A 57,671-nucleotide genomic window follows, 5' to 3' on the forward strand; every position below is an offset into this window, starting at 1 on the left:
TATGCAATAAATGTGGGTATAAAAACGAGGAAATAAAGAATTTAAATATAAGAGAATGGATTTGTCCTTGTTGTAATGTAACTCACGATAGAGACATAAATGCGAGTATAAATATATTAAAAGAAGGACTAAGACTAATAACAGTTTAAAATAAATAACTTATGTAAGAACCGTAGGAACTACGGGGATAGCCTGTGGAGAATTGGTAAGACATATTTTAGTATGCAAGATTCTATGAAACAGGAACCCTGTGACTTTAGTCATGGGAGGTTCAGAGAGATTTATGTGTTGGATGTGGTATTTGTGAAAAGACATGTCCAGCATCTGTGATTGAGATTATAACAATATTAAAAGAGGAAGAAGGTAAGTGTCATGAATAATAAAAAACATTGGTATGACTATTTATGGATTTTTTCCTCAATATATTTAATATTAGGATTTGTAAATATTATTTTTGCTTGGATTGGATTAATTTGCTTCTTTGTACCACTAATTATTTCTATTATCAAGGGGAATAAGGCCTATTGTAATAAGTATTGTGGAAGAGGGCAACTGTTTAATCTGCTTGGAAATAAATTAAATCTGTCAAGAAATAAAGATATTCCTAGATTTATTAGAAGTAAGTGGTTTAGATATGGGTTTTTGACGTTTTTTATGGTGATGTTTATTAATATGCTTTTCTCAACTTATTTAGTATTTGAAGGGAGTAGAAGTCTTAAAGAGGTAGTGACTTTGCTATGGACTATAAAAATGCCTTGGCAGTGGGCGTATCATGGAACTTTAGTTTCACCTTGGGTGGTACAGTTTGCTTTTGGTTTTTATAGTGTTATGCTTACATCGACTGTACTTGGATTGATTACAATGGTATTGTTTAAGCCTCGTTCATGGTGTGTTTATTGTCCTATGGGGACTATGACTCAGATGATATGTAAGGCAAAGAGTAAATCTGTATAGAAAGAGGTTTTGTGCAGATTTAAATATCAGCAAAAAAGACCTTGAAAATATTGAGGTAGATTTTGAATAATGTTATGAAGATAATAAGTTATATCATTTAGGGAAGATGGTTTAGTCTATGATATTGCAAGTGAAAGAATAAAAAAATGAATAAGAGACTTGGTTGCAAGTAAGTTTGTATGAACTTAGAATTACTTGCAACTAAGCATGTTTATATTTATGTTAAAATGTACAATAATTATTTAAATATATTATTTAGCAATTATTAGAAATTAGGATGGGAAAGTTTCTAATATATACAACTATTAAGTAGATATAACTAATACCATATAGAAATACTTTTTATATTGAAAGTATTTTAAAATCAATTATTAATTCTTTATGACATTCTAAAAAAGAATCTCTTGTACTTATAATGTCAAAGAACGAAGCTTATCCTTATCCAATACTTTTATCCCACCACGAGATAAAGACACAATACCTTCCCTAGCAAAATATTTTAACATTCTAGACACAACTTCTCTGGCACTACCCATGTACTTAGCAATTTGCTCATGAGTCATCTTTATAGTAGTACTGTTATCCTTAGCTATTTCATCAATCAAAAAAGATGCCAAACGCTTATCAAAACTCATAAAAAGAATTTGTTGCATTGCCCACATAACATCAGAAAAACGTTCAGTAGCTAATTTATATGAAAATAATTCTACATGGATATTTTCAGTAGACAACTTTGAAAAAACAGAGGAACTAATCTGTATAATATCACAATCCGTTTCAGCATTTACATATACATCAAAAGTTATTGTTTTCAGAATACATGAAGCTGATAAGATACATACATCACCATTATCAAGGCGGAAGAGTGTAACCTCACGACCTTCATCTGAAAGTATGTAAGTACGTATTGTTCCAGTTTTTATGATTAAAACACCAATACAGTCACTATCGCCACAGTGTATGGGATTTCCTTTTTTATAATGGGAGATATCTGCTGAGGTAATTAGTAGCTCTTTTTGTGGGTCAGTGAGTTTATCCCAAAAAGGCAAACTGTGTGTAAGTATATCAATATCATTTTGTGAAATCATGTAAGCGCTCCTTTCTTAAAATCTTATAATCCCATGATACAAGTGAATTAATAAAATAACAAGTAGTTTATTAGTAGGATTGTTTAAGTGGATATTAATAGTATGATTTGTGTAGAAAAAATATGACAATACCTATATTCTTGCCTATTAATGAGTAAATTATATAAAGGAGAGTATTAATATATTTATAGATTGCAGTTATTATATGAAGTGATAAATACATGAATTTAGGTATATCTAGTAAGCAAAAAGAACTATTTGATAGTGTACTTACTGTATAATTCTTTGAGCTTACGAAAGATATACAATAGTTTTATTTATTGAATAAAAATATATATGAAGAATCTACACGATAACTATTTGATAAAAGGACATATATGAAGAATCTATACAATAGATATTAAAAATAGATTTAACAGTTAATATATAGTTTAAAAGATAGAGTTTGTTTTTAAAAGTTTAAGCTCTTTATGTAGCTTGATTGCCATGAAACCTGCAATTATTGCAGCCACCAAATCAGCTATTGGTTGTGCATATAAAATACCATTTAATCCATAAAATACAGGAAGAATCAAAATTGTAGGAATAAAACACACACCCTGTCTACACATACCTAAAAATCCACCTTCCTTTGCTTTTCCTAGTGCAAGGAATAATGTAGAATACACTGTATAAAAACCAAATAACATAAATGAAAGTCCATTTGCTCTAAGTGACTTACTTCCACATTCAATCAATAGCATATCACCACTTGTAAATTGTGAGATTATAACCTTTGGGAAGATTATCATTACAAGACCAAGCACTACACAAAATACTGTAGTCCATAGTATGGATGTTTTTATTGCACTATGCAATCTATCGTAGTTCTTTGAACCAAAATTATAGCCAGCAATTGGTTGAAATCCTTTTATAAAGCCAAATACTATAAGACTACCTAAAGACATTATTCGTGTCACTGCACCCATACCAGCTATAGCAAAATCACCATATTTTGTGGCCTCCATATTAGTTAATGTGATAGCAAGACTAGTTAATAATTGAAATATCAAGGTAGGGATACCAATCTTCAAAATTTCTGACATGACATCTTTTGAAAAACAACATTCATTAATTCTAAAACTAAACATACTTTTCTTGCTGAAAATATATCGTATATAAACAAGTGTTGAAACTATCTGAGAGATAGCTGTTGCAATAGCGGCACCCCTTACCCCCATACCAAAAGTATAAATGAATATAGGGTCTAAAATCATATTAAGCAATGCACCTGATAACATTGCACACATACTTGTTTTAGCAGCTCCTTCACTTGTGACAATATTAGTCATAGTGACATTGAATACATTGAAAATAGAGGATATTATATAAATACTTGCATAAGATACTGCATAAGGCATGATACTTTTTGTAGCTCCTAATAATTTTAAAACAGGATTTAGAAAAATTATAATAATAATAATGACTAATGCACCTACTATAATGCTACTGTAAATAGATGTACTAGCTACTTTACCTGCCTTTTCATTATCACCATGACCTAAAAGTCTTGCAATGTATGAAGCAGCTCCATTTCCAAACAATAGACCTAATCCAACAACAAGCTGACCTAATGGAAATGCAACAGATATAGCACCCATCTGACTGGTTCCAAGTCCACCTACAAAGTACCCATCTACCAGATTGTACAATGCAGTTATCATCATACCTATCATAGTAGGTAACCCCATAGCTAATAATGCTTTTGGTATTGGAGCAGACCCCAATAATTCAATTTTCTTGTTACTTTCTTTCATGTTAAACACCCCTTTTCTATTGACATTAACTCTAAATTATAATACTATAAATTATAGTAAGTATGAAAAATAGTACTATAATTTATAGTATTTGTCAATAGAAAGAAAATGAGAGGAGAATTTTTATGGCTACAATAGATTTAATTGTATTAGGTATAGTAAAGCAAGAGCCTCAGAGTGCTTATGATATTCAAAAAGCAGTAGAATATAGAAAAATATCACGTTGGGTTAAAATAAGTACACCATCAATTTATAAAAAAGTAATTCAATTAGAAGAAAAGGGATATATTGAAAGTACATCTGTGAAGAAGGGTAAAATGGCAGAGAAATCAGTTTATTCATTAACTAAATTGGGAGAAGAACATTTTTTAGATTTAATGTTTGATACGGCTTCTAAGCCAATAAACATATTTTTAGATTTTAATGCTGTCATAGTAAATTTAAATAGCCTTACACCAGAAAAACAGAAACTATGCCTTAAAAACATTGAAGAAAATGTACAAGAGCTAAAGAAAACTATTGAAGAAAACATAAGTATAAAGACGGATGTACCTGATATAGCAAAAGCAGTGTTGGACCAACAGCTAGTACTAGCTCAGTCACTAGAAACGTGGATAAATTCTTTAAAAGAGAGTATGGACAATAATTAGAGAGTTGGATTTAATTTATTGAATAAAATCTAGCATAAAAGAAAGTATGTAAATTAATTAGAAAAACTGGTTTAATCATAGGACAAAAGCTATTCCAAAGAAATATGGATAATAATTAGAAAATCGGGCTTAATTTATTGAATAAAAATTAGCATAAAAGATAATGAAATATTATTTATATAAAAAGAGTGAGGATTATTTATATTTTATGATGAAGATTTAGTAATATGACACACTGGTGTCTTGTTCTGTGGTATATGATTAATAAATCAAACATAGAAGGAGGAATAGTTATATGCCAGACTTACTAAAAAATAAGTTTAATCACAAGTCACTTTATGAGGTTGCATTGGCTATCCAATCAGTCTATAGCCCATTTCAAGTGGATGAGTTTATAAAATCGACAATAGATGAGACGTGGGATAATTTAGAGTTAAAATCTAGATGTAGAAAAATAAGTATGAATTTAGGAAAGTATTTACCATCAAACTACAAGGATGCTATTTCCATTCTTGAACAATCTGTCAGAAGATTTCCTTTTGCATTTTTCCTTCCAGATTTTGTTGAGGTTTATGGACAGAACGATGCAGATTGGGATTTATCTATAAGTGTGTTAGAACGAAATACTGAGTACTGGTCTTCGGAGTTTGCTGTAAGGATATTTATCATCAAGGATGAAAAGTGTATGATGGAACAGATGTATAAATGGTCTAAACATGAAAATGAACATATTAGAAGACTCGCAAGTGAGGGTTGTCGTCCTCAATTGCCTTGGGCACAAGCAATAACGAGCTTTAAAAAAGACCCTACACCTATTCTACCTATCTTGGAACAGCTCAAGACTGATACATCACTATATGTACGAAAGAGTGTGGCTAATAATCTAAACGATATATCCAAAACACATCCAGATTTAGTTATCAATCTCGCACAGGATTGGTATGGAAAAAATGAATACACTAACTGGATTTTAAAACATGGTTGCAGAACTCTACTAAAAAAGGGGAATCGTGATGTATTAGCCCTTTTTGGGTACGATGATACCACTTCAATAGATGTTCAGGGCTTTGCATTAGACACAACACCTATTTCTATTGGAGAAAATTTAATTTTTTCATTTACTATTTTAGCGAAAAAAGCTACGAAAACAAGACTTGAATATGGGATTGATTATGTGAAATCCAATGGAAAAAGGAACAGGAAGATATTTAAAATATCAGAAGTTTCATTAAAAGAAAATGAGAAGAAGTTGTACAAGAAAAAGCATTCATTTGCAGATGTAAGTGTAAGGAAACATTACCCAGGGATACATTCGATTACACTTATTGTTAATGGTGTCGAACAAGGTAAACTGGATTTTGACCTAGGTGTATAATTTTATTTTAGTAAGACATAGCAGTCATTGCAAAAAATTAGCAGGAAATTATAAGTGTGTGTTTAATAACTTATAAAAAGATAATCTGAAAACTACTATGGTTTTTATATTAAAAAATTATATAAAGGAATCAGGTATAAGAGAATGATTGAGAGTATACCAGCAAAACAAATTTTACAGAAAGTTAAATTTGAAAATACAAGATGGTTTGGAATAGATTATAATATGAATCTCTATCGTGGTTGTCCTCATGGTTGTATATACTGTGATAGCCGTAGCACAATATACAACATAGAAAACTTTGACCAAGTTAGATATAAGGAAAATGTGATAGAAATTTTAAGTAAGGAATTGCGTTCAAAAAGAAAAAAAGGGGTGGTAGGTATTGGTGCCATGTCTGATACATATAATCCTTTTGAAAAGGAGCTTTGTATTACTAAGCGAGCATTGAATTTACTTGCAGAAAATCACTTTGGAGTGTCTATTGATACCAAAAGTAGTTTGGTAGTTAGAGATATACCGATTTTACAGAAAATCAAAACAAATAACTCTGCTATTGTAAAGCTAACTATAACCACTGCAAATGATGAATTATCAAAGAAAATAGAACCCAATGTAAATCCAAGTTCTGAGCGATTTGAAGCAGTAAAAGAACTTAATGATGCTGGAATTTTCTGTGGTATATTATTGACTCCTATGTTACCATTTTTGACTGATAATAAAGATGAAATACGAGCAATTGTAGAAAAAGCACATAAGGCTAATGCAAAATTTATTTATTGTATGTATGGAGTGACAATGCGTAGTGGTCAGAGAGAGTTTTTTTATAAGCATTTAAAAAATATATCTCCAGAACTAGTGCTTAAATATCAAAGGTTATATGGTTTAAACTATTTATGTAGTATTCCTAATAAAGATTATTGTGAGACGTTATTCAAAGAAGAATGTAGACGTTATGGTATTTTGACAGATATGAAAGATATTGTAAAAGCTTACAAGAGGTCGGAATCATATACTCAAATGAAATTTTTCTAAGATGAGTTCTAGGTATGATATTATAGAAGCATATTAAAATAAAATCTACATAAAACGAGGTGAAGAGCTTATGATAGAAATAAAAACCATAGAAGAAAACAAAAAAAGTCAAATTGACCTTTTGTTGTTAGCTGACCCATATGAGGAAATGATTGATAAATATCTTGAAAAAGGTACTATGTATGCTTTGCATGATAATGAAGAGATTACTTGTATAGCAGTTGTAAATGAGGTTTCTAAAGAAATCTGTGAGCTAAAAAATATTGCCACATATGAGTGTTTTCAGAATGAGGGCTATGCATCAAAGATGATAAATCATATTTTAGATGTGTATAGTAAAAAATATTCATCAATAATCGTTGGTACAGCTGAAAGTGGGATACCATTTTATGAGAGATTTGGCTTTGTTTATTCACATAAAATCAAAAACTTTTTTGTAGATAATTATCCAGAGCCAATCTTTGAAGGGGAATTACAGTGTGTTGATATGTTGTATTTATCATATAGCTTTTAGATAAACAGTATTTTTAGATAGTTATAATGGTTTTATGATGTAAGTGTATTGGTTTTAATTTAGTTTAATTTAAGTATGTAGAAGGTTAGAGGCTATTTTGTAGATTTGTATATTAGTCTTGATTAGATAGTAAAAGAAGGCATTGTGATAGATGTGAGTATTTATCATGATACTTTCTTTTTTTGTGGAGATTTAAAGTTGTAGAGTGAAGATTTAAAGTTGTAGATAAGGTAAATAAATTTTCTAAAAAAGTCAAATTGACATTAAAAATATAAATATGTCATTTTAATATAAAACTAAAACAAAGTTAAAATAAAGCTAGAATAAAACAAAGATAAAACTAGAACAAGACTAAAACAAAACAAAGATAAAACTAAAATAAAGCTAGCATTAAAACATATTGGAATTAAAATAATGAATGAATATCATTCATTGACATGCAAAATACCTTGTGCTATACTATGGGCAAGAAGAAGGGGGATTGAATATGAAAGATATAAAATCAAAATCAAAACAGGCATTTAATAATCAAGCAAATACTTATGACCAAGATATAAAAGGACAACATGCTAGAAATCTCTATCCAGTATTAATTGAAGAACTTTCAAAAATTTCATATGACACTATTTTAGATTTAGGGTGTGGAACAGGAGCTGTATTACAAGCTATTTTAAATGAGGACTGTAAAAAAAAGGCATATGGAATTGATATTTCTGAAAACATGTTGAAAGTGGCAAGAGGTAAGTTAAAGGAAAGTGCTACTTTAGTTTTAGGAGATTCTGAGTATCTTCCTTTTGAAAATGATTTTTTTGATGTTGTGTACTGTAATGATTCTTTTCATCATTATCCTAGACCAGATAGAGTATTATCAGAACTAAGTAGAGTACTGAAACCAAAAGGGAATTTAATAATTTGCGATTGTTGGCAACCATTTTTGTTTAGAGATATAATGAATGTCTTTATGAAATACAGTAAAAATGGAGATGTAAAAATGTACTCAGAGAAAGAAATCTGTGGATTGTTATCTGTAGATTTTAATGATATTGTGTGGAAGAATGTAAATAATACTTCATATATTGTAACAGCTAAAAATAAAAAGCATTAATGTAATTAATATAGAGAAGGATAGATATATAGATGAGTATACATATCAGAGAAATAGAAATAGGGATGAGGTAAATAGTAGAGAAATATATATAGATAGATGTAGAGAAGTGGGAGATAGTAGAGATATAATAAATTAAATGAGTAATATTTTTTTAAATAGCAAATGAATGATATTCATTCATAAAAAGAAACTATACATATCTCTTTATTAAAATATATATTCTGCTAAGTAATTTATACATAGATTAATTTAACAAAATTCATAAGGAACATAATTAATTTAAATAATTTACAAATAGTAGATTATAATTGTTTATAAAATGAGCGAAGTATCTCAATTAAAATTGAATAGAAACTTCGCTCTTATATATGATTAATATAATTTATCTTTCCATAAATAATTTGATGTCATCATCAACTTGACCAATACCTGATATACCAAAATTATCAACTAAAATATTTGCAACATTAGGTGATAAAAATCCTGGTAATGTTGGTCCAAGATGGATGTTTTTAACTCCTAAGTAAAGTAGTGCAAGCAATACAATTACTGCTTTTTGTTCATACCAAGCAATATTAAATGCAATTGGAAGTTCATTAACATCTTCAAGTCCAAATATTTCTTTAAGTTTTAAAGCTATTACAACAAGAGAATATGAGTCATTACATTGACCTGCATCAAGTACTCTTGGTATACCACCAATATCTCCAAGATTAAGTTTATTGTAACGATATTTTGCACAACCTGCAGTAAGAATAACTGTATCTTTTGGAAGTTTCTCAGCAAATTCAGTATAATATTCACGAGACTTCATTCTACCATCGCATCCAGCCATAACAAAGAATTTTTTTATTGCACCTGATTTTACTGCATCAACAACTTTATCTGCCAATTCAAATACTTGATTATGTGCGAATCCACCAATAATATTACCAGTTTCAATTTCTACTGGTGGTTTGCATTTTTTTGCCATCTCAATTATTGATGAAAAATCTTTTTTACCATTTTTATCAGCTTTAATATGTGTACAACCAGGATATCCTGTTGCGCCTGATGTAAATATTCTTTCTTTTACTTCTTCACTTCTTGGTGGTACAATACAATTTGTAGTGAACAATATTGGACCATTGAATGTTTCAAATTCTGTAACTTGTTTCCACCAAGCTCCACCATAATTTCCTACAAAATTATCATATTTCTTAAATTTAGGATAATAATGAGCTGGTAACATTTCACTATGAGTATATACATCAACACCTGTGCCTTTTGTTTGCTCTAATAATTGTTCTAGGTCTGTAAGGTCATGTCCTGATATTAATATTGCAGGATTGTTTCTTACTCCAATATCAACAGTTGTTATCTCTGGATTTCCATATCTTGAAGTATTAGCTTCATCTAAAAGAGCCATCGCTTTTACCCCAAATTCACCTGTCTTAAGTGTTAATGCAACAAGAGCATCTGTTGTTAAGGAATCATCAATAGTGCCAGCAAGAGCTTCATATATAAATTCATATATACTAAAATCTTCTCTACCAATATTTAGAGCATGATGAGCATATGCAGCCATTCCCTTAATTCCATAAGTTATCAGCTCTCTAAGAGAACGAATATCTTCATTTTCAGTTGAAAGAATACCCACTTTTGATGCCTGTTCTAACATTGAAACCCTATCATTTATTTCAAAGTTTATTTTATTATCTAATATAATATCAGATACTTGTTTATTTAATTCAGTTCTTAAATCAATCATTTTGTAAATCTGTTTTTCAATTGCATTATCATCAAAATTAGCATTTGTGATAGTAATAAAAAGACTTTTTATTACTTGGTGGTTTATTTCATTTATAGAGTTTACGTCTATTTTTCCTTTAACTACTATTTCAGAGATGTTTTTTGTAACATAAACGAGTAAATCTTGCAATTTTGCAACTTCCTCACTTTTACCACATACACCTCTTATTTCACAACCTGTACCTTTAGCTGTTTCTTGACATTGATAACAAAACATACTCATATATTTTCCTCCTAATTATTTTATAATTGTTTTAAATTTTTTAAAAATAATGCACTATCATTACTACGATACTGGAACCTTTATAACAATTAATTCTAATACATCATCGTGTAAATTTTTCACATCTATTTTTGTATTAATTGGAATTTTTAAAAGAATACCAGCATTATATTGATGAATCTCTTGTTTTCCTAAACCTATAGAAAGTGTTCCTCTTACAACTGTAATATAAGTATTTGCATTAGATAGATATTTTGCCAACTTATCACCTTTATTAAGAACTATTTGAAGGTAACTAAAATCTTCATGAGAAATAACCTTTTTTACAACTCTTTCATTGTTAGGAACAGATAACTTAAATATTTGTTCAACCATAATGAGTGCCTCCTAAAATAAGTTCATAATATCTTGCTAAAATAAGTTAAAAATATCTTATTAAATTTGAAGTTGTAACTATAGTGTTATTATAATATGGATAACTATATTTAGTATGTTGCAATTGCAACAATAGGGAAATTTTCTTAAAAATATCTTTTTAGATTTTGTATGACAATGATTTAGTATAATAAATTATGTTTTTTAATTTACTTATATTTTTTAAAAATATGTATAATCAAATAGTATAAATATATTGAAAAGGAGTTGTATTATATATGAAGTTTTATACTATACAGACTTTAAAATTTTGGAATAATAATAAGAATAATAAATATCTATTAAATAATTATTCTCTTATAGTAGAAGGTTTTGATATTCCATATAGATGGATGTATGCTCAAATGATAAATAGAATACCTAGATTTGATGATAGTATGATATGGGTTTGGTTGAATAGACCTGATTTAAGATGTAGTGGATACTTAGAAAAAGGTACAAAAGGTGTCTTACTTGAAATAGAAATAAGCAGAGATAATGTACTGTTATCGGATTTTGACCTATGGCATTTACCTTTGATGGATATTGCTGTAGAGATTTATGAAGATGAACAGATTGAAAAAGAGATAAGTTGGCAAAGAATATTTGACTTAGAATTATGTTCAAAATTCAATGAAGTGAATATAGAAGACTTGACTCTTCAAGGAGTAACATCCAAAGTTTCTCTATCCAAAGTCAAATTAATAAAAGAATTTGTTGCAAAATGATATTTATATTGATATTTCCATTGAAATTTATTCCAAAAAGTTATATATTTATAACAAGAGGTGTTATAAATACATAACTTTTTTTAAGGGGTGATTTTATATGTCTAAACAACAAATTGGTATTAAATCAACACTTATTTCAGAAACAATAGCAGTTGCCTATTGTCTTGGAGCAACGTTGGTAAACAAGTATTTTTTTAAAGGAAGTAATATTGAGTATATTCCTATAATTATTTGGGTAGTAGCTGTAGTATGTCAATGGATTTATGACCAAAAGAATGATGATTTGGTCGATGAAGCATCTAAATACATACTATCAAGAGTTAATGGGATTGCGATAAAAGTATTGTTTTATTCTATGGTTATAATCTCTGTATGCCTTGCAACACTGGATATAAATGTATCGAATTTAAATTTAGGGATGTTTTTATTAGTCATTCTGTTTATTCAATCTTTGTTGAAGTTATTTTTATTTATATATTTTGATAGAAGGGGGATATACAATTAGGTGTCAGTATCACTAAAGACAAAAATTAAATACTATAGAGAAAAGCACCTTATGACACAAGGAGAACTTGCAAAGTCAGTAGGGGTAAGACGTGAGACCATCGTACATTTAGAAAATGGTCGATATAATCCTTCTTTAAAATTAGCGATGGATATTGCTAAGATATTTAATACAACTGTAGAAGATTTATTTGAATTTGTTGAAGAAGATAGCATTTAAATTTCAGAGTGTACTTATATATTAGAAGAGGGACGGTTTTATAAAGTTGAAAATATGTATTAAGATTCGCATAAAAATAAGTGCATTTTTATCATAAAAAAATTAAGTTAAATAAATATAAAATTAATATCAGATATGCTTCCAAAATTATCTAATCATAGATATAATGTAATTATAAAAATAATGAATATTTTTATAGTAGTAGTTAATTTTCTAATAAGGAGGGTGCAAAATGCCTAGTATGATTATGGAAGTTGTAGGAGTATTATTTATAGCTATTGGATTAATTTTGACATTCATTGAGATAAAAGGAGGTTTTCCTTCTTTTTATGGAGTTGGTCAAAATGCTGTAAGAAAAAATGCTGTAGGTATTATAGCAGCAGGAGTGGCTTTAATTTTCTTCAGAAATGGCATAGAGAGTGTAGATTCTATAGCTACTTTCGGCATGTTTTTAGCTATAGAGCTTGTTGTAATAGTTGCATATTTCTTAATAAGAAGAAAATTTGTTAAAGAAGACAAACATTTAAGAGTTAATTAACTAAATTATCTACTATAAAAATTGGAAGATTAAAAACAAGTAAGGTTTTGTTTTTAGTTATTTAAAATCCAAATTCGATTATTTTTAGAGAAACTATGTTCTGTATAAAGCTGGAATGTAGTTTCTTTTTTATATGTAATATAATTTTTAGAAATAAAAGTCATAATATATTATGTAAGGTAAATACCATTATAAAGTGTATGTTTGAATACAAAATGAAGTACCATGAATTTGAAGAAAGATATAATGAAAATTCTGATATAAGAGCAAGTAGACTAGACAATATTGTTAAGTAACTGGTTGATGTTATGATTCCAATTGTAGAGCAAGGTGTAAGAGAAAATGTATTTCATTGTACAAATGTGACTCTTGATACTAAGTTTTTGGTGTTTGGTATTATTCATACTTTTCATGAAGAGATGCCAAACGAAAATATTAAATATTATATAGTATCTTTCATTGATTTTATGAAAGATGCGTTTATTTGTACATTAAAAATTGAAGATACAGATAAAATTGGTGATGTATGGCTTAATTTATAGGCCATTATATTTTAGTTGTAAGTTATTATTAAGTAGTGTAAATACTGATAAAGTATTTGCTTGGGGGTATATTTAAAAATAAAACAATGACTTTGATATATGGATATGCTACAATACAACCAAATCGGAATTTGGAAGTAGATATTATAATTGTAATGATGATTTGATGACAAAATTAAATATAGTCAAAGTATATTTTTACTAAATTTTACACTTAAATAATCTATTTTAAGCAAGTATGATGTACAAAACTAATAGAGAAAGTTTTTAAAGTCTATTTTATTAATAAAATAAATATTAGGATAAATAAACATATTTTTAGATTTTATAAAGTTAAAATTTTAGAAAATAATTGATATTTATTCTAATGGAGAGGTAAGTATAATATGAAATTACATAAAAAGATACAACTTTTGTTTCTAATGCTTTTATTTACTATAATGTTAACTTCTTGTTCTGGCTCTGCAATGTCATATACATTTGAGGTTGAAACTGGTGATAAGATAAAGGTAAAATTAGACACTTCAGATGGCTATTCATTGACACAGAAAGATGGAAAGTTTACTGTAAAAAAGGATGATGAGGAAGTATTACAAGGGATATTTACCACAAAAGAAGGTTATGAAAAATATCAAAGTATAAAGACCGCTAAAGGAGTAAAAGTTCTTGAAGATAAAGAGAAAGATGAAAATAAGTATTTCTTTTACGAATTTGAAGGTAAAGCTGGTACAGAAAATAACTTTGTTCTTTGGGTTAAGGACTCAAATACAGGTGTAGTGATAGGTAGCTTGTCTGGAGAAGAAGAGGCAAAGTCTGCATTTGAAAGATTGTCAATTACATTATAATGAGAGTTATAATTAAATATTAATCATCAAAATCTAAAATTCTGATTTTTAAAGCAGTTAATCTTATAAGATTAACTGCTTTTTTTAGTTTAATTCAATAGTTAAGAATTATAAGATTAACTGTTTCATTGTATCTAATTTAATCATATATATTTAAAAATAAGAACCATTTTTTATTTGGTTTTTATTTATCTCTTTTTTTATTAATTTAATATCATTTGACATATTAATTCTCCTTATCTTAGACTTTAAAACTATATATACATAGTAGCAGATTTCACCTAGAAATAAAAATATATAATGAACTTAAAAGAATTTGTTAGATATTCAGTATCTTAGAGTTGTAAAAATAGGTCACTTAATTTTGAAACTATTTATACCTCATAACAAAAAATTCTCCATCCCCTAAATACGTTTTTTGTATCTTAGTCTCAACTATTTTAAATCCTTGGGACTCATAACATTTTACAGCTCTCGTATTCCAGGTTTTTACTTCTAATACAACAGGTTTAGTACTATATTTATTTCTACATTCTTCTAAGCCTAAACTAATTATTTCTTTACCAATTCCCATTCCACAATAATCTGGCTTTATACCAATACCAAAGAATACAGAGCTTCCTTTATCTAATAAGTTTATAAAACCTATCAATTCTTTATTGTCATCTATAAAACTTATAAAATTTTTTCTCTTATCTTCTTTTGCTAGTGATAAATTATTCTTTTTAATCTCATTCCATGAAGGCAGATTGTATATTGAATATTCTCCCTCATATTCCCAATTAGTAATTTCTATAGCATGTTCTTCTGTAAATATAACTTTATTTAGTTTCATATATCCTCCTAATTTCAAAGCAAATTTTAATATTTATGCATCGATTTTTCTTCTGTATGCGTACTTAAAGTAGAGTATAATCATAATGTATAAGTTTTTATTATAAAAAATTTTCATTAGAAAATCAAATAAAAGTATTAAAATTAGCAAAGACTTATTTAATAAAATAAAAGTATCTTGGGCGAGTACCAAAATACATATCAATCAAATATAAAACTCATAAATATAAAACTTATGCAGTATAAAATTTAAAATATATTAATGATAATATAAACATATTAAAAATCTAAATTAAAAATAGAGAAATAAAAAATTTAAAATTTTTTATTTTTTATTTATTGCGGAAAGAATAAAAAGATGCTATACTTTTTGTAACATATTATTCCAATTATTAAGACATAATAAGCTTTTATAGTGTAATTTGTCTAATACTATTTTAGAAATTATGTTTTTATTATAATATGGCAAAAGAATAGAAATAAGGTGATAGTAGTGAAAGTAAAATCAAATTTAGATGAAATTTTATATCATAAGATTATTGAAAGTCTTATTCGTGGCGAATACTCTGTAGGTCAAAAAATCTTATTAAATGACCTTTGTGAAAAATTTGAAGTAAGTAGAACACCAGTAGTACAAGCAGTAAAAATGTTAAATAAAGATGGTGTGCTTACTATTATGACAAATGGAAAAGTGTATGTACCAGAGTATGAATACGATATGGTAAAGCAAGTTTGTGAAACAAGAACACTGATTGAAACATATGCCTTAGAAAAAATGATGCAAGAGGAAGAAGAAGTATTTCAACAAAAGCTAGAAGTGATAAAAAGATATTCGGCTAAATGTGAAGAGCTCTATAAACAAGAAAAATCTGTAGAACTTGCATTGACAGATTTAAAATTACACAAGGCTATTGTTGAAGGTGCTAATAATGAGATTTTAAATGATGTATATGTTGGTATACAAGGAAGATTTGTAGTAGTTAATTATCTGATACGACCATTAAAAAATCGTAATTATGAGGGAACAGTGCAAGACCATTTTGAAATATTGAAGTTTATTGAAAGCAGAGATACAAAAAAAGCAGTGGAGAAATTAAGAAGTCATATTCAAGGAACTATTAAACGCTTTTGTGAAGATGAATAATGTACTTAGAGATTTCTATATATTACAGGAAGCCATAAGGCTTCCTAAAAAAATAGCCTTTATAAAATTTTTTATTTTAAATTTAAAATTTTTTATTTTAAATTTAAAATAAAAAATGAAAGAGGTGGTAGAGAGTTTGAATAAAATTATTACAGAAAGGATAGAAAAGACTATGAAGAAGCTATTTACAAATGAAACATTTTTGGAATATCAATTTGTGAGTGATTGCCAGTTATCGCCAGATGGAGGATATACAGCATTCGTTGTAAAAAAAGCAGATATCAAAGAGAATAATTACACAAGCCAAATCTATGTATTAGACAATAAGAGTGGTGAACTAAAACAATTAACATCTATAAACTCTGTAGGAGCATATGCTTGGGAAGATGAAAATACTATTTTATTTCCTGCTTTGAGAAATGAAAAAGTAAAAGAAGCTATCAAAAATGGTAAACAATGTATGAGTTATTATGCTTTATCTTTACATGGTGGAGAAGCAAAGGAACTTTTTACCTTACCCATTAAAGGTGGTAAATTAAACCCCATAGGAAAAGGTTTGTACGCAGTTATTGACTCTTATGATAATGATAGACCTGTCGTAGAAGGATTGTCAGAAGAAGAGAAGCAGAAAAAAATAAATGCTTATAACAATAGACACTATGAGCACTTCAAAGAAATTCCTTATGCTGTTAATGGTGAAGGATATATTAGTAGAAAAAGAAAGCGTCTATACATATACAACAGTAACACTAAAGATTTGAAACCAATCACAGCACCTATGTTTAATGTTGTAGGTATAAAAATAAATGATGGCAAAATCTTATATGTGGGTCAAGAATTTGAAGATGTAAAAGGTTTAAAGAATGGTGTTTATGTATTTGATACAAATACTGATGAGAATGTTTGTATCTTAGAAAAAGATAAGTATATTGTAAAAGGTTTTGAATTATACAAAAATCAAGCAGTACTAAATTTGACTGATGCTTTATCTTATGGAAATGGAGAAAATGGAGATTTTTATACAGTAGATATTGATACAAAAGAAATGAAGTTACTTTCAAAACATCAGCATCATTGTATTGGAAACACAGTAACATCTGATGTTAAAATGGGTGCTGGTCAGACAAGCAAGGTAGATGGTGAATATATTTATTATACTTCTACAGTAAATATGGATTGCATTATTGAAAGAATACATATTCCAACAGGAAAACAGGAAAGAGTTACACAAACAGGTTCAGTTGAATTTATAGACGTAAAAGATGGAAACATTGTATGTATAGGTTGTTCAGAAAACAGTTTACCTGAAGTTTATACAGTAGAAAATGGAGCATTGTGTAAGAAAACACATTTAAATGACCATATTTTAGAGGAATATAAAATTTCTGTACCAGAATATATCGAATCAAAAGGAAGTTCTAACTGGGCGATACAAGGATATGTATATAAACCAGTAGATTATGAAGTAGGGAAAAAATATCCAGCTATATTGGCGATTCATGGTGGACCAAGATTAACATATGGACCATATTTTATGCATGAGATGCAAGTATTTGCAAGTCAAGGTTACTTTGTTTTCTTCTGTAACCCAAGGGGTTCTGAAGGTAGAGGCAATGATTTTGCAGATATTAGAAAACAGTTTGGGGATATTGATTATATAGATTTTATGGAATTTACAGATACAGTGCTTGAAAAATACACAGATATTGACGAAACAAAATTAGCTGTGGAAGGTGGAAGCTATGGTGGATTTATGACAAATTGGATAATTGGTCATACAAACCGCTTTGCTGCTGCTTGTGCTCAGCGTTCTATTGCAAACTGGAGTGGTATGGAAGGTACAACAGACATTGGTTACTATTTCTGCAAAGGACAAACAGGTGCTTCTCATATGGAAGACCACGAATTGCAATGGAAACAATCTCCTCTCGCTTATGCTGATAAGTGTGTTACACCAACTTTATTTTTACATGGTGAAAAAGATTATAGATGTTATATGCAAGAAGCATTCCAAATGTTTTCTGCACTAAAAATTCATGGATGTCCTACAAAACTTTGTCTCTTTGAAGGAGAAAATCACGAGTTATCTCGTTCAGGTAGACCAAAACAAAAGCTACAAAGACTAGTTGAAATGATGGATTGGTTTTCAATGTACATAAAAGAATAAAAGCAATATGCATTAATGAAAGATAAAAATGAGTATTAAGGAAAAACAATAATACAAATTAAAAAGTACTTTTAGATAAAGAGAATAGCAAAGAAAAAAAGAAAATGATACAGAAAGAAAGACAATAACGAAAGGAGAATAGAAAAATGGAAAAACTAAAGATTGAAAGTTCAGATATTTTTGAATATATATTCCCACATGATATTTCTTGTTCACCTGATGGAAGTCATATTGCTTATATTATATCAAATATCAATGAGGAAAAAGATTGCTATGAACATGACCTATATGCTATGGATGTTAAAACAGAAAAACAAATACATATGACACAAACAAAAGATGTAACATCATTTAGCTGGATTTCTGATACAGAGCTTCTTTTTACATCTAAAAGAGATAAACCAAAAGCAGGTACAACAGATTTTTATACTATTTCTATAAAAGGGGGAGAAGCAAAGAAAGTATTTTCTATTCCAAAAACTTGTAGCGTACCCATATCACTTGGAAATAAATTATGGTTATTTACAACAAAAAATCCAACAGATATAAAAAAAGCAGAACTAGACAGAGCAGTAGAAGGAGTAGATTACTGGACATTTACAGATAAACCTTTTATAAGAGATGGGGAAAACTTCTCTCAAAGAAGACGTGTAACATTAGAATTGTATCAAGAAGGAAAAAAAGAGACAAAAGCTATTACACCAAAGTATTGTGAGGTAGCAGGTGTAGATGTTTCTCCTGATAAAAAAAGAATTTTATATTCAGGTCAGATTTATGAAGATTGTGCAACACCTTTCTCTGGTCTTTGGGAGTACCATGTAGATAGTGGTGAAACAAGAGAACTCATACCACAAGGAAAATATCAAATCAGCTTAGTTAAATATATTGGTGAAGATAGAGTAATGTTACAAGCATCTATATTAGACCGTTCTATTACACAAAATCATGATATTTTCATGCTTGACTTGAATACTGGCGAAATAAATATGATTGCCAGCCCAGATGGGATGTATGCTACATTACTGGATGTAGATGCAGTATATGGTGGTGGACGTAGTAATAAAGTCGTAGGAGATAAGTTTATTGGAGCAAGAATTTGTAGAACTATGACAGAGTTTGATGAGTTTGATACAAAAACAGGTAATATACGTATCATCACAAAAGTGGATGCTTTTACATCTTTTGATATTTATGACAACACTATGTACACAATCATGCTGAAAGATTATGAGTTGGCAGAAATATATAGCATTGATATGGCTACTGGTGCAATGAAAAAAATGACTTCTTTTTCTAAGCCATATTTGGATAGTCATAAGGTTTCACTACCTGAGAAATTAACATTTGTAGCAAAAAATAAAGAAGAAGTTGATGGTTTTGTTATACCACCAATAGATGCAAAAGAAGGTGAAAAATATCCAGCTGTATTGTTCATTCATGGTGGACCTAAGTGGGCATATGGTTACATGTTTACACACTTAAAGCAGTGTGTAGCTGCAAAAGGAATGTATGTTATTTATTGTAATCCTCATGGTGGTGACGGTTATGGTGAAGAGTTTTTGGAAATGGTAGAAAGATGGGGATATGTTGATTATGACCATCTTATGGAATTTGTAGATACTTGTATTGAGAGATACCCTGGGATTGATGCAGACCGTTTAGGTGTTGCAGGTGGAAGTTATGGTGGTTATATGACAAACTGGATAATTGGTCATACAGACCGTTTCAAGGCAGTTGCTTCTCAAAGAGGTATTAGTAACTTGATTACAGCTTCCCTAATTATCGACTTTGGGGATAGAATTATGAAGCAAACTTGTGGAGATAAGACACCTTGGAATCATGAAGAAGTTCTTTGGAACCATTCACCTATTAAGTATGTAAAAAATGTAAAGACACCAACTTTATTCTTACATAGTGATAGGGATTATAGATGTTTTATGGGAGATACCTTCCAGATGTTTACAGCATTAAAACAGATTGGTGTAGATACGGAAATGTATTTATTCCACGGGGATACACATGGATTGTCTAGAAACGGAAGACCATCTAATAGAGTTGTACGTGCCAATGCCATTGTAGATTGGTTTGAAAGATATTTATAAGGGGGTTATTCTATGAGTGATATGTTATTATGGTTTAGTGTTGTATTAATCTTATTTGCTATTGGGGATTTGATTGCAAGTAAAACAAAAGCAAAAGTTTCAGCTGTATTTGTGACATTACTTTTATTTTTGATTCTGTTTGTTACAAAGGTAATACCAGGGGATATTATTGAAAGAGCAGGTATGACAGCAGCTGCAAGTTGGAGTGTTCCAATGATTATGTTTAGTATGGGAACAATGTTGAATGTTAGACAGTTTATAGATGAATGGAGAACTGTGTTGACAGCATGGCTTGGGATTGTTGCAGTTATAGTTTGTGTTTCACTTTGTATTCCTTTGTTTGGAAAAGCAACAGTGTTGACAAGTATACCAGTTATAAATGGGGCATTACCTGCCACTACTATCATGACACAAGCAGCATTAGAAAAAGGATTGACACTTGCAGCAGCTACAGCAACAGTTGTATTTGCAATCCAGAAGTTTGTTGGGACACCAATTGCCTCTAGAGCTGCACTACAAGAAGCAAATCGTCTTTTAGTAGAGTATCATGAAGCAAAGGCAAAGGGGATTGATTTAGCCAATGTAGATAATGATAAGAAAGAAGCAGAAAGTACAGGGGAAAAAGTAAAGCAAGTATTCTGTGAGAAGTATGATAAATATTATTCTACAAATGTTTGTATATTTTTCATAGCTATATTTTCTTATTTGGGATATGAGCTTTCAGAGCTTATCCATGTGAATTATTCTATTGTATGTCTTATAGTTGGTGTTCTTGTAACTCGTATTGGTATTGTACCAAAAGATATTTTAGAAAAAGGGAAAATCAAAGGTTTTATCAATATGGTTGTATTTGCAGCTGTTATTCCTTCTTTAGCAAAAGTTTCTTTGGGAGATTTAATTAGTCTGTTTGTACCAATTGTAGGTATGTTCGCAGTTTCTATTATCGGTATATTCCTTGTGATGAAGGTACTTCCAGGTTGGAAAATTATTGGTTCTAAGCCTCTTGCTTTTGGAGTAGGGTTCTGTCAAATGTTGGGATTTCCAACTACATATTTGATTTCAAATGAAGTGTGTAATGCTATTGGAGAAACGGAAGAAGAAAAAGCATATTTGATGTCTAAAATAATGCCTAAATTAGTAGTTGGTGGTATGGCTTGTATGATTTCGATTGTAGTAGCTGGTATTATGGTACCTATGTTGTAGAGGGGTTTGTAATAATGTAATAATAAGAATATCTCTTTTTAAGGTCTTACGGTATAACATCTACTTTATGTTATACCGCTTTTCCTTTTTCATCTCGTTATATTTTAAAATTAACAAAAATATAATCTTAAAAACTAATATCTACAGTATATTCATCTTCTATTAAGATATAATTACAGTCATACTTTTTACACATTTGTAGATTTTTAGTATTTTCTTCAATAGTGGATTCCATTGTGCAGAATGAATCATCCAATCGACTTTCAATGGCATTTGCATATTTTTTAATATCTGAAAAATGTCTTTCTATATAATCTTCAGTCATAACAAGGCAATAATACTGAATTTCTGTTATATATTTACTATCAAAATCTTTTTGCCAATCAAATGGAATATAGCATCCCTCAACTACAAGGTTCTGATTATTTTCAATAGCTGTTTTTATAATCTCTTTAACGATAGACCATAGATAGGGTACAAGTTCTTCATCATCTTCTGGTGTTAACTTAGTGTTTCCACTTCGTATAAGTCCCATTTTTAACAGGTCAATAGATAAATATGTATATTTGTATTTTTCTAATATTTTCTGTGCAAATAAAGTTTTTCCAGTATGAGAAGCACCTGCAATTAAAATAATCATAATTTAAACACCTCTTTCAATAAAGTGAACTGCTGAATTATCCCAGTATTTTTTATATACTCTATCATTCCTACCATCAAGATTTAGTTGATACATTCTAAATGTAACTAATATATCTTTTGGTTGCCATTGTTCTTCATAAGAATATTGATAGCTCATACCTAATTGTTTCATTACATTACCACTACGTGGATTTTTAATATCATGTGTGGCAGTAATATAAGGGATACTATCTCTTTTTAAGTGTTCAACAACTGCTTTACTTGCTTCAGTCACAATACCTTTGTGCCAAAATTCTTTACACAGTCCGTAACCAAAATCGTGATTATCATCCATACTTACATTGACATAACCTATTGGGATATTGTCGTTTTTTAAGCAAATGGCATAGTTATATCCATGAGAGTTTTTATATGCTTCTACATACTTTTTTTCAAAAAACACCTTTGTTTCTTCCAGTGATTTAAGGGGAAACCATGGCAAATAAGTATTTACATCTTTATCACTGTAAATTGTGAACAAAGCTCCTATGTCATTATCAGTAAACCTTCTTAATATGAGTCTTTCTGTTTTTAGTTCAGGAGTATTTTTAAATATCATATTCCTTATTCTCCTTTCAAAGTCAAAATTTATCAGCTAACTTCTTGTAATAAATTATACTATGGTTTCATATTCTAGTCATTTTTTCTGCTTTGATTAGGTTACTTTTATGTCATAATTCATCAAAAGTGAAAGGGTTGTAAAGTGAGTGATAATTAAATAGAAATAAAAACTATGCTTATAAAGCATAACAACAGATTTAATATAGGTATTTGATATTTAAATAGTCAGATTCTATAATGTAGTTTAAAGGGATGATACTATAATTGATAAACAAAATCAATATAGTTTTATTATCTAAAATTTAAAATGAGTACATCATATTATCAAATTATGGATATATGCTCCTTAAATTATAGGTATGTGTTTCTTAGTAAAATTAATAAAAAATCAAAAACTTTGTTACTTGATTTTTAACACCGAAAATAAAAATTAAAATACAAAAAGGAAAGGTGAATAAAATGAATACTAACTTTAATTTTTTTATACCAACACGTGTAAAGTTTGGATGTGGGCAACTAAATCAACTCCATAGTGAGGGGTTACCAGGGAAAAAAGCATTGCTTGTCATATCAAATGGAAAATCTACGCATACTAGTGGAGCTCTTAATAGAACACAAGAACAGCTTAAAATTGCTGGAGTAGAATTTGTACTGTTTGACAAAGTACAGGCAAATCCCATTAAATCTACTATCATGGAGGGGGCTAAAGTAGCACGTGACAATAAATGTGATTTTATAGTTGCTCTAGGTGGTGGTAGTGTAATGGATGCCTCAAAAGCAATGGCTGCAATGGCCACAAATGATGGAGATATATGGGATTATATGTTTGGTGGCACAGGTGGAGAAAAAATGATTGCAAAAAATCCTCTTCCACTTGTATGTATTACTACTACTGCTGGAACTGGTTCAGAAGTTGACCAATGGGGCGTTATTACCAATGATAAAACAAATGAGAAGATGGGATTTGGTGGAGATGATAGACTTTTTCCTGTATTAGCGATTGTAGACCCTGAGCTTATGGTAACTGTGCCTTCAGAGTACACTGCATACCAAGGTTTTGATGCTCTATTTCATTCAACAGAAGTATATATTAGTAAATTTGCAAATCCTATGAGTGATATGATTGCTTTAACTGCTATCGAAAATATTGCAAATTATCTTGCTCGTGCAGTGAAAAATGGAAAAGATATGAAAGCAAGAGAACATGTTGCTTTTGCTAATACATTATCTGGTCAAGCAATGGTAATCACTAGCACTACAGCCAAACATTCAATGGAACATGCTATGAGTGCATATCATCAGAATCTTCCTCATGGAGCAGGTCTAATTATGATATCAAAAGCATTTTATGAATTTTTTATTGACAAACATGCTTGTGATGAAAGATTTATACGAATGGCACAGGCTATGGGTATGGAGAATGCCTCAAAGCCAGAAGATTTCATCACAGCACTAGTAAACTTACAAAAAGCATGTGGCGTTGATAACCTGAAGATGAGTGACTATGGGATTGTTTACGAAGAACTTGATGTCTTAGCAAAAAATGCTCGTGATACTATGGGTGGTCTATTCCTTGCAAACCCTTGTGAAATGAGTCATGAAGAGTGTGTTGCAGTTTTTGAAAAAGCATACCATTAAGGAGTGATATACAAATGATAAATTATTACAAAAAGCTAATAGGTGTGGTTCTTTGTTCTACATTGATATTTTTTCTTGTTGCATGTGAAAAGCAACAAGAATTAGAATCTACTCAAAGTAAAACACCTGAAACGAGTGAATCGTTAAAATCTGATAATGAAAAAGTTAAAATAGAAGATTCACGTATCTTAGTTGCTTATTTTTCTCGTATTGGTAATTCAGATACTCCAAATGAAACAGAAGCTGTATCCTCTGCAAGTGTAAATATTAGAAACAATGTAATTGAAGGAAATACTGAAATTGTTGCAAAGATGATTCAAAGTAAAACTGGTGGTGATATATCTCTTATAGAAATGGAAAATAAATATCCATCTGATTATAGTGTTATTGAAAATCAAGGTCGTGATGAACGAAATGATAACATTCGTCCAGTACTTTTAAATAATAGAAGTGATATAGACTCTTATGACATAATTTTCCTTGGATATCCTAATTGGTGGGGTGACATGCCAATGGCAGTGTACAGTTTTTTAGAAGAATACGATTTTTCAAATAAAATTATCATACCATTTTGTACTAGTGGTGGTAGTGGATTTTCAAACAGTATTGAGAATATTAGAAAAGAACAACCTCAAGCGACAATTAAAGATGGTCTAGCTATTAGTCAAACACTTCCAGATGGTACAGAAGATGAGATAAACACATGGTTGTCTAATCTTGGATTAACAAAATAAATATATAATAATTAATCGAAAAGGGGAATAAAAGTATGGGAAAAAATGTTTGTATAATATCTACTAGTCCACGAAAAAATGGAAACTCTGAAGAACTAGCAGATGAATTTGCAAGAGGGGCAAGAGAGCAAGGTAATGAAGTGGAAAAGATTACTCTGTATGATAAAAATATTAATTTTTGTATTGGCTGTCTTGCTTGCCAAACAACGTGTCAATGTGTATTAAAAGATGATGCAAATGACATCATTAAAAAAATGTGTAATTCTGATGTACTTGTATTTGCTAGTCCAATATACTTTTATGAAATGACTGGACAAATGAAAACACTTTTGGATAGAACGAATCCAATTTTTCCAGCTGAGTATACTTTTAGTGATATTTATTTACTTGCAACAGCAGCAGATGTTAATGAAAGTGCCATGGATGGTGCACTTAAAGGGTTGCAGGGATGGATTGACTGTTTTGAAAAAGCAAGATTGGCTGGTGTAGTAAGAGGAACTGGGTTAGACCAAATTGGTGCAATTAAAAATGATACAGATATACTGAAACAAGCTTACGAAATGGGAAAATCTATTTAAGAAAACTAACATATAAGAAAATAAATTGTTGAAAAACGTGAAACTCATTGATTAGTAAATAAGATTTACTTATCGATAAAAGGAGAATTTTGTATGCGTAAAATAAGAAAATGGATTATATTTTTGGCTATATTAACTAGTAGCTTTGTTTTATCAGCATGTAACAATACATCATCAGCTAAGACAAAGGCAGATGATTTAAATGTGCTATCTCAAGTCCCAAATAATCAAAGTACAAATGCAACTGATAAAATAAAGACTACTAATAAAATAAATGCTACTAATAAAGTAAATTCTAATGACAAAGTAAATAGCCATGACAAAATAAATGAACATGAAATCCGTATTAAGTTAACATTTGATGATAAAGAAGCAATTGCTGTGCTTGAAAATAATCCAACCACTCAAAGTTTGATTGTTCAGCTTCCAATAACAGTTTCCTTTGACGACTTTGCAGTTGCAGAAAAAATTGCATATACTCCAACAGAACTTTCTCAAAAAGAAGCACCTAGTGGCTATAACCCAGATATTGGAGATATTACATGTTATGGTCCTTGGGGCAATCTAGCAATATATTACAAAGACCAACCTTATGCCAATGGATTGATTCCTATGGGGTATTTTGAATCTGGTTTAGAAGAGTTGAGTAATATGGAGAAGGGAGTTAGAGTTACTATAGAAAAAATGTAAAGTTATATACTTTAAAGGAGTGCTTAAATATGTCCCCAAAAAGAACCTTACAAATCCTTCTTGATGCTGGAATGATTGGAATGTTACCAATTATAATGGCATATGAACTGGTTGGCGAATCTACACACGAATGGCTAGGATTAGCGATATTTATTATATTCATTCTACATAATATTTTAAATTATAGGTGGTATAAAAATATACTAAAAGGTCGGTATTCATGTACTAGAATTATCTTACTCATAGTAAATATTCTATTACTTGTTTGTATGGTATGTTTAATGCTCAGTGGAATAATTCTCTCAAATCATGTTTTTGTTTTTCTGCCAATACATAATGGTATATCATTAGCCAGAATAGTACATTTACTTGCTTCTTATTGGGGGTTTGTGCTGATGTCAATACATCTTGGTCTTCACTGGAGAATCATGATAAATACTGTAAATAGTATGTTTTATATTAAAAATTCAAAAATTAGAGTTTGTATTTTAAGAAGCATTTCTACTGTGGTAGTTGTTTATGGTATTTATGCATTTGTACAGCAAAACATTATAGATTATATGTTTCTTGTTAATCAATTTGTATTCTTTGATAAAGAACGCTCAATAATTTTGTTTTTTATTGATTATTTGTCAATTATGGGGATGATTGTGTGTATTGTGAGCTGTATTTCAAATTATTTTCAAAAAATTGCCTTGTTAAAACAGAAATCTAAAGCATTACATAACTGAATCAATATGCATATAAATTAAAAAAACATTAGTCACATGGCTAATGTTTTTTATTAATTAAATTTTATTAATTAAATAATATTCTGTTCTTTATAAATAATCATCTATAATGTAGTGTAATCTTTTTTCATATTATTTTAATGTACTTTTAGTTTTAATAATATCAATACTAGAGTAAATCAAAGGATAATAAGAAAAAATAAAAGTAGTTGAAAAGCTTGTAATTACTTGCTTCTATACTAATTACTATACCATAAAATAACAAAAAAATCAAGTCGAGTAATCCCTCAACTTAAGTGATATACTAGGTATTAACAATTTTTTATTAATAAAATATAACTAGAGGCTAATCTATGTTTTTTCAATTTCTTTAATTAAATTAACCTCTAATTAAGTAATTATAAGGAGAAATATTATGAACTTAACAAAAGGATTAGATGTTTTAAAAGTTTCATCACATGTATTGGGAGAAAATAAAGTTATGTATATTCCTGTAATCTATACAGAAGATGAGGCAACTCTTGTTGATACTGGTCTTCCAGGTCAAGGAGAGTTGATAATTGAGGCTCTTAACAAAAGTAATACAAGCTTCGATAAATTAAAAAATATAATAATCACTCATCATGATATAGACCATATAGGAAACATAAATTACTTAAGAGAAAAGTCTGAAAATAATATCAAAGTATACGCATACAAAAGTGAAATTAGCTATATAACAGGGGAAGAGACTCCTTATAAACTTTATATGTTAGAACAAATGGTGAATAATATTGATGATAAGATGCTTAGTATGTTAAATGTTATGGGACTTGGGTTTAAGTCATCATATACTAAAGTAGATGTATCTTTGGATGACCATGAAGTTTTAAATTTAGGCGAGGAAGTAGAAGTCATACATACAGGTGGTCACACTAGAGGTCATATATGCCTTTATTTAAAGAAATCTAAAGTACTTATTGCTGGTGATTTGTTACAGATAAAGGATGGGGAACTCGAGCCAGTTGATGTGATGCATAGCAACAAACAAGAGTTGGCAGATGCTATCAAAAATATAAGTAATTATGATATAGAGGAAGTAGTTTTTAGTCATGGCGGATTGTTTCAAAACAATATAACTGAGGCATTAAAAAATATAGTTATTGAATAGTATTATTATCAAATAGTATTATGTGATTTAAAATAATCTACAATAATTTCTTAAATTACTTAAAATAATGTCTGAATAGGAAGCAGGAAAATTAAAGATAAGTAATAAAAAAATCCTTAGAATCTATTTATTTAAATTCTAAGGATGTTATTAAGTTCTAAAGATGTTATTAAGTTGTAAGGATATTAATTTTGATATTAAATCTTTAAGTTCTAAGGATATTAAATTTATTACAAATATATCTCTAAAGTCGAAGGTAGTTGCTAATCACATTGTTCATACCTTTTATTTTTAATAAAATTCTAGTAACTAAAAATAATATAGGTAACTCTATCAAAGGACCGATTATAAGTGCTAACGATATTAAAGGTTTATCTGGAAAAGTAGCTACTGCAATAGCTAATGCTATTGGAGGGTTTCTAGCAAGTGTAGTTAAATTTAGGGATACACTATCCTCATAACTTAGATTAATTGCTTTACTTATAACTCTAACAAAAATAAAGTTTATAATAAAAAATATTAATATTGGTACTAGTAAAATAAATAAGATTTGATAATTTTCTAGTAGTATTTTTCCTTGAGATGCGAACATTGCAACTATAGCTATGTTTAAAAAATATCCTTGGAAATCACATGCCTTTGAAGTTATTCTGAATATATTTGTATGAATTTTATTTGACCCATTAATATACCTAGAAGTACCATTCCTAAAATAATAAAACTCTGAAACTTATTTACTTCTTCCATGTAGACCTCCTTTATTCGAAAATTAATTTTAATTGAAAATTCATATCAATTATTGAATTATAACACGATAATTGATTTTTAAAAACTCATTTAAAAAATAATTACGTATTGTGGATTTTGCACAAAATAAATGCCCATATAATCATTCATTAGAATTATAAGGGCATTTTAGTAGTTAATTTTAATATTAAATTAATGTACTCATTTATGTAATCTATAAATCTTTTAACTTTTCAACTATTAATTTATTATTAATCTTTGATGGTTCAAACTCAATAATCTCGTAATCACCAAGTTTGTTAATATAAAAAGGGTCTTCTTGGATAATTTTATTAACTTCTTCTTTATCAGCATTGCATAAAATTATTCCACCTATTCTAGGATTTTTTCTTCCAGAGCATATGAATTTATTATTTGCATAATATTTATTTAAAAATTCTATATGTGCATCTAGTTTTTCTTCAATTTTATTTATTTCAACTGTATATGTTATATTTACTATTACCATATGTACATCTCCTTAGATAAAGTATATTTAATACATTTAAACTAGCACTTCTAAGTTACAAAGTCAAATATAAAGCTAATGTAATACGATTGTATGATGTTAAATTTTATTAAAAAATAAAACAAAGTATAATGTGATAAAAAAGGTAATCATTCAAGAAGTATTGGTCAAAGCCATTGGATGTTTAGGTGTAACACATTTTGCAACTAAGGTAGGTAAGCTTTGGGAAATGTGGTATAATACTATATTAGTATTTTGAGTTAACAAATTAGTTTAATTATGATTTTATAGAATTAATGACAATTAGTTTAGTTCACTAATTGCCATTAATTAAAACTTACTATTTCTGGGCTAATAAATTGAAACACCCTTTGTTGATAATTTTTTTAAAGCCTTTTCTGTAGAATTTACACTTTTACCAAGGACACCATTCTTTATGATATTAACATGGTACCCTCTGTTTATTGCTCCTAATGCTGTCTTATAAACACAAGCTGAAGAGTCTAATCCAACAATTGAGATTGTATCAACTTTATTTTCTTTTAGAGATTCACTAAAACTTTTGGATGTAAAGGAATCTTGCTGATGTTTAACAAACACTTCATTATTTTCGACCTTTAAATCACTACAAATGGAAGCTCCCTTTGACCCTTGAAAAAGGCAACCACCCATTGAAATAAGGCAAAATAGAAAATCAAAGTGATGAAATTCTTGACAGATATATACTATTTTTTGTCCTTGTTCTTTAGCTTCAATGATAATTCTATTTACACTACTTACAAATTCCTCTTTTTGAGGATAAATTCCATCTTTTCCACACATAGCTTCTTGCATATCAATAACCAACAAAATCTTTTGAGGTTCTTGAAAATCTTGTATTTTTTCTCCTTTTGTAGGGCGTATAAATACAATCATTCTAATAATCAAAATTATAAGAAGAAAGTATGATATGGCAGTGGGCGTAAAAGAACACAATGCAGCAAATATGATAATACTACATAGTTGTACAAAAGTATAGAAACCTTTCATAAATAAGTCTCCTTTTAGTTTATATTTTTAATATTTGGATAATATTACTTTTATTTTTAATGATATGTGCTCTTACTTTTTGTACTTTGTAATAAAAGCATTGAAAGCAGTAATAAGTAGTTGTTTTTCTTCTTCAACTGTAAGAATTAGACTTCCTTTGTAGACTAAACAAGCAATACCATGAGTATAAATCCATATATTATAAAATAATTCTTTTGCCTGTTCAAAACTAAGCGAACCTTCACTAGCAGCACTATTCACCACAAAATCAAGTTGTTTAGATGCTTGTTCATTTAAATTATAATTTATAGTACTATGTTGCATAATAGCTTCAAACAAATTTGGGTATTCTTTGGCAAAGTTAATATATCCAAGTCCATAAGTTAAAAAAGCAGAATCATCTAAAGAGTAATCACCGATATATTGAGAAGGATAATCACTGATATATTGAGTATGAAATGTATGGATTTTTTCCTCTACAGAAACACGCAAATCTTCAACTGTCTGGAATTCTCGAAAAATTGGGGCAACTGATGTACCTAGTACTAGTGCAACTTTCTGAGCAGTGATGACAGTAACACCTTCATTTTTGGCTACCTCAAATCCTGCATTTATGATTGCATCTCTATCTGTTTTTATTTTAGGTGGCATAAGCTCAACTCCTTAAAATAGTAATTGTTATCTAACAAGTACTATTTTATACTCTAAAAAAAACACTGTCAAGTAAACATAGTAAAAGATATAATTTATTCTAAATTGTATCTTTGATTTAGATATTAAATATAGCATTACAAGTATTTTAGATAATAGTTTATATACTACAATTTGAAAGTTTTATAATACTTAAGTTGAAAAATATAATAATTGTGAACTTTGTTACCTTATAAATATTTTTTTATTATTTTTACGATATATAATAATTATTGTAATTGATTTTGTGAAATTATTACTGTAATATCTAATTATATAGATAAGGAAGTGGAGTGATAACTATGTGTTTAAAAAAATTATCAAAATTAGAGTTAGTTATTATGAAATTTATTTGGAATTTAGATATAAAAACAAATTCATATGAGGTTATTGATTATATGCAAGAAGAGCATAATTTACCAGAGAAAGTAGCTTTAAAAACTCTATCAAAATTATCAAAGAAAAAATTCTTATACGTACAAGAAACGAGTAAATGTACATACTATACCGTTGCAATCAAAGAAAATTCGTACTTTGAATTTATATCAAGAAATGTACAAAGCCTTTTGAAGAATATTTTTATAAAGAATTTATTAGTGTCATTTCATGAAGAGGAGTTAACAGCAGAGAAGATAGACTCATTGGAAAATTGGGTGATAAACTGGGAAGAAGTTTGTATATAATCTAAAAAGAGTTTTATAATGGTTTATTTACAGTTATAAAGCTCTTTTTAACTGTGTAAATTTAATATAAAATAAGAAACCAGTTATATAAGAATCAATAAAAGGAGGTTTTGTAATATGAAAAATGAGATAGTAGTTATTGCTCCTTCTAAGCTATTTTCAGATACTGTATATGAAGTGCTTGAAGAATTACACATAAAAATTCCATCATATATTGCTACAGGTAAAGAAACCATAGAATTAGCAGATAATCTAATTAACTCAGGCACTAAAGTAATAATTACTCGTGGTCAAAATGTTGATTTATTACGCAAAAACGTTTCAATACCAATAGTAGATATTGGATACAAATACGAAGATATATTTTATTCATATAAAAAAGCACTTAAGTATTCCTCAAAAATAGGATTTATAGGTCTAGAATCATCATATAAGACAGCTAAACGATTCAAAGAAATCTCAAATTTTGATTTAGAAATACCTAAGTTAAATTCTCTTTATGAGTTTGAACATACAATAAAAGAATTAATTGATGATGGTATTGAAATTTTCATAGGTGGTAAAACAACAAAAGAAATCACTTCTAAATATAATAAACCTTGTATAGAAACTGAAGTAGAAAAATCTTCTATTCATGCATCTATCAATGAAGCAATTCATCTATATAACATAGGAATTGAAAAGAGAATAAATAACTCTATTACAGAGGAAATTTTAGAATGTACTCATAGTGGGATAATCGCCATTGATAAAAATCACTCACAACTTTTTATAAATAATCAAGCAAAAAGATTACTATTTAACCAAGTTGATAAATTTATAAAAGATTATTTAACCTCTAGTGATATTTTAGATTCACTTAAAAATGGACACTCTCTATGCAACAACATAATTAATTTTAAAGGTTCTTCTCTTACATTTGACTGTTTTCCTATCATAATTGATAATTTACATTTTGGATGTGTTGCAATTATACAAGACATAGAAAATATTCAATCTACAGAAAAAGAAATAAGAGAAAGTCTGATTTCAAAATCTCATTGTGCAAAGAGTTCTTTTAATGATATATTAGGTTCGAGTGATGCATTAATGCACTCAGTAAACATGGCAAAGAAATTTGCTAAATCTGATTCCACAATTATAATTACTGGAGAATCTGGTACTGGTAAAGAAATATTTGCTCAAAGTATCCATAATTACAGTAATAGATTTGATGGACCTTTTGTGGCTATAAACTGTGCAGCGATACCTGAGAACATACTTGAAAGTGAACTGTTTGGGTATGTAAAAGGTGCTTTTACAGGTGCAAGAAACGAAGGCAAAGCAGGTGTATTTGAATTAGCACATAATGGAACTATATTTTTAGATGAAATAGGAGAGATTTCTAAAGATGTACAAGTCAAACTGCTTAGAGTATTGCAGGAGAGAGAAGTTACTAGAATAGGTGATACTAAAGTTGTACCTATTAATGTAAGGGTTATAACAGCCACTAATAAAAATTTAGTAGAGCAGATTGACAACAATAACTTTAGAGAAGATTTATTTTACAGGCTTTGTGTGTTGAAATTGGATTTGCCTCCTCTTAGAGAGAGAAAAGAAGATATAGAGCAACTGACATATGCTATTATATCTCAATATAATAAACCAGTTTCAATATCTGATTCTGCACTTAAACTATTAAGTAGATATGATTTTCCTGGTAATATAAGACAGTTAAAAAATATAGTGGAGAGATTGGTCGTTATGTGTGATGATAATTTTATAGATGAATACTTGGTTTCTGACATCTTAATTTCTGAACCACATTTTAGAAAGGATACAAATTCAGCACCAACAACCGATTATTCTCCTACTTTGGTGGATAATAAGATTGTAAATTATGAAAAAAAATTAATTCTTGAAACATTAGAGAAAAATAATGGAGTAAAATCTGCCACTGCAAGTCAACTAGGGATTAGTACTACTACTCTTTGGCGTAAACTTAAAAAATATGAGCTTTCTAATTAAATAAAATAATAATTAAGTAAAATGTTCGTTAAATAAAATGTTCATTAAATAAAATAAAAATACGATTAACTAAATTGATAGTTAATCGTATTTTTAAATTTATATGTATAAATATTTTATAGATATAGAGTAGAGGTCATTTATTATTATGCTCTGTAAACATCATCTATAATTTCTACACCTTTTTTTTCTAACGTTTCTTTTACCCAATCTCTATTTGCAGTTCCTTCAGAAGCATTTAGCACCTTAGCATGGTCTTGTTGAGCATTTGCTTCTGCTTTATCAATAAGGTCTACTGCATCATTTTTAGGAATTACGATTACACCATCTTGGTCTCCTAGTATTATATCACCTGGATTAACAGCAATCCCACCTATAGATATAGGAACATTTACCTCACCAGGACCCTCTTTATATGGACCACCTGGAGTAGTTCCTGTAGCATATATTGGACAATTAGACTTTGATATAACATCAATATCTCTTATTGGACCATCTATTACTATTCCAGCTACTTTTTTGAAATCTGCAAGATATTTGTACATTATTTCTCCCATAATAGCTTGTGTTCTATCTCCATTATTAGATAGTATTATTATATCTCCCTCTTGAGCTATATTAAGAGCTTGATGAAGCATTAAATTATCTCCTGGTCTTGATTTTACTGTTAATGCAACTCCACACATTTTGTTTTGTGGTGAAGACATTAACTTTATTTCTGAACTTAATGCACTTGACCTATACATGCAATCTCCCACATTTGCTGCTGGTAATACACTGAATCTTTTTACAAGTTCTTTATCTGGTAAGTCCCTTTTTAAATATACTCTATTTCCTATTGTCATTTTAAATTCCTCCTAATAAGTGTTTATTGTTTACTAATCGTTGTATATAGTTGCATTATCCCAATCTATTGATTTTACTGGCCATGTAGGATTTTTACCTTCAAATACTTCATTAACTCCAATTGCAGAGTGTAAAGAGGCTCTATTAGTAGCTTCTTTAGTTGCTGCTCCTATATGAGGAGATACCACAACATTATCTAAATACAATATAGGATTTTTTGAATCAACTGGTTCTTGTTGTAATACATCTAAACCAGCGCCTGCTATAATATTATCTCTACATGCTTCATATAAGGCTTGTTCATCTACAACACTTCCTCTTGCTGAATTTATAAAAAACGCTGTTTCTTTCATCATATTAAACTGTTCTTTTCCTATAAAATTTTTAGTAATAGAAGTTGTTGGACAGTGAACAGAAACAAAATCACTTTCTTTATATATCTTGTCTATATCCCTAGTTACTTCTATGCCTTTTGGGAAATCTTTAGATGATTTATATGGGTCATATGCAACCACTTTCATATTAAATCCATCCATACACATCTTAGCAACTCTTGAACCTATGTTTCCACATCCAATAATTCCTACAGTTTTTCCATCAAGCTCACATTTAGGAGTTCTTAATTTAGCTTTATAATAGTCATCTATAAAGCTTTTTCTTACTTTTGTATAATTTCTAGAGCAATATAACATATACATTAGTGTTACTTCTGCAACAGAAGTACTATTTGCTACTGGACAATACAATACTTGAACACCAAATTCTTTTGCAGCTTCCAAGTCTACAGTATCAAATCCTGCACCATGACGTACTATTACTTTTAAGTTATCAGCAGCTTCAAATACCTCTCTTGTTATTTTAGATAACCTAACTATAATTGCATCAATACCTTTTATATCATTTATTATATCTTTAGTATCCATACCTGAACCAGTTATTAGTTCATGTCCTCTACTTTCTAAGTAATCTCTTCCTTCTTGCATTATTTCTTGTGGTAATAATATTTTCCAACCCATTTTCTTCCTCCTAATTAATTTTCATATATGTAATCTGGGGCACAATATACTATAAATCCATCTTTTATGGTCATTTCTGTTTTTAATAATTTATCTGCCTCGAATTTACTACCTTTCCAATCTGTATAAATTTGTTTAATATTTATGATGTCAAATATTGCTACATCTGCATTTGCACCTTCTGATAAGCATCCTATCTGATTTTCCATCTTCATAAGTTTAGCTGGATTCTGTGTTGTCATTTTTACAACATCATATAGACTTATTCCCATACATATGTATCTAGACATAAGGTTTGGCAGAGAGAATATAGGTCTTCTAAACATGCTTGCCAACACCAAATCTGTGCTACAAATATCAGCTATAAACCCTTGTTCCTTTGCTTTTAACATGACTTCAAAATCCCCATGTTTTCGACCTTCTCCTGTATCAAATATGATTCCTCTTTCCCTTGCTTTCTTCACACATTCATATAAATTTCCATCTGAGTCGAGGATAGTATTTTGAACGCCTTGATATACATGTTCAAATATATCTCCTGGTCTTAATATGTTTAATACTTCTTCTGTAGGAACTGGTAAATTTGTACAATGAACTTCAACAGGACATCCTATTTTTTCAGCTATTTTAATAGTTTCTTTTAATGGTTCTATTCCTAGACCTTCTACTAAATTTTCACTTAATCTTATTTTTAGACCTAGTATATTATCTTTATTTTCATTGTATATTCGTTCTATTTTTTCATGATTAAAATACTTTGGGTCAATACATTCATGGTAGCTAGTAGTTACCAAACCTGCTGAGCAAACTTGCAAGAAACTTTTTATATTAACTTTACTTCTAGCTACAATTGAAGATTTAAATAGTTGGTAATTTGCTACTCCTGCTGAACAATCAATTGCACTAGTAACACCTGTTGGAAGATATGTACTATCTGGATATATGCCAATTTCAGTTCCATCTGCAAACATATGAGCATGTGCATCAATCAACCCAGGAAAAACAAATTTACCTCTTGCATCTATTGTGTGTTTTGCTTTATCACCATGTTTATATTCAGTTACTTTTCCGTTGTATATAGCAATTGTTTTATTTCCATTTACATTGTTTTTAGGGTCTATTACATGACCATTTACAATAAGTAAATCTAGCATAATTATTCATCTCCAATATATAAATTTAATGTGTACTTACCATAATCCAATTATTTTCCAGTAAGGTAAACCTATTACTAAGAATATTGCTAATGCAACCATTACCATGATAGTACCTACTTTCCAGAAGTCCTTTTGAGATACATATCCTGATGCAAAGGCTATAAGACCAGCTCCATTTCCATAATGAGTCAATAAAGCTCCATAACTTGCAAAGAATGCTAATAATAATGTAACTATCATTGGGTTTGCTTTAGTAGATAAAACTATTGCAAATAGTACAGGATAAAAAGATGCTACAAAAGCACTATTTGATACAAAGAAGTATCTAACTGCTAAACTTACTAATAATAGAACTATTGTAACCAATAATCCATTTACATCTGATAGATTAAGTACAGTACCCAATTTATCAGCTAACCAATTGTAAAACCCTGCATCAGCTAATGAACCGGCAATACCATAAAATGCACCATACCATATAAATATATTCCATGCTCCTTTAGCACCAATAACATCATCCCAATCTAAAATACCTGCTATAAGGACTAATGCTAAGAATACAAATCCTACTACCTGCATATTTAAGTTTATAAAAGGTATTTTTTCACCAAACATCCATCCAAGAATTGCAAGAATAAAGAATACAACTAGTATCTTTTCTTGTTTTGTAATAGTACCTAATGATTCCAAATCTTTTCTTATCTGTGGTTTAATATCTGTTAAATGAGTTAAACCTGGTTTGTATATCTTATATACTATAAGTGGTGCTACTAGTAAGAATAAACCTGCTGGTACGACTGATGCCATAAACCAAGTTCCCCAAGTTAAGTTAACACCTAACATACTTGATGCCAAAGAAACTGTTATCGCATTGGTTGCCATACCTGTCAAAAATAATGCTGCTGTCCCTTGAGATACTACATATGTTAATACTGTTAAATATGCACCTAATTTTTTAGGCTCATCATCAGGTTTAGAACCTGCACCTTCTGCTATATTTCTAAATATAGGGTATATAATAGTTGTTCTAGATGAATTTGAACCTGTAGCAGGGCTAAGTATTAAATCACTTATCATCATTAGGTATCCAAGCCCTAAGGTAGAATCTCCTGCTCTTAGTAAAAGGTTATATGCCATACGTTTTCCTAATCCTGTCTTTACAAAAGCTGTACAAACAATAGTTACAACAACTAAAAACCAAGTCATCTTATCTGAATATCCATGAAGTAGTATTGACTCGTCCATAAACATAAGTGCTACACCTACAATGATTAAAGTGATGATTGGTTCTTTAAATGGTTTAATAACAAGACCTGCTAGTAAACCTAGATATAAAGCAACAATATCCCAAGTTTCTTTTTTTAATCCTTGTGGTGCAGGTAAGCTCCATACGATTATTGGTATAGCTGCAACAAGTAAGAATTTCATCAACTGTTTTTTATTCATTTTTTTCTCCTTATTTGATTTTAGATTTATACTAAGTTATAAAAGCACAAAATATGCCAACTTTTCAGATTAATACTATTTTTTTATTTTTTTGTGTAATTTATTACGATTTAATTGAGAATCGAATCGATTCAATAAGAATTTATAAAAACCTTTTCTTAGATAGTATCAGTAGTAGTGCTTTATTTTACGATGTTGAATTTCAAAATGAAATATAATAGTTCTAAAATGAAATGTAATATTTCAATTATTAATAAAGCGATACAAAGTATATCTTTAAACAAAGACATAAATAATATGTGACAATTAAAGAAAACATTAAATCTAAATTTTATTATATATATAATTGTATAAATAGTTACACACATCACTATATAAGTTAGAAAAAGAATATCTATATACTATCTTTAGAAATAAATAAGAAAATGTAGTTTGGATAAATAGGGAAGAGGACTTTGGAAATGTAGTTTTAAAGATTATAAGGTGCATAAGTCGTTGAAAGAAGGCTGATAAATAATAATACTGAGATATATTTATTAAGGGAAATCATTAATATGATACAATAAATATAATATGATAAAGTAGAAAAAATTTAAAATATATGGGTAAATCTTATGAAGATTTTATGGAATCAAAATGTTACATAATAGGATGCTCTGGAAGATATTTTCTTTAAAAAAAGAATAGTGAAAAACTTTTAGAGACTGAAAATTTTATATGAAGAGTAAACTTCAGAAAGATGGTGTATTATGGGTGAGCTACAAAAAATTCCAGGGGTAGGGAAAGCAACAGAAAAATCTTTAATAATGTTAGGGTATACAACAATCGAATCACTTAAATATGCAAATCCAACAGAAATGTATGAAAAAGAATGCTTAATGTGTGGACAACATATAGATAGATGTCAGTTATATGTATATAGATGTGCAGTATATTTTGCATCAACTGAAAATCCAGAATCAGAAAAATTAAAGTGGTGGAATTGGAAAGATTAAAAAAATTTTTAAAAATTTAAAAATCAATAAAAGAGTTAAAAATTCGTTTTAAATATTGATAAGAACGAATATTTAACTCTTTCTTAGTTGTAAATTTTATGTAAATCTATCAATCTAAATATCTATCCATCTAGTTAAATATACTATTCAACAAAATAGATTGAGATAATTAATTAGAAACTGCTTCTTCAAGCCATTTTCTGCACTGTTCAATATTTATCATAGGGTCGAAACCTTGGTCTTTACCCTTATTTAAAAGCATATTACAAGGGAAAGTGTCACATTCACCACAATGATTAAGCTTCTTATCTTCACAACAAGTTTTAACCTTACATTCTCCACCCCAAAATGGCTTTTCCATATTTGGACAGCCAGTGCAATTTACTTGTTCTTTTCTTGTACAACTGTTACAACAGACACCACATCTTGATTCAAACATATTCAAACATCCTTTCTAGTACTAGTATTATAAAATAAATTTAGATGACTCTGTAGCTTCAAATAATTGATTTTGAGTCATCTAAATATCATACATAAAGTTATTGTCTTTGCTATACTAAATTATAAAGACTATTCAAAAAATCCTTTTGCATATTCTACAACACCAGAGACTCCTTTAAACCCACCTTCTAATAATTCTATAGCCATGAAGTTTTCATCTGGTACTTCAAATGGAGCCATTATATTAAATTTACTTGCTATCTGATAACCAAATTTAGGATAATACTTGTCATGACCTAAGACAACACAACCTCTATATCCTTTTTCCTTTGCTATTTTATGTCCTTCTTCAATTAGCTTTGTACCGATTTTTTTACCTTGCATACTAGGAGAAACCGATACAGGTGCTAATGTTAAAAGTACATCATTTCCAACTTTTATTTCTGTAAATAAGATATGACCAACTATATCTCCATCATACTCAGCTACTATTGAAAGTTCTGGAACAAAGTTATCGCTATTTCTTAAACGATTAACAAGATTATGTTCATCATGGTCAGAAACTTCTTCATTTTCAAAGGCAGACTTAATAACATCATACACTTTACTTTTATCACTTTCTTTTTCCTGTCTAATTATCATTTTAATTACACCTCTCAAGGTCAAATATTTATTTACTATATTCAATAATTTTTTAGCTATATTTAATTAACTTTCATTATATAATATAATAGTTAGTTTCACACTAAATCTTTAGTATATTGTTAAATAAATTTAAATAATAATATTATTATGTACATTTATACCTTTAAGTATATCAAGCATATAGTTTTTAAATAACATACATATTATTCTTAAATATCAAGCATATAGTTTTTAAATAACATACGTATTATTCTTAAATATCAAGCATATAGTTTTTAAATAACATACGTATTATTCTTAAATAAAAAGCACACAACTTTTAAATAACATACATATAACTATTAGATAAAAAACATATAGCCTTTAACTGATAGGTACATAATTATTAAATAAAAAACACGTAACATCTAAATAAGTAGTAGAGTAGTAAGTATATATTATTTTTTATAATAAAAGACATTACACCAAGAATAATTATATCCTCTAACTTCTAACCACTCAGGGAATGAAATATCTTTATTAGTTTCATCATATTGAAACCATAAGTTATACAACTCTTGATAATAAGTTTTTTCCTTTAAGTATTCACTATATGAATCTAAGTTTTCTTCATACTTTGTAAGTAACTTGTCCATCTCATCTAAATCATACTTAATATTTGCTTTAGTACTTAAAATAACGCTTTCTTGTATATGATGAGAAGCAAACCATAGTTCATCTATATACTTATTTAATAATAATTCTACGGATTTAATATCTTTACTATCTAACTTTAAAGCATCTTTTAACATGTTTTCAGAAGAGTAGTATGTATATTCGTCACTATTCAAAGAAATAGGAATATCTAACTGGTATCCCCATCTAAGAAAAGGCATCTCCTCATTTAAAATAGCCTCTTTGACTATTGGAAAAATCAACTTAACAACTAGAGGTTGCTGGAATGTTTTTATATTATTCTTATCAAAACGTTCTTTGCAAATATATGTAATAAAGTGTTTCTGTTTAATTTCAGGTAATGTCAATATGTACTCAATCATAAGGTCTAGCTTTTTGTTTGCTAACTTCTTAAGGCCACTATTTCTTGTGTTTGCATATTCATTCCAAAGTGTTGTTATTTGCTTATCTTCATAATCTATGGTATTCATTAATTGCCTCCAAATAATATTAAAACTCTTTGCGAGTTATATAATTATGTCTAAATTATAATTATGTAAATAAGCCTATTACCATGTATCGGGAATCAGATTCCAGATTACAATTATAGTAATAAGTATTATTGATAAAGTAACTGATGATGTAACTAATATTGGCTTATTTTTTTTTATAATACCCACAAATATACCTACTGTTAACAGTAGTACTAATAAAAGGATTACTAAATTAAATCCAAATGCAAACATATTTATATGCCCTCCTCATAAAAATATATATAGGCTTCTCCTGTATTTTACCATATTACATGATGAAAGTCATTTTCTAACACTAAATATTTTAAGGTGACATACAAATAATCACGATAAAAAATAAGATTATATAACCTTAAGATAATAATTACTTTACAAAAATAAATATACAATATATAAATAAATATAATATATAATAAGTAAACCATCTAATTATAATTCAAATATAATTAGGTAAAATAAATATTTGAATTTTAATAGATGGTTTTTATTATAAATCCTTATTATTAATATATTTGATTCTAATATATTGACCATTAAGAAATGACATCATTTTTCTTAAAATTTCTATTGGCAATTTCAGAAAATACTAGAGTAGTAATGAATGCAACAAATATTGAAACCATAGTATCATTAATACTTAAAGCAGACTGCTTTATAATTCCCATTGCACTTCCTAGCATAGAGTAAGGGAAAAAGATACCAATAGAAGGCTTAGCTATCAGTAACACCATACCAAATAAAGAAAGACAAAGGCCAATTCCAATAGGAGTTGCAAAACTTCTAATCTTAATAGACATATATAGCTGTATAGAAGCTATTGAAATAGAAATAATCCAACCTTTAACAATCCAACCAGTAAGTTCTTTAGGGATACTATCAGGAAAAGCAAACGTATTTCCTGCAACTATATAAAAGATAACAAAAACAATTTGTGTAATAGCCGTAAGTACTGAAATTACTGCAAGCTTAGATAAAAATATATTTTTTAGATTGATTGGTAATGTCATTATATTGTTCCAGTTATGATTCATATGTTCAAGCCTACAAATATATGCACAAAAGATTGCTATTAAGATAGGAAAGAAAAATTCCCCATAAAAAAGACTAACTTGAGTCCATAAGCTATACCATTGTTTTGTAAGAATACCTTGATTTAGATAAAAATTACCACAACCAATTAAGACACTTATAAGTGGTAAAGCTAACAATACATACCATATAAAAGAATTTTTTAACTTTAGGATTTCTCCCAAGACTGCTTTCCTTAACATTTAAACCCCTCCTATAATTCTTTTTTTAATAGATGATTTCTTCCAATATAATAAATTAACATTCCAATTAAGAAGATTATAATAGTAATTAAAAGATTCATATCAATTCTGTAGACGGATGGTCCACTGGCATTATCATATGCATAGTTTAAAGGTGACAATTCCAAGTAATAAGACCATATAAATAATCTACGAATACCTTGATAAAATAGTCCTGATGTTAAACCTATAAAACTACCTACCATACCAAATGTAATTGCAATCATTTGATTTGAAATTACAGTTGCAATCCACAGGTGTAGCGCAATTATAGCAGTACTTACAAGTATTGTTCCAAATGTATATTTTAGAAGTAAAATTAAAGAGAAGGGTTCAATCATATCTCTAAAACATCCAAATAGTATAATAGATAACAATTGCATTAACACAGATACAGATATTAAGATAATAGTGTATAAGAATTTAGAGAAATAGATACTATTTAAAGGAGCTACAGAAGATTTTAGAAGTTTCCATGTATCTCCTTTATGCTCTATATCGCTTATACGTGATGTAATTATTGATATTAAAATAGGAAAGAATAAGCCATTTAGAGTTACAAAATTCATGATAATATATGAATATTCAAATCCACTTAACATATCTGGATTACGTGTAATGGTTCTATTTGAGTTCATAATACACCACAATATTTCAACAACTACAAATAAAAATGTCATAAGAAAAAGTTTCTTTCTTCTAAGTTTGTAAAACTCTAGACCAAGATATTTCATTATAAAGTCACCGCCTTACCAGTAAGTTCTAGGAATATATCTTCTAAGCTCTTTTTATGTTCTTCTATTCTGAACACATCAATATTTGAATTGACAAGTATGTTATTTACTTTAGCTACATCTGAGTCGTTTAAATTTTCAATAGTCAAGTATCCGTTTTGTATAAGTGACATATATCCTTTATTGTTCAATAATTTCTGTGAAGATATAAGGTTTTGTGTTTTGATAGCGATATGACTTTGACCTCTATCATGAAGTTCTTTTATGCTATCTTGAAAAACAAGTTCACCATGATTTATTATTCCTATTGATGTAGCAATTTGGTCAATTTCACTCAAAAGATGGCTAGAGATTAGAACTGTCATACCATATTTTTCTGGAAGTGACTTTATTAATTCTCTAATCTCTTCAATTCCTGCTGGGTCAAGCCCATTTGTAGGCTCATCAAGTATTAATAATTTAGGAAACTTCATTATAGCCATAGCAATACCAAGACGTTGTTTCATACCTAAAGAGTACTGACTAACCTTTTTGTCCTTTTGATTTTCTAGTCTTACTATTTTCAGTGCTTCATTTACATTTTTTTTAGGCAAGTCCAAGAGTTTTTGCATGATAGTCATGTTTTCAAGACCTGTTAAATGTCCATAGTATGATGGAGATTCTATCAATGAACCAATATCCTTCAAAATCGATATTCTGTTTTTCTCATTTAACTCCTTATTTAAAATATTAATGTTTCCTTGTGTAGGCTTTGCAAGTCCAAGTAACATTTTAAGTGTGGTAGATTTACCTGCTCCATTAGGGCCTAGAAAGCCATATACAGCACCTTTTGGAACTCTTAGGTCTATATCCCTTACCCTAAATATTTTGTTGTATTCCTTTGAAAGTCTGTGTGTCTTAATTATCATTTCCATATATTTCATCCCCTTTTTTAATCTGTGTTTATTGTTTTTTTTAGCTTGTATTAGTATAATAACTTGACTACATTTCAGATAGCTGACGTTTACCTTACAATAACCTTAAATAGTTCATTGAGGGAAAGTCATGAAAAAAGGGATGTGATATACTAAAAAAGGGTGATGATTATGGAATCAATAAAAGATAAAAAAATACTTGTGGTGGATGACCATAAAGAATTATTAAAAATGATAGATGAAATCCTAAGAAAAGAGGGGTTTAATAGAATATTTTTAGCATCAAGTTATGAGGAGGCTGTTAGAGTATTTAAAAATATAAAGCCCGACTGTGCGATTTTAGATGTTGTATTACCAGATGGAGATGGTTTTTCTATTATGAGAAAAATCAGAGAGACATCTAAGATACCCGTTATTTTTCTTTCTGCAAGAGGTGAAGACGAGGATAGATTGATTGGTTTAGGTCTAGGGGCTGATGATTATATAGTAAAGCCATTTTTACCAAAGGAACTTACATTAAGACTCATAGGTATATTAAATCGTGTATATGTTCCTATAGAAGAAGAGGAGTTGCCAGTATTTAGATTGGGAGATTCTGTTGTTGTGAATTTAAATAGTGCATGTGTTGAAAAAGATGGACAAGAGATTTCTTTAACAGCTAAAGAGCATTCATTGCTTTTAAAGTTGTATGAAAATAAAGGTAGAATTGTTACCAGTGACTCACTGTGTCAAGCTATTTGGGGAGATGATATGTATGGATATGAAAATACTCTTATGGTTCATATCAGAAGAGTTAGAGAAAAGATAGAAAATACTCCATCTTCTCCTAAACATCTTCTTACAGTAAGAGGTCTTGGATATAAGTTGATGATTAATTAATTTTAGATAAGAATGAAGGAAGTCAAGAGGAGTGATTTAATTTTGGATAGTATAAAGTATATATTAAGGAGATTTATAGGTTCAAGTATCTTGATTTCATTACTTTTTATTATATTAAATATATTAGGTTTATTTGCATTTTCATATGTGACATTTGTATCTAAATATTCTGGTGATTTGGATGCAAGTGAGAGTAAGGAAATAAGAGCAACTTTGATGATGCTTGAGGATAAAGTAATCTTAAAAGATGGAAAGTTTACTTTAGATGATTCTAGTAAGGAAGTTTTACATAGTAATAAAGTCTGGGCAATGCTAATTGATAACAATGGAGATAGGGTATGGGGCTTTGATTTGCCAAAAGAAATCCCAAGCCATTATACTTTGACGGATGTAGCTAAGTTTTCAAGATTCTTTTTAAAAGATTATCCTGTGTATGTATGGGAACATCCAAGTGGAACCTTAGTAACAGGGTATCCAAAGGATAAGTATACTAAATTTAACCTTACCTATACTATTGATGAAATAAGTCAATTTCCTATGCTAATAATAGGTATGCTTTTATTTAATGCAATAATTACATTTTTACTAGCTTCATTTATAGGATTAAAAATGGTCAAATCTATAAAGCCAATTATTACTGGTATAAAGCTTATGTCAAAGGGAGAGCCAGTAGTTCTCCAAGAAAAAGGAATACTGAGTGATATCTCAAAATCTATTAATACTGTATCTAAAGAGTTGCAAATGAAGAATGAAAGACTTAGAAAAAAAGAAGAAGCTAGGACTAACTGGATTGCAGGAATATCCCATGATATAAGAACACCACTTTCAATGATAATTGGATACTCTGGAGAACTTGAAGAAAGCAGTAGCCTTTCTCAAAGAGAACAGGAGCAAGCATCTATCATATGTAATCAAGGCATTAAGATTAGAGAATTGGTAAATGACCTTAATTTGGTGTCTAAACTTGAATATAATATGCAACCATTAGATTGTAACAAGATTAGAGTTTCTGTGTTTTTGAGAGAACTCGTTTCTGAATTTATAAATAATAATTTGGATAATGATTTTTATATAGAGCTTGATATATTGAATGAAGATATTACTATCAATGCAGATAAAAAATTGTTAAAGAGAGCTATTAGTAATTTAATACAAAATAGTATAACTCATAACCAGCAAGGATGTAATATAAAGGTGATTTCTAAATCGGATTTGGATTTTTGCTATATAATTGTTGAAGACGATGGAAAAGGAATGAGTCAAGAGAAGATTAATTATTTATTAAAAGCTCAAAATGGATTAAGTGAAGCATATGCTAAAGGTCAAAATCATGGTCTAGGTCTTTTGATTGTTGCAGGCATTATCAATGCACATGATGGTAAGCTAGATATCACAAGTATTGATTGTCAAGGAATAAAAACAATCTTAAAATTACCTCTGATTAAGTAAAATTTTATAAAATAATAATAGATAAGAATGAAAAATGAAAATATTTTGAAAATAAGTTTATTCTTTATTGACAAAGAAACTCTATTAGAGTAGAATAATGATAAATTCTTTTCTTGTCAAGTTTTATTAAATAAAGAGTAACTTTTGCTTTATGCGCTTAAAGCTTAGTTACTTATGGTATCAAAATTTTCATAGAAATAATATTTTGGGATTATTGTAAGGTTGTTAAACTCTTTATATAATTCCCTTTTTTTATATTTTTTACCATTTTTTACCTAATATTTAATATTATTATTGACAAAAAAATTCTACTAAAATAGAATTAGAGTATAGTGTTTTTTAATTTTAAGAAAAACATAATGAGATGCTGAAGAAGGTTTTAATTATAGGATGTTTTGTGTAATTGTCATAGTCTTTATACAATTATTTTGAATCTATTATAACATACTTATTTATTTAAAAAAAGAGAAGTATTTTTAATTGTCATAATTTGTGTTCGAAAGTTCTACTAAAGTAGAGTTTTTATGTGTTATTTTCATATATATTTTACATAAATGTATATATATGTTGAAATATATTAATTATTTATAAAATAATTAATATAATAATTTGAAAAAGTTAAGATACAAATAAAAAAACTGCCAAAGTAGTCAAATACAATTATATAAAATTTTTTAATTGAAACTGAAATTATAGCCTTAAGATTAGAATAGACATTATTTTTTGAAGGTTTAAAAGTTAAGAAACCAAAGACTAAAGGAAATGAGATTTGCTGAAATACAAATATTTAAAACTAAAAAATACAAAAGAAAGGAGAGCTACTGGACAAGTATCCAAAAATAGATAGCTGAGTACAAAATATTTCATAACATTAAGCAATATAACACAAAAGAAATTTGACACTATTTATATATATTTACTGTGTACAAATAGCTAAATTTAAGATTTAAAAATATCTTATAAATCAAGTTTATATAAATCAGTATAAGATTTTTTAATAGAAAAAATTTATTACGGATATTGCTTGTCTGTATTCTGAGTAGCAAAGGTTTATTATGCCTATAAAAAAGTTGCCACAATCAGAATTAAAGATAATGAAATTTATATGGAAACTAGATTCCAAAGTAACATCAAAAGATATTGTTTTAGGGATGGAGCAAAAATATCAGTGGAAGCAAACAACGACTTTGACTCTTTTATCTAGATTGGTAGTAAAAGGATTTCTAAATTCTCAAAAGATAGATAAATATACACATTATGAAGTTTTAATTAAAGAAAAAGAATATATAAATGTTGAAACAAGAGAGTTCTTTAAAAATGTTCATGATTCCTCTATGAAAAGCTTATTGTTATCATTACATGATAATGTTAATTTGAGTAAAGATGAGCTATTATTTATTGAAGAATGGATAAAGAGTCTACAAAAAAATGAAAAAAAAGTATAGATTAACATATTTCTTTAGATTATCAATCTGAGACATATGGTGTATTTATATAATCTATGTGACTACTTAAGTAATATAGATTATATCTATAATAAGATTACAATATAAATCCAAATCAGATTAAATATAAGCGTAAACTAATAATTGATATTCTGATAATTTAAAAAAGCTACCTCTACTTAAACTAGATAAGTGTAATTGAGGTAGCTTTTTAAATATAAAATACTAATTTTTAGAATGTATTATATAAGTTTTACAAATATGACATGCAGTTTTCGTATTTAAACTGATATAATAAATAATAAAAATATTGATAAAATAAAAGCGTACTAAAAATCAGGAGGAGAACTTATGAAATATCAAGTTTCATTATTAGCAGTAAATGATGTAGAAGTGTCAAAAAAGTTTTATAAAGAGCTATTTGAACAAGAAGTTGAATTAGATTTAGGTAAAAATGTAACATTTAGTGGAGGGTTTGCTATACAAGAAGATTTTGCATGGCTTACAGGGATTAATCCAGATACAATTGTACGAAAATCAAATAATATGGAGCTTTATTTTGAAGTTGATGATTTTGATAAGTTTATTGAAAAATTAAATTCTTATAAAGATATAGAGTTTGTTCATCAGCCATTAAAACATGAGTGGCAACAGAGAGTAGTCCGTATTTACGACCCTGATAAGCATATTATTGAGATAGGAGAGTCTATGGAAGTCATAGCTAGAAGGTATTTATCTGAAGGCTATTCTGTAGAAGAAACTTCTAAGATAATTCAACATCCAATTGAATTTGTAAAGCAGTGTGAAAGTACTAAATAATATTTTTTATGTTTTATTTTATTAAATTTTAAGTAAGATGATAATGTAATTGTATAAATTTATGTTCAATACGTATCAGTCAAATATTATTGAAAAGGAGTGGTTATTATTAAAGCAATTGAAATTTATAATAAATTAGCATTGGAGTTTGATATTAAAAATATTGATGACGATTGGAGTTTTATGAATTTTGACAATGATTTTATTACTCCAGAATTTAAAACAAAATACATAGGCTTGGTACTAGACAATGCCAAAGAAATCAATAAAGTATATACAACTACTTTTCCTGATAAATACATAATTAAGCAGATTATAGATAAAGATGAAAAAGATGTCTTGATTTTTTCACATCATGCAATGGAGTATATAGCATCAGATGAAGGTTTCCCATTTCACGACATACCATTATCTTATATGGAAGAAATGAAAAATCGTAGAATATCTTTTTATGTGTTACATTCTCCATTAGACAATTATAGTGAATATTCAACTTCTGTCAGTTTTGCAAAGGCTCTAGGTTTAGAAATCGTCGAACCATTTTGTAAGTATGATGATAAAATCAAGGTAGGAGTTATATGTAAGACATCCTTAAAATCAATTGAAGAGACTAAAGAGCTAGTTAAAAAAACTGTTGGTCATGATGTGAAATTGTATGATTATGGAGAATCGGGACTAAAAGATGGTCTAGTTGCTATTGCAGCAGGAGGAGGAAGCTATCCATTTGTAGCAAGTGAAGTTGCTGAACTTGGTATAAATTTATATATAACTGGATTTACTAAACCTTTAAAGCATTTTGAACCAGCATTAGAGTTCCATAGAATAGCAAAGGATAATTTAATTAATGTTATAGGTGCTACTCATTACTCTACAGAAAAATTTGCCTGTATGTCTATGGTTAATTATTTTAAAAAACTAGGGATAGAAGCAGAATTCTTGGAAGGAAAAAATTATTTAGAAGATTTATAGGATGTAAGTTATAGAATATATAGAAGCTTGATAGTAGTATATATGTAGAATTAATAATGTATGATGTATAGAAAGTTAATAGTATATAACAGATATAAAGTTAATAGTATATAAAACAATAAAAGCAAGCAGTTGGTAAAAGTTTATGTTTACTGACTGCTTATTTTTATGCTCTTTTAGGTAGATATTTCGTAATAATACTTGGCAATATTACAGTTGATTATAGTCTTATGAATTTAGAAACAAACTTACAATTACTATTTATAATGTTTATTTTTCGATATTTTTTCTGATATTATTTACAATTAATTAGATTTTATAAATATTTATTTCGGATTATTATAAATATTTATTTTGAAAAAATAGAATTATTATATTTATGAGAATAAATGGTATAATAAAAGGTAAAGTGTCAAATATACACTAAATTAAATAAGTTAATTAGTATATAGATTAAAGTAGAAGTAATTAAAACTTATTAAGTATCAAAACATGACTGCTTATCAAAGTAGTTATTTAAAAAGACATAAAAAAATAGTTGTTTAGACAAAGTGGTTATTTTAAAAAAGTAGTTATCTAAAAAAAGAGGATGATTATTCATTAAAGTAACTATCCCAAAATGGACAAAAAGATGACTTATTATTACTCATCTAAAAAATAGAAAATCAGATATGAAATTTAATAAATAATAATTGATAGGGAAGGGAAAGATAGCATGATATTTACAAAGAGTAATAAATACGATAAGAAATTTCTCATGGAAAATATGATGGGACCTAATTGTATAAAGATATTGGAAGAGTTGACAAGTAAGATAAGACTAGAAAAAGGAATGCGTATTTTAGACTTAGGATGTGGGAGAGGGATATCTTCTATATTTTTAGCAAATGAATTTGATGCTACTGTATTTGCAACTGATTTATGGATAGAGCCAACTGAGAACTATGAAAGATTTAAGCAATTTAAATTAGATGATAAAATATTTCCTATACAAGCTGAAGCACATGAATTACCTTATGCAGAAGGTTTTTTTGATGCAGTGATAAGTGTACACTCTTATCACTATTTTGGTAATAAAGAAGGATTTTTAGAAAACCATATATCACCTCTTGTAAAAGATGGAGGAGTAATTGCTATGGCAATGCCTGGATTAAAAAAAGATTTTGTTAATTGTATACCAGATGAACTTATTCCATTTTGGCAAGATAATATGAATTTCCATTCAATTGAATGGTGGAATGAGCTTTGGTCAGAATCTGAGTCTGTAACTGTAGAAAAATGTGAAGCTTTAAGTTGTCATGATGAAGCTTGGAATGATTGGTTAAACTGTGATAATTCTTATGCTAAGAATGATAAAAAAATGCTGGAAGTAGAGGCAGGTAAGTATTTTAATACAATTTCCTTGATAGCGAGAGTTAATAATAGTAAAAGTTAGATGAAAAATTTAAATCTAAAGTAGTTTTTTTAATTGTTTATGCCCAATTAGATTATTTATGTCAATTGGGTATTTTTATTTAAAAAATATGACGGTATTATACAAAAAGCACAAGTATAGGATATAAACTTTGAATAGGATATAATATAGTTAAATGAAGATGTGTCAGTTGTAGGAAATTTATAATTTATTATAAACTAACATTGACAAATTAAAGGGTTGCTTTTATACTCGATACAAGTAAAGTAGCTTTAAAATTATAGATTTAAAATAAACAACATATGAAATTATAAAATAAATAACATAATAAATAAGAATATGTAATTATAAAATAAATTAATTTAGGAGGAACAATAATGAGTGAAACAAAAGAAGAGAATTTACTAGAACAATTTTTTAAAGTGCAATCATTGCTACATAAATTTCACCTTCAAAATCATAAATCACATGGATTTTTTAGAGCGACGCATAGAGGACAAGGTAGAGTATTATCCATGTTAAAAATAAAGCCAGAAATAACTCAAAAAGAACTGTCATACTTACTTGATATGAGACCTCAATCTTTAGGTGAGTTGCTTTCGAAATTAGAAAATCAACAATTTATCACTCGTACACACTCAGAAAAAGACCGTAGAGTAATGGTAGTAAAATTGACATCAAAAGGAATGGATGAAATTAATAAGAATGAGCAGAGAGAAGACCCAACTAATCAAATATTTAATGTATTAGAACCAGAAGAAAAGAGTACTTTAAGTTATATTCTTACAAAGATTACTAATGAACTAGAAAGAACTATAAAAAGTGAGGATGGGAATAACTTTGATGAGGCACATATGCAACCACAACCAAGACCACATCATGGACAGTTTTTAGGTGGATTTGCTGGTAGAGATGCAATTCAAAACTTATTTAATTCACATGAAGGATATCCAGATTTTCCAAATAGAGAAGATTTGTTTGAACAAATGGTAAAACAACACCCAGAACTTATAGAGCAATTGATGAAACAGCATCCAGAGTTCTTTACGGAAAAAGAACTTGATAGAAAAAATAGCTCTAAGAATGAAAGCGAACAGGATATTGATGAAGATTAAAAATTTTATAGTATTATTTGATAATTTTTTCTATATATTTTATTATACTTTAAATTAAACTGTGAGATGTTTAAGTATATAGTCAAAGGGCTAGTACATCTATATTACTTTAACTATCAAAGAACTTATTTTAATAGATACACATAAATAGAAATATACAAAGCTATTTTAATCTAATATATTATCATATATAGTAATTTATATATCACTATAAATTAGAATAAGAAAAAATTATTTAACTATAATAATAAATTAAAAAAGGGGAAATGTTGAGTTGATGGAAGGAATAAAATTTATAAAGTCAGAAGAAAAGTATATTTGGTCATATTGGCAAACTTTTGATAAAATTGCAAAAGAGAGGAAATATCTAGCTATGGACGAAGCATTTCCTTTTGAAGAAACAGTTGAATTTATAAAGAATGTTATAACTAAAAATTTTCCACAACTATTTATAATTGAGGTAAAATCAGATACATGTATTGGTTGGTGTGATGTTTTGCCTAAAACCAAAACTGTTGGTTACTTAGGTATGGGTATTCTTAAAGAGTATAGAGAAAAAGGTATTGGGAGTAGCCTTCTAAAACAAATTATTGATTTATCAAAAGAATATGGATATAAAAAAATTGAGCTAGATGTGTTAAAAAGTAATAGTAGAGCTATTCATGTTTATAAATCTTTAGGGTTTGTTGAGGTAAATACAATAGCTAGTGGATTTACATGGAATGATAGACCTGTAAAAGACGAAGTTATACAAATGGAGCTTGTATTAATGTAAAACTTATTGAGAATTAATAGGATGGTGATAAAAAATACTATCCTATTTTATTGTTTAAAAATAGTGGTTTTGCAGTTAAGTAAGTTGTTTTTAGATGCTTTTAGAGAAATTTTTATTTTCTTTCCCACTATAATTATATCATAAATAAAAATTTTTTTTAAGACTGTGAATATATCCTCATTTCTATATAATTGATATAGTGGATTAAATGTTAATTTCAATTGAGGAGGATTATAATATGAATCTAAATGATTTTGAGTCAAATCTTGAAAATCAATGGTTACAAAAAACTCTTAAAGAGGCTAATAGACAACTTGAGGAAAAGCGTAATGAAGAAGATAAGCTAAAAAAAGATGCTATAGAAACTCAAAGGGAACTATGGAATGACTTAGGTTCTATTTCTGCGGAAAATGGATTAGAACAACTTTCAGAATTTATGTCATTTATGGATGTTATGAAACATCAAAAAAGGAGCCATGAATTTACTAAGAAACTCAAAGATAAGTATGAAAGAATGATTGAATCTCCTTATTTTGGAAGAATTGACTTTACAGAGGTTTGTGAAACTGAGTCTCAAAAGTGTTATATTGGATTGTCAAATCTTATTAATGATGATTATGATTTTCTTGTATATGATTGGAGAGCCCCTATTTCAAGTATGTTTTATGATTATGAAATTGGACAAGCAAGCTATGAGTGTCCAGAGGGGATAATCTCTGGAAAAATTACTAAAAAAAGACAGTATAAGATAAAAGATGGCAAAATTGAGTATATGTTTGATAGTAATCTAAATATAGATGATGATGTCTTGCAAGAGCTTTTAGGTAAAAACTCTGATGAGAAAATGAAAACTATAGTTACTTCCATTCAAAGAGAGCAAAATCAAGTAATTCGTAATGAGAAATATAAGAACTTAATTGTACAAGGTGCCGCAGGAAGCGGAAAGACATCTATAGCACTTCATAGAACAGCATATTTATTGTATAAACATAAAGATAAAATAACTTCTGAAAATATAATGATATTTTCTCCAAATAACATATTTAATGATTATATATCAAACGTACTTCCACAACTTGGCGAAGATAACATTTGTCAGACAACATTTAAAGACTATATGCATAAAGAACTGGGTGATGAATTTAAAAAAGAAAGCCCAGCTGAAATGATGGAGTATATTCTTAATAATGGGAAAATCACATATAAGGACAGGATAGAAAATATAGAGTTTAAAACTTCTTTAGAGTTCACAAATATATTAAAAGAGTATCTAAATTATTTAGAAACAGATGATAGATGTTTTGAAGATATTATTGTAAGAGGCGAGTTAATAATTTCAGCTAAGGAGTTACAAACACTGTTTTCTAATGACTATTCAAATTTACCAATTAAGAAGAGATTAGAGAAAATAAAAGCAAGAATAATATTTTTAATTGAGCCATATGAAAAAGCTTGGATTGATGAAATATTTAAAGAGTTTCAAGCATCTGGCGATTATATAGAAAAAGAAGAAATGATAGAGAAAAGTACTTTTATTGTAAAAAAACATCTGAAAGAAGTTTATTCTAAAATTTCAAGAATGACAGAGTTAGATTTGATAGACACTTATAAAAACTTATTTAAGAATTTAGATATGTTTTTAGAAAAGGCGAATGTTGAGTATGATAAGAATATTATAGATAATATAAAAACTTATACAATGGATAATTTAAGTGTAAAGAGTCTTTATTATGAAGACCAAGTGATACTTCTATATCTAAAGGGAGCTCTTGGAGGTATTCCAAATACATCACAGATTAAATATGTAATCATAGATGAGGCACAGGACTATACTCCTTTACAATATGAAATATTTTATAAACTTTTTAAATCTGCCAATATGACTATATTAGGAGATATTAATCAATCAATTAACCCATTCATGAATGTTGGAGACTATAATAATATTCCTGATGTATTGAAGAATGATACTTGCATAATAAATCTAAGTAAAACATATCGTTCTACAATGGAAATTACTAGATTCTCAAGAAAACTTCTTACAAAAGCGATAGATGATGAGTATGTTGATAGACATGGTGATGAGCCTAGAGTTACTGGTTTTAAAGAAAAAGATTATATGAATGAAAAGCTTATTGAAGACATAAAAGCTTATAAACATAAAAATTATAAGTCTATTGGTATTATAACAAAGACAGCCCATGAAGCTAAGGAAGTGTATGAGTTTTTAAAGGAAAATCATATTAATGTAGAGGCTATAATAAAAGATGATGATGAGTATGTGAATGGTGTATTAGTAATACCTTCATATTTATCTAAGGGACTTGAATTTGATATAGTTGTAATATACGATGCAAGTGAGGAAAGGTACAATAGTGAAGATGAAAGATTGCTTCTTTACACTTGTTGTACAAGAGCTCTTCATGTGCTAAATATATACTATTTAGGTGAAATAACTCCTTTATTAAAATAACAGGTTTTTAATTATAGTTTGATTTTTATTTTAAGAATATCAGATATTTATAATCTATCTTATTTATCTGTTTTTTATGAATTTATTATATATTTGTAATTAAAATTTATAAAATAAGTTATTATAAAGTTAAGTATTTTAAAATCTAAACTGGGTAGCCTGTTGTATATTTGCAAGTAAAATTCATATATAAAATTATAATGAAGTTAAAGTTTTTAAAATCTAAACTGGGTAGTTTATTGTGTCTTTACAAATAGAATTGATACAACAATTTATAATGAAGTCAAAGCCCTTAAAATTCCATATGAATGGACTTTTTAAGGGCTTTTTAATATTAGTAATAACTTTTGTAGATTAGTTAAATTTTTAGAGTAGTTAAATATCTAAAATTTTATATATTAAATCTAAAGAAAATATAAAGATGGAAGATACGACTATATTTACTAATAAGAAAACTAAAGTTATATACAATAAACTCATGAACACTTTATTGTTAATTATACTTATTTTGCATCTATTACTTCATGAGCCATCTTAACTAAGTCATCCATAGATAAATTTGAATCTTGAATTGTAAAAGAGTAGTAAACTCCATCTTGTTCCCAAGTCAAGTACTTAAATTCATTAACTTCTACTTTATCTATTCCTTCACTAAATGTATATTTACCTGATTTTTCATCAAGTTTATCCTGTTCTGTCATTTTATAATCTTCTGGCACAAACTTGTACATTGATGTTTCATAAGAAATATTTATATCTTTGTAAGTATCTACAACTTTCATTTTATCAGAATCTTTTCCAAGCACATTATTTGCTGTTTCAAGAGATATTTCATCATTACCATTTTTATACTCAAACTCAAGTGCTTTTAATTCTCCTAAAACATTATCTTTTTTATCAAGTGCTTTTTCTTTTATAGTATATGCCCCTTTAAATTTATATCCATTACTAAATTCGGAAATTAGATTAGGGGTAAAGTTAAAGTCTTTTTTTACCTGTTCAGTAGTTGGAATCGATGTATAGGTAGGCTTAATGCTTGATTTTCCAACTATACTATATATTTCTCCCACTGCAAGAGCTGTTGTACCTAATACTAAAGTGATAGCTAAAGTTGCCACTAAACCCCTTCCAAATGGTAATTTATGTGTTTTATTATTATTCATTTTATAATTTTCCTCTCTTTCTGGTAAACTATTTAGCGTTTTATTTAAACTATTATGAAAGCTTTCTGGAGCTTTTGGAAACGAATTATTTAAGCTATTTTTATTCATATGATTACCTCCATATTTTCTAATTTAGTTTTTAATAATTTTCTTCCTCTCGATAATCTACTTTTTACAGTCCCCTGAGGTATATCCAATATTTCCTTAATTTCATCAACTGAATAACCCTCAATATAGTAAAGGACTATTGGAACTTTAATCTTTTTAGGTAGAC

General features: G+C 28.4%; 59 protein-coding genes and 1 pseudogene (1 of these 60 running past the window's edge). 36 read left to right on the forward strand and 24 right to left on the reverse strand.

The window, feature by feature from the left end:
- The 3 genes and pseudogenes from Q3287_RS01515 to Q3287_RS01525 form a co-directional block, all read left to right on the forward strand.
- Positions 1–149 (forward strand): zinc ribbon domain-containing protein (locus Q3287_RS01515; RefSeq protein WP_407963491.1); only part of this gene is annotated, 149 nt, incomplete at its 5' end.
- A gap of 123 nt (positions 150–272) precedes the next feature.
- Positions 273–380: pseudogene (locus Q3287_RS01520) on the forward strand (4Fe-4S binding protein); the annotation flags it as partial.
- Positions 373–954 (forward strand): 4Fe-4S binding protein, encoded by a 582-nt coding sequence (locus Q3287_RS01525; protein WP_054269149.1) that lies wholly within the window; start codon positions 373–375, stop codon positions 952–954. The pseudogene Q3287_RS01520 and the gene Q3287_RS01525, both read left to right, overlap by 8 nt.
- Positions 955–1,364: 410 nt before the next feature.
- On the opposite strand, the gene Q3287_RS01530 is transcribed toward Q3287_RS01525, so the two are convergent.
- Positions 1,365–2,042, reverse strand: a complete 678-nt coding sequence (locus tag Q3287_RS01530) for a Crp/Fnr family transcriptional regulator (RefSeq protein ID WP_054269150.1) — start codon at positions 2,040–2,042, stop codon at positions 1,365–1,367.
- A gap of 431 nt (positions 2,043–2,473) precedes the next feature.
- Positions 2,474–3,838 carry an MATE family efflux transporter gene (locus Q3287_RS01535; RefSeq protein WP_407963409.1) on the reverse strand — a complete coding sequence of 455 codons (1,365 nt, stop codon included), beginning with the start codon at positions 3,836–3,838 and terminating at the stop codon, positions 2,474–2,476.
- A 125-nt stretch (positions 3,839–3,963) separates the two neighbouring features.
- Between Q3287_RS01535 and Q3287_RS01540 the strand changes: the two genes are divergently transcribed.
- The 5 genes from Q3287_RS01540 to Q3287_RS01560 all read left to right on the forward strand — a co-directional run bounded on the left by Q3287_RS01540 (position 3,964) and on the right by Q3287_RS01560 (position 8,517).
- A complete protein-coding gene (locus Q3287_RS01540) occupies positions 3,964–4,488 on the forward strand; it encodes a PadR family transcriptional regulator (protein ID WP_054275879.1) in 525 nt (174 codons plus the stop codon).
- A 295-nt stretch (positions 4,489–4,783) separates the two neighbouring features.
- On the forward strand, positions 4,784–5,863 hold the full coding sequence (locus Q3287_RS01545; RefSeq protein WP_407963410.1) for a DNA alkylation repair protein: 1,080 nt from the start codon (positions 4,784–4,786) through the stop codon (positions 5,861–5,863).
- A 144-nt stretch (positions 5,864–6,007) separates the two neighbouring features.
- Complete coding sequence (locus Q3287_RS01550) at positions 6,008–6,898, forward strand: radical SAM protein (protein WP_407963411.1); 891 nt, start codon at positions 6,008–6,010, stop codon at positions 6,896–6,898.
- Between the two features lie 70 nt (positions 6,899–6,968).
- Complete coding sequence (locus tag Q3287_RS01555; RefSeq protein ID WP_407963412.1) at positions 6,969–7,412, forward strand: GNAT family N-acetyltransferase; 444 nt, start codon at positions 6,969–6,971, stop codon at positions 7,410–7,412.
- 487 nt (positions 7,413–7,899) lie between these two features.
- A complete protein-coding gene (locus tag Q3287_RS01560; RefSeq protein ID WP_054275882.1) occupies positions 7,900–8,517 on the forward strand; it encodes a class I SAM-dependent methyltransferase in 618 nt (205 codons plus the stop codon).
- A 385-nt stretch (positions 8,518–8,902) separates the two neighbouring features.
- On the opposite strand, the gene hcp is transcribed toward Q3287_RS01560, so the two are convergent.
- Positions 8,903–10,534, reverse strand: a complete 1,632-nt coding sequence (hcp, locus tag Q3287_RS01565; protein WP_407814151.1) for a hydroxylamine reductase — start codon at positions 10,532–10,534, stop codon at positions 8,903–8,905.
- A gap of 63 nt (positions 10,535–10,597) precedes the next feature.
- Positions 10,598–10,909 carry a cupin domain-containing protein gene (locus tag Q3287_RS01570; protein WP_054269158.1) on the reverse strand — a complete coding sequence of 104 codons (312 nt, stop codon included), beginning with the start codon at positions 10,907–10,909 and terminating at the stop codon, positions 10,598–10,600.
- Positions 10,910–11,187: 278 nt separating this feature from the next.
- Here Q3287_RS01570 and Q3287_RS01575 point away from each other — a divergent pair, with 278 nt between their 5' ends.
- From Q3287_RS01575 to Q3287_RS01600, 6 genes are all read left to right on the forward strand, one after another.
- A complete protein-coding gene (locus tag Q3287_RS01575; RefSeq protein ID WP_219673767.1) occupies positions 11,188–11,676 on the forward strand; it encodes a DUF3841 domain-containing protein in 489 nt (162 codons plus the stop codon).
- Positions 11,677–11,776: 100 nt separating this feature from the next.
- On the forward strand, positions 11,777–12,184 hold the full coding sequence (locus Q3287_RS01580; RefSeq protein WP_219673768.1) for a hypothetical protein: 408 nt from the start codon (positions 11,777–11,779) through the stop codon (positions 12,182–12,184).
- On the forward strand, positions 12,185–12,403 hold the full coding sequence (locus tag Q3287_RS01585) for a helix-turn-helix transcriptional regulator (protein ID WP_074179116.1): 219 nt from the start codon (positions 12,185–12,187) through the stop codon (positions 12,401–12,403).
- A gap of 232 nt (positions 12,404–12,635) precedes the next feature.
- A complete protein-coding gene (locus Q3287_RS01590; protein ID WP_167641066.1) occupies positions 12,636–12,941 on the forward strand; it encodes a hypothetical protein in 306 nt (101 codons plus the stop codon).
- A 308-nt stretch (positions 12,942–13,249) separates the two neighbouring features.
- Positions 13,250–13,483, forward strand: coding sequence for a hypothetical protein (locus Q3287_RS01595; protein WP_407963413.1), 234 nt, complete (start codon positions 13,250–13,252; stop codon positions 13,481–13,483).
- Between the two features lie 386 nt (positions 13,484–13,869).
- A complete protein-coding gene (locus tag Q3287_RS01600; protein ID WP_054275887.1) occupies positions 13,870–14,328 on the forward strand; it encodes a hypothetical protein in 459 nt (152 codons plus the stop codon).
- Positions 14,329–14,698: 370 nt separating this feature from the next.
- On the opposite strand, the gene Q3287_RS01605 is transcribed toward Q3287_RS01600, so the two are convergent.
- Entirely contained in the window at positions 14,699–15,163 is a 465-nt protein-coding gene (locus tag Q3287_RS01605; RefSeq protein ID WP_407963414.1) for a GNAT family N-acetyltransferase, read from the reverse strand.
- A gap of 492 nt (positions 15,164–15,655) precedes the next feature.
- Here Q3287_RS01605 and Q3287_RS01610 point away from each other — a divergent pair, with 492 nt between their 5' ends.
- The 4 genes from Q3287_RS01610 to Q3287_RS01625 all read left to right on the forward strand — a co-directional run bounded on the left by Q3287_RS01610 (position 15,656) and on the right by Q3287_RS01625 (position 21,778).
- Positions 15,656–16,306: a GntR family transcriptional regulator gene (locus tag Q3287_RS01610; protein ID WP_407963415.1), complete on the forward strand. Its 651-nt coding sequence runs from the start codon at positions 15,656–15,658 to the stop codon at positions 16,304–16,306.
- A gap of 136 nt (positions 16,307–16,442) precedes the next feature.
- A complete protein-coding gene (locus tag Q3287_RS01615; protein ID WP_407963416.1) occupies positions 16,443–18,473 on the forward strand; it encodes an alpha/beta hydrolase family protein in 2,031 nt (676 codons plus the stop codon).
- A 146-nt stretch (positions 18,474–18,619) separates the two neighbouring features.
- On the forward strand, positions 18,620–20,575 hold the full coding sequence (locus Q3287_RS01620) for a prolyl oligopeptidase family serine peptidase (RefSeq protein ID WP_407963417.1): 1,956 nt from the start codon (positions 18,620–18,622) through the stop codon (positions 20,573–20,575).
- A gap of 12 nt (positions 20,576–20,587) precedes the next feature.
- Positions 20,588–21,778, forward strand: coding sequence for a hypothetical protein (locus Q3287_RS01625; RefSeq protein ID WP_054275892.1), 1,191 nt, complete (start codon positions 20,588–20,590; stop codon positions 21,776–21,778).
- A 127-nt stretch (positions 21,779–21,905) separates the two neighbouring features.
- Here the strand turns inward: Q3287_RS01625 and Q3287_RS01630 are convergent, their stop codons facing one another.
- Together Q3287_RS01630 and Q3287_RS01635 are read right to left on the reverse strand one after the other, a co-directional pair.
- Positions 21,906–22,418, reverse strand: coding sequence for an ATP-binding protein (locus Q3287_RS01630; protein ID WP_243194015.1), 513 nt, complete (start codon positions 22,416–22,418; stop codon positions 21,906–21,908).
- A 3-nt stretch (positions 22,419–22,421) separates the two neighbouring features.
- Positions 22,422–23,018, reverse strand: coding sequence for a GNAT family N-acetyltransferase (locus tag Q3287_RS01635; protein WP_407963418.1), 597 nt, complete (start codon positions 23,016–23,018; stop codon positions 22,422–22,424).
- 461 nt (positions 23,019–23,479) lie between these two features.
- Between Q3287_RS01635 and Q3287_RS01640 the strand changes: the two genes are divergently transcribed.
- From Q3287_RS01640 to Q3287_RS01665, 6 genes are all read left to right on the forward strand, one after another.
- Entirely contained in the window at positions 23,480–24,658 is a 1,179-nt protein-coding gene (locus Q3287_RS01640; RefSeq protein ID WP_167640975.1) for an iron-containing alcohol dehydrogenase, read from the forward strand.
- Positions 24,659–24,672: 14 nt separating this feature from the next.
- Complete coding sequence (locus Q3287_RS01645) at positions 24,673–25,392, forward strand: flavodoxin (RefSeq protein ID WP_407963419.1); 720 nt, start codon at positions 24,673–24,675, stop codon at positions 25,390–25,392.
- A gap of 35 nt (positions 25,393–25,427) precedes the next feature.
- Positions 25,428–25,970 (forward strand): flavodoxin family protein, encoded by a 543-nt coding sequence (locus Q3287_RS01650; protein ID WP_054269179.1) that lies wholly within the window; start codon positions 25,428–25,430, stop codon positions 25,968–25,970.
- A 93-nt stretch (positions 25,971–26,063) separates the two neighbouring features.
- Complete coding sequence (locus Q3287_RS01655; protein ID WP_407963420.1) at positions 26,064–26,660, forward strand: cyclophilin-like fold protein; 597 nt, start codon at positions 26,064–26,066, stop codon at positions 26,658–26,660.
- Positions 26,661–26,689: 29 nt separating this feature from the next.
- The gene (locus Q3287_RS01660; RefSeq protein WP_243194011.1) at positions 26,690–27,391 is read left to right on the forward strand and encodes a DUF4405 domain-containing protein; all 702 of its coding nucleotides are present in this window, start codon (positions 26,690–26,692) and stop codon (positions 27,389–27,391) included.
- Between the two features lie 415 nt (positions 27,392–27,806).
- Positions 27,807–28,541 carry an MBL fold metallo-hydrolase gene (locus tag Q3287_RS01665; protein WP_407963421.1) on the forward strand — a complete coding sequence of 245 codons (735 nt, stop codon included), beginning with the start codon at positions 27,807–27,809 and terminating at the stop codon, positions 28,539–28,541.
- A 244-nt stretch (positions 28,542–28,785) separates the two neighbouring features.
- Here the strand turns inward: Q3287_RS01665 and Q3287_RS01670 are convergent, their stop codons facing one another.
- From Q3287_RS01670 to Q3287_RS01685, 4 genes are all read right to left on the reverse strand, one after another.
- A complete protein-coding gene (locus Q3287_RS01670; RefSeq protein ID WP_243194009.1) occupies positions 28,786–29,133 on the reverse strand; it encodes an arsenic resistance protein in 348 nt (115 codons plus the stop codon).
- Between the two features lie 369 nt (positions 29,134–29,502).
- Positions 29,503–29,796 carry a YciI family protein gene (locus tag Q3287_RS01675; RefSeq protein WP_243194008.1) on the reverse strand — a complete coding sequence of 98 codons (294 nt, stop codon included), beginning with the start codon at positions 29,794–29,796 and terminating at the stop codon, positions 29,503–29,505.
- A gap of 351 nt (positions 29,797–30,147) precedes the next feature.
- A complete protein-coding gene (locus Q3287_RS01680; protein WP_054275901.1) occupies positions 30,148–30,825 on the reverse strand; it encodes an isochorismatase family cysteine hydrolase in 678 nt (225 codons plus the stop codon).
- Positions 30,826–30,897: 72 nt separating this feature from the next.
- The gene (locus tag Q3287_RS01685; protein WP_054269185.1) at positions 30,898–31,476 is read right to left on the reverse strand and encodes a WHG domain-containing protein; all 579 of its coding nucleotides are present in this window, start codon (positions 31,474–31,476) and stop codon (positions 30,898–30,900) included.
- A 341-nt stretch (positions 31,477–31,817) separates the two neighbouring features.
- On the opposite strand from Q3287_RS01685, the gene Q3287_RS01690 reads away from it, so the two are divergent.
- Both Q3287_RS01690 and Q3287_RS01695 read left to right on the forward strand, forming a co-directional pair.
- Entirely contained in the window at positions 31,818–32,198 is a 381-nt protein-coding gene (locus Q3287_RS01690) for a BlaI/MecI/CopY family transcriptional regulator (RefSeq protein ID WP_054269186.1), read from the forward strand.
- Positions 32,199–32,315: 117 nt separating this feature from the next.
- Positions 32,316–34,205 (forward strand): sigma 54-interacting transcriptional regulator, encoded by a 1,890-nt coding sequence (locus tag Q3287_RS01695; RefSeq protein ID WP_407963422.1) that lies wholly within the window; start codon positions 32,316–32,318, stop codon positions 34,203–34,205.
- 146 nt (positions 34,206–34,351) lie between these two features.
- Here the strand turns inward: Q3287_RS01695 and Q3287_RS01700 are convergent, their stop codons facing one another.
- From Q3287_RS01700 to Q3287_RS01715, 4 genes are read right to left on the reverse strand one after another with little or no spacing between them, the layout of a single operon-like run.
- Positions 34,352–35,050, reverse strand: coding sequence for an RraA family protein (locus Q3287_RS01700; RefSeq protein ID WP_407963423.1), 699 nt, complete (start codon positions 35,048–35,050; stop codon positions 34,352–34,354).
- Between the two features lie 33 nt (positions 35,051–35,083).
- Entirely contained in the window at positions 35,084–36,067 is a 984-nt protein-coding gene (locus Q3287_RS01705; RefSeq protein ID WP_167640582.1) for a hydroxyacid dehydrogenase, read from the reverse strand.
- 14 nt (positions 36,068–36,081) lie between these two features.
- Entirely contained in the window at positions 36,082–37,221 is a 1,140-nt protein-coding gene (locus tag Q3287_RS01710) for an amidohydrolase family protein (protein ID WP_243194006.1), read from the reverse strand.
- A gap of 36 nt (positions 37,222–37,257) precedes the next feature.
- Positions 37,258–38,670 carry a DASS family sodium-coupled anion symporter gene (locus tag Q3287_RS01715; protein ID WP_167640581.1) on the reverse strand — a complete coding sequence of 471 codons (1,413 nt, stop codon included), beginning with the start codon at positions 38,668–38,670 and terminating at the stop codon, positions 37,258–37,260.
- Between the two features lie 749 nt (positions 38,671–39,419).
- On the opposite strand from Q3287_RS01715, the gene Q3287_RS01720 reads away from it, so the two are divergent.
- Positions 39,420–39,665 carry a helix-hairpin-helix domain-containing protein gene (locus tag Q3287_RS01720; protein ID WP_407963424.1) on the forward strand — a complete coding sequence of 82 codons (246 nt, stop codon included), beginning with the start codon at positions 39,420–39,422 and terminating at the stop codon, positions 39,663–39,665.
- A gap of 169 nt (positions 39,666–39,834) precedes the next feature.
- Here the strand turns inward: Q3287_RS01720 and Q3287_RS01725 are convergent, their stop codons facing one another.
- The 7 genes from Q3287_RS01725 to Q3287_RS01755 all read right to left on the reverse strand — a co-directional run bounded on the left by Q3287_RS01725 (position 39,835) and on the right by Q3287_RS01755 (position 44,905).
- Positions 39,835–40,104 (reverse strand): DUF3795 domain-containing protein, encoded by a 270-nt coding sequence (locus Q3287_RS01725; RefSeq protein ID WP_407963425.1) that lies wholly within the window; start codon positions 40,102–40,104, stop codon positions 39,835–39,837.
- A 131-nt stretch (positions 40,105–40,235) separates the two neighbouring features.
- Complete coding sequence (locus Q3287_RS01730; protein ID WP_407963426.1) at positions 40,236–40,748, reverse strand: GNAT family N-acetyltransferase; 513 nt, start codon at positions 40,746–40,748, stop codon at positions 40,236–40,238.
- A gap of 440 nt (positions 40,749–41,188) precedes the next feature.
- On the reverse strand, positions 41,189–41,896 hold the full coding sequence (locus Q3287_RS01735; protein WP_054275908.1) for a hypothetical protein: 708 nt from the start codon (positions 41,894–41,896) through the stop codon (positions 41,189–41,191).
- 78 nt (positions 41,897–41,974) lie between these two features.
- On the reverse strand, positions 41,975–42,151 hold the full coding sequence (locus Q3287_RS01740) for a hypothetical protein (RefSeq protein WP_153885125.1): 177 nt from the start codon (positions 42,149–42,151) through the stop codon (positions 41,975–41,977).
- Positions 42,152–42,471: 320 nt separating this feature from the next.
- A complete protein-coding gene (locus Q3287_RS01745; RefSeq protein WP_407963427.1) occupies positions 42,472–43,209 on the reverse strand; it encodes an ABC transporter permease in 738 nt (245 codons plus the stop codon).
- 11 nt (positions 43,210–43,220) lie between these two features.
- Complete coding sequence (locus tag Q3287_RS01750; RefSeq protein WP_407963428.1) at positions 43,221–43,982, reverse strand: ABC transporter permease; 762 nt, start codon at positions 43,980–43,982, stop codon at positions 43,221–43,223.
- On the reverse strand, positions 43,982–44,905 hold the full coding sequence (locus tag Q3287_RS01755) for an ABC transporter ATP-binding protein (protein WP_407811868.1): 924 nt from the start codon (positions 44,903–44,905) through the stop codon (positions 43,982–43,984). Before Q3287_RS01755 ends, Q3287_RS01750 begins: the two co-directional genes overlap by 1 nt.
- Positions 44,906–45,067: 162 nt before the next feature.
- Between Q3287_RS01755 and Q3287_RS01760 the strand changes: the two genes are divergently transcribed.
- The 9 genes from Q3287_RS01760 to helD all read left to right on the forward strand — a co-directional run bounded on the left by Q3287_RS01760 (position 45,068) and on the right by helD (position 56,234).
- Entirely contained in the window at positions 45,068–45,775 is a 708-nt protein-coding gene (locus Q3287_RS01760; RefSeq protein ID WP_054275911.1) for a response regulator transcription factor, read from the forward strand.
- A 42-nt stretch (positions 45,776–45,817) separates the two neighbouring features.
- Positions 45,818–47,224: a sensor histidine kinase gene (locus tag Q3287_RS01765; RefSeq protein WP_407963429.1), complete on the forward strand. Its 1,407-nt coding sequence runs from the start codon at positions 45,818–45,820 to the stop codon at positions 47,222–47,224.
- Positions 47,225–48,279: 1,055 nt separating this feature from the next.
- Positions 48,280–48,669 (forward strand): BlaI/MecI/CopY family transcriptional regulator, encoded by a 390-nt coding sequence (locus Q3287_RS01770; RefSeq protein WP_167640574.1) that lies wholly within the window; start codon positions 48,280–48,282, stop codon positions 48,667–48,669.
- A 351-nt stretch (positions 48,670–49,020) separates the two neighbouring features.
- A complete protein-coding gene (locus Q3287_RS01775) occupies positions 49,021–49,488 on the forward strand; it encodes a VOC family protein (RefSeq protein WP_074179141.1) in 468 nt (155 codons plus the stop codon).
- A gap of 99 nt (positions 49,489–49,587) precedes the next feature.
- Positions 49,588–50,457 (forward strand): Nif3-like dinuclear metal center hexameric protein, encoded by an 870-nt coding sequence (locus Q3287_RS01780; protein ID WP_407963430.1) that lies wholly within the window; start codon positions 49,588–49,590, stop codon positions 50,455–50,457.
- 715 nt (positions 50,458–51,172) lie between these two features.
- Positions 51,173–51,892 carry a cyclopropane-fatty-acyl-phospholipid synthase family protein gene (locus tag Q3287_RS01785; RefSeq protein WP_054269203.1) on the forward strand — a complete coding sequence of 240 codons (720 nt, stop codon included), beginning with the start codon at positions 51,173–51,175 and terminating at the stop codon, positions 51,890–51,892.
- Positions 51,893–52,248: 356 nt separating this feature from the next.
- Positions 52,249–52,986 carry a MarR family winged helix-turn-helix transcriptional regulator gene (locus Q3287_RS01790; protein ID WP_407963431.1) on the forward strand — a complete coding sequence of 246 codons (738 nt, stop codon included), beginning with the start codon at positions 52,249–52,251 and terminating at the stop codon, positions 52,984–52,986.
- 277 nt (positions 52,987–53,263) lie between these two features.
- On the forward strand, positions 53,264–53,761 hold the full coding sequence (locus tag Q3287_RS01795; protein ID WP_236877216.1) for a GNAT family N-acetyltransferase: 498 nt from the start codon (positions 53,264–53,266) through the stop codon (positions 53,759–53,761).
- Between the two features lie 238 nt (positions 53,762–53,999).
- A complete protein-coding gene (gene helD, locus Q3287_RS01800) occupies positions 54,000–56,234 on the forward strand; it encodes an RNA polymerase recycling motor HelD (RefSeq protein ID WP_407963432.1) in 2,235 nt (744 codons plus the stop codon).
- Between the two features lie 503 nt (positions 56,235–56,737).
- On the opposite strand, the gene Q3287_RS01805 is transcribed toward helD, so the two are convergent.
- The gene (locus Q3287_RS01805; protein ID WP_407963433.1) at positions 56,738–57,505 is read right to left on the reverse strand and encodes a hypothetical protein; all 768 of its coding nucleotides are present in this window, start codon (positions 57,503–57,505) and stop codon (positions 56,738–56,740) included.
- Positions 57,502–57,671, reverse strand: the end of a protein-coding gene (locus Q3287_RS01810; RefSeq protein ID WP_021383499.1) for an RNA polymerase sigma factor. 310 nt of this gene lie beyond the right edge of the window; the window shows 170 of its 480 coding nt (coding positions 311–480); the start codon falls outside the window, past its right edge — the gene reads right to left on this strand; the stop codon is at positions 57,502–57,504. Before Q3287_RS01810 ends, Q3287_RS01805 begins: the two co-directional genes overlap by 4 nt.

This window comes from Clostridioides sp. GD02404, assembly GCF_045898275.1.
GTDB lineage: Bacteria > Bacillota > Clostridia > Peptostreptococcales > Peptostreptococcaceae > Clostridioides > Clostridioides difficile_A.

Bases quoted from the DNA above. Each gene is read 5' to 3' on its own strand.
- Q3287_RS01525 (WP_054269149.1), top strand. From the start codon at position 373: ATGAATAATAAAAAACATTGGTATGACTATTTATGGATTTTTTCCTCA.
- Q3287_RS01530 (WP_054269150.1), bottom strand. From the start codon at position 2,042: ATGATTTCACAAAATGATATTGATATACTTACACACAGTTTGCCTTTT.
- Q3287_RS01535 (WP_407963409.1), bottom strand. From the start codon at position 3,838: ATGAAAGAAAGTAACAAGAAAATTGAATTATTGGGGTCTGCTCCAATA.
- Q3287_RS01540 (WP_054275879.1), top strand. From the start codon at position 3,964: ATGGCTACAATAGATTTAATTGTATTAGGTATAGTAAAGCAAGAGCCT.
- Q3287_RS01545 (WP_407963410.1), top strand. From the start codon at position 4,784: ATGCCAGACTTACTAAAAAATAAGTTTAATCACAAGTCACTTTATGAG.
- Q3287_RS01550 (WP_407963411.1), top strand. From the start codon at position 6,008: ATGATTGAGAGTATACCAGCAAAACAAATTTTACAGAAAGTTAAATTT.
- Q3287_RS01555 (WP_407963412.1), top strand. From the start codon at position 6,969: ATGATAGAAATAAAAACCATAGAAGAAAACAAAAAAAGTCAAATTGAC.
- Q3287_RS01560 (WP_054275882.1), top strand. From the start codon at position 7,900: ATGAAAGATATAAAATCAAAATCAAAACAGGCATTTAATAATCAAGCA.
- hcp (WP_407814151.1), bottom strand. From the start codon at position 10,534: ATGAGTATGTTTTGTTATCAATGTCAAGAAACAGCTAAAGGTACAGGT.
- Q3287_RS01570 (WP_054269158.1), bottom strand. From the start codon at position 10,909: ATGGTTGAACAAATATTTAAGTTATCTGTTCCTAACAATGAAAGAGTT.
- Q3287_RS01575 (WP_219673767.1), top strand. From the start codon at position 11,188: ATGAAGTTTTATACTATACAGACTTTAAAATTTTGGAATAATAATAAG.
- Q3287_RS01580 (WP_219673768.1), top strand. From the start codon at position 11,777: ATGTCTAAACAACAAATTGGTATTAAATCAACACTTATTTCAGAAACA.
- Q3287_RS01590 (WP_167641066.1), top strand. From the start codon at position 12,636: ATGCCTAGTATGATTATGGAAGTTGTAGGAGTATTATTTATAGCTATT.
- Q3287_RS01595 (WP_407963413.1), top strand. From the start codon at position 13,250: ATGATTCCAATTGTAGAGCAAGGTGTAAGAGAAAATGTATTTCATTGT.
- Q3287_RS01600 (WP_054275887.1), top strand. From the start codon at position 13,870: ATGAAATTACATAAAAAGATACAACTTTTGTTTCTAATGCTTTTATTT.
- Q3287_RS01605 (WP_407963414.1), bottom strand. From the start codon at position 15,163: ATGAAACTAAATAAAGTTATATTTACAGAAGAACATGCTATAGAAATT.
- Q3287_RS01620 (WP_407963417.1), top strand. From the start codon at position 18,620: ATGGAAAAACTAAAGATTGAAAGTTCAGATATTTTTGAATATATATTC.
- Q3287_RS01625 (WP_054275892.1), top strand. From the start codon at position 20,588: ATGAGTGATATGTTATTATGGTTTAGTGTTGTATTAATCTTATTTGCT.
- Q3287_RS01630 (WP_243194015.1), bottom strand. From the start codon at position 22,418: ATGATTATTTTAATTGCAGGTGCTTCTCATACTGGAAAAACTTTATTT.
- Q3287_RS01635 (WP_407963418.1), bottom strand. From the start codon at position 23,018: ATGATATTTAAAAATACTCCTGAACTAAAAACAGAAAGACTCATATTA.
- Q3287_RS01640 (WP_167640975.1), top strand. From the start codon at position 23,480: ATGAATACTAACTTTAATTTTTTTATACCAACACGTGTAAAGTTTGGA.
- Q3287_RS01645 (WP_407963419.1), top strand. From the start codon at position 24,673: ATGATAAATTATTACAAAAAGCTAATAGGTGTGGTTCTTTGTTCTACA.
- Q3287_RS01650 (WP_054269179.1), top strand. From the start codon at position 25,428: ATGGGAAAAAATGTTTGTATAATATCTACTAGTCCACGAAAAAATGGA.
- Q3287_RS01655 (WP_407963420.1), top strand. From the start codon at position 26,064: ATGCGTAAAATAAGAAAATGGATTATATTTTTGGCTATATTAACTAGT.
- Q3287_RS01660 (WP_243194011.1), top strand. From the start codon at position 26,690: ATGTCCCCAAAAAGAACCTTACAAATCCTTCTTGATGCTGGAATGATT.
- Q3287_RS01665 (WP_407963421.1), top strand. From the start codon at position 27,807: ATGAACTTAACAAAAGGATTAGATGTTTTAAAAGTTTCATCACATGTA.
- Q3287_RS01670 (WP_243194009.1), bottom strand. From the start codon at position 29,133: ATGTTCGCATCTCAAGGAAAAATACTACTAGAAAATTATCAAATCTTA.
- Q3287_RS01675 (WP_243194008.1), bottom strand. From the start codon at position 29,796: ATGGTAATAGTAAATATAACATATACAGTTGAAATAAATAAAATTGAA.
- Q3287_RS01680 (WP_054275901.1), bottom strand. From the start codon at position 30,825: ATGAAAGGTTTCTATACTTTTGTACAACTATGTAGTATTATCATATTT.
- Q3287_RS01685 (WP_054269185.1), bottom strand. From the start codon at position 31,476: ATGCCACCTAAAATAAAAACAGATAGAGATGCAATCATAAATGCAGGA.
- Q3287_RS01690 (WP_054269186.1), top strand. From the start codon at position 31,818: ATGTGTTTAAAAAAATTATCAAAATTAGAGTTAGTTATTATGAAATTT.
- Q3287_RS01695 (WP_407963422.1), top strand. From the start codon at position 32,316: ATGAAAAATGAGATAGTAGTTATTGCTCCTTCTAAGCTATTTTCAGAT.
- Q3287_RS01700 (WP_407963423.1), bottom strand. From the start codon at position 35,050: ATGACAATAGGAAATAGAGTATATTTAAAAAGGGACTTACCAGATAAA.
- Q3287_RS01705 (WP_167640582.1), bottom strand. From the start codon at position 36,067: ATGGGTTGGAAAATATTATTACCACAAGAAATAATGCAAGAAGGAAGA.
- Q3287_RS01710 (WP_243194006.1), bottom strand. From the start codon at position 37,221: ATGCTAGATTTACTTATTGTAAATGGTCATGTAATAGACCCTAAAAAC.
- Q3287_RS01715 (WP_167640581.1), bottom strand. From the start codon at position 38,670: ATGAATAAAAAACAGTTGATGAAATTCTTACTTGTTGCAGCTATACCA.
- Q3287_RS01720 (WP_407963424.1), top strand. From the start codon at position 39,420: ATGGGTGAGCTACAAAAAATTCCAGGGGTAGGGAAAGCAACAGAAAAA.
- Q3287_RS01725 (WP_407963425.1), bottom strand. From the start codon at position 40,104: ATGTTTGAATCAAGATGTGGTGTCTGTTGTAACAGTTGTACAAGAAAA.
- Q3287_RS01730 (WP_407963426.1), bottom strand. From the start codon at position 40,748: ATGATAATTAGACAGGAAAAAGAAAGTGATAAAAGTAAAGTGTATGAT.
- Q3287_RS01735 (WP_054275908.1), bottom strand. From the start codon at position 41,896: ATGAATACCATAGATTATGAAGATAAGCAAATAACAACACTTTGGAAT.
- Q3287_RS01740 (WP_153885125.1), bottom strand. From the start codon at position 42,151: ATGTTTGCATTTGGATTTAATTTAGTAATCCTTTTATTAGTACTACTG.
- Q3287_RS01745 (WP_407963427.1), bottom strand. From the start codon at position 43,209: ATGTTAAGGAAAGCAGTCTTGGGAGAAATCCTAAAGTTAAAAAATTCT.
- Q3287_RS01750 (WP_407963428.1), bottom strand. From the start codon at position 43,982: ATGAAATATCTTGGTCTAGAGTTTTACAAACTTAGAAGAAAGAAACTT.
- Q3287_RS01755 (WP_407811868.1), bottom strand. From the start codon at position 44,905: ATGAAATATATGGAAATGATAATTAAGACACACAGACTTTCAAAGGAA.
- Q3287_RS01760 (WP_054275911.1), top strand. From the start codon at position 45,068: ATGGAATCAATAAAAGATAAAAAAATACTTGTGGTGGATGACCATAAA.
- Q3287_RS01770 (WP_167640574.1), top strand. From the start codon at position 48,280: ATGCCTATAAAAAAGTTGCCACAATCAGAATTAAAGATAATGAAATTT.
- Q3287_RS01775 (WP_074179141.1), top strand. From the start codon at position 49,021: ATGAAATATCAAGTTTCATTATTAGCAGTAAATGATGTAGAAGTGTCA.
- Q3287_RS01785 (WP_054269203.1), top strand. From the start codon at position 51,173: ATGATATTTACAAAGAGTAATAAATACGATAAGAAATTTCTCATGGAA.
- Q3287_RS01790 (WP_407963431.1), top strand. From the start codon at position 52,249: ATGAGTGAAACAAAAGAAGAGAATTTACTAGAACAATTTTTTAAAGTG.
- Q3287_RS01795 (WP_236877216.1), top strand. From the start codon at position 53,264: ATGGAAGGAATAAAATTTATAAAGTCAGAAGAAAAGTATATTTGGTCA.
- helD (WP_407963432.1), top strand. From the start codon at position 54,000: ATGAATCTAAATGATTTTGAGTCAAATCTTGAAAATCAATGGTTACAA.
- Q3287_RS01805 (WP_407963433.1), bottom strand. From the start codon at position 57,505: ATGAATAAAAATAGCTTAAATAATTCGTTTCCAAAAGCTCCAGAAAGC.